At 50.2% G+C, this 57,671-nt stretch carries 43 protein-coding genes and 3 pseudogenes (2 of these 46 cut by a window edge); 12 read left to right on the top strand and 34 right to left on the bottom strand.

The annotated features are described in order from the left end of the window. From ACFPQ4_RS09730 to ACFPQ4_RS09710, 5 genes and pseudogenes are all read right to left on the bottom strand, one after another. Positions 1-833, bottom strand: partial view of a carboxylate--amine ligase gene (locus ACFPQ4_RS09730; RefSeq protein ID WP_378111694.1) — the 5' portion only. 352 nt of this gene lie to the left of the window's left edge; the window shows 833 of its 1,185 coding nt (coding positions 1-833); the start codon lies at positions 831-833; the stop codon falls past the left edge of the window. A 296-nt stretch (positions 834-1,129) separates the two neighbouring features. Continuing rightward, positions 1,130-1,624, bottom strand: coding sequence for an SRPBCC family protein (locus ACFPQ4_RS09725; RefSeq protein ID WP_378111619.1), 495 nt, complete (start codon positions 1,622-1,624; stop codon positions 1,130-1,132). Positions 1,625-1,626: 2 nt separating this feature from the next. Continuing rightward, positions 1,627-1,957, bottom strand: a pseudogene (locus tag ACFPQ4_RS09720) (ArsR/SmtB family transcription factor). Between the two features lie 33 nt (positions 1,958-1,990). Next, positions 1,991-2,329 (bottom strand): DUF1801 domain-containing protein, encoded by a 339-nt coding sequence (locus tag ACFPQ4_RS09715; RefSeq protein WP_378111693.1) that lies wholly within the window; start codon positions 2,327-2,329, stop codon positions 1,991-1,993. 344 nt (positions 2,330-2,673) lie between these two features. Then, positions 2,674-3,939: an aminopeptidase gene (locus tag ACFPQ4_RS09710; protein WP_378111618.1), complete on the bottom strand. Its 1,266-nt coding sequence runs from the start codon at positions 3,937-3,939 to the stop codon at positions 2,674-2,676. Positions 3,940-4,286: 347 nt separating this feature from the next. On the opposite strand from ACFPQ4_RS09710, the gene ACFPQ4_RS09705 reads away from it, so the two are divergent. From ACFPQ4_RS09705 to ACFPQ4_RS09685, 5 genes and pseudogenes are all read left to right on the top strand, one after another. Further along, entirely contained in the window at positions 4,287-5,015 is a 729-nt protein-coding gene (locus ACFPQ4_RS09705) for a GntR family transcriptional regulator (protein WP_378111617.1), read from the top strand. Continuing rightward, positions 5,008-6,546, top strand: a complete 1,539-nt coding sequence (gntK, locus tag ACFPQ4_RS09700) for a gluconokinase (RefSeq protein WP_378111616.1) — start codon at positions 5,008-5,010, stop codon at positions 6,544-6,546. The genes ACFPQ4_RS09705 and gntK overlap by 8 nt, the downstream gene beginning before the upstream one ends. Positions 6,547-6,568: 22 nt before the next feature. Beyond that, positions 6,569-7,915: a GntP family permease gene (locus tag ACFPQ4_RS09695; protein ID WP_378111615.1), complete on the top strand. Its 1,347-nt coding sequence runs from the start codon at positions 6,569-6,571 to the stop codon at positions 7,913-7,915. 78 nt (positions 7,916-7,993) lie between these two features. Further along, a pseudogene (locus ACFPQ4_RS09690) lies at positions 7,994-8,213 on the top strand (alkylphosphonate utilization protein). Between the two features lie 121 nt (positions 8,214-8,334). Next, positions 8,335-8,793 (top strand): cupin domain-containing protein, encoded by a 459-nt coding sequence (locus ACFPQ4_RS09685; RefSeq protein WP_378111692.1) that lies wholly within the window; start codon positions 8,335-8,337, stop codon positions 8,791-8,793. Positions 8,794-8,957: 164 nt separating this feature from the next. On the opposite strand, the gene ACFPQ4_RS09680 is transcribed toward ACFPQ4_RS09685, so the two are convergent. From ACFPQ4_RS09680 to ACFPQ4_RS09670, 3 genes are all read right to left on the bottom strand, one after another. Further along, positions 8,958-9,944, bottom strand: a complete 987-nt coding sequence (locus ACFPQ4_RS09680; protein ID WP_378111613.1) for a TolB-like translocation protein — start codon at positions 9,942-9,944, stop codon at positions 8,958-8,960. Between the two features lie 303 nt (positions 9,945-10,247). Then, the gene (locus tag ACFPQ4_RS09675) at positions 10,248-12,053 is read right to left on the bottom strand and encodes a serine hydrolase domain-containing protein (RefSeq protein ID WP_378111612.1); all 1,806 of its coding nucleotides are present in this window, start codon (positions 12,051-12,053) and stop codon (positions 10,248-10,250) included. 682 nt (positions 12,054-12,735) lie between these two features. Then, positions 12,736-14,109, bottom strand: a complete 1,374-nt coding sequence (locus ACFPQ4_RS09670; RefSeq protein WP_378111611.1) for a hypothetical protein — start codon at positions 14,107-14,109, stop codon at positions 12,736-12,738. Positions 14,110-14,724: 615 nt separating this feature from the next. Between ACFPQ4_RS09670 and ACFPQ4_RS09665 the strand changes: the two genes are divergently transcribed. Further along, the gene (locus ACFPQ4_RS09665) at positions 14,725-15,075 is read left to right on the top strand and encodes an ASCH domain-containing protein (RefSeq protein WP_378111610.1); all 351 of its coding nucleotides are present in this window, start codon (positions 14,725-14,727) and stop codon (positions 15,073-15,075) included. A 57-nt stretch (positions 15,076-15,132) separates the two neighbouring features. Then, positions 15,133-15,522 (top strand): hypothetical protein, encoded by a 390-nt coding sequence (locus ACFPQ4_RS09660; RefSeq protein WP_378111691.1) that lies wholly within the window; start codon positions 15,133-15,135, stop codon positions 15,520-15,522. Positions 15,523-15,773: 251 nt separating this feature from the next. Here ACFPQ4_RS09660 and ACFPQ4_RS09655 read toward each other — a convergent pair whose 3' ends face one another. The 5 genes and pseudogenes from ACFPQ4_RS09655 to ACFPQ4_RS09635 form a co-directional block, all read right to left on the bottom strand. Continuing rightward, positions 15,774-17,381, bottom strand: a complete 1,608-nt coding sequence (locus tag ACFPQ4_RS09655; RefSeq protein ID WP_378111609.1) for a PT domain-containing protein — start codon at positions 17,379-17,381, stop codon at positions 15,774-15,776. Positions 17,382-18,028: 647 nt separating this feature from the next. Continuing rightward, entirely contained in the window at positions 18,029-18,673 is a 645-nt protein-coding gene (locus ACFPQ4_RS09650; RefSeq protein ID WP_378111608.1) for an MAE_28990/MAE_18760 family HEPN-like nuclease, read from the bottom strand. Further along, positions 18,670-19,776: a DUF262 domain-containing protein gene (locus ACFPQ4_RS09645; RefSeq protein ID WP_378111607.1), complete on the bottom strand. Its 1,107-nt coding sequence runs from the start codon at positions 19,774-19,776 to the stop codon at positions 18,670-18,672. Before ACFPQ4_RS09645 ends, ACFPQ4_RS09650 begins: the two co-directional genes overlap by 4 nt. A gap of 796 nt (positions 19,777-20,572) precedes the next feature. Then, complete coding sequence (locus tag ACFPQ4_RS09640; protein WP_378111606.1) at positions 20,573-21,421, bottom strand: AraC family transcriptional regulator; 849 nt, start codon at positions 21,419-21,421, stop codon at positions 20,573-20,575. A gap of 269 nt (positions 21,422-21,690) precedes the next feature. Continuing rightward, positions 21,691-21,900 (bottom strand): annotated as a pseudogene (locus ACFPQ4_RS09635) (sugar ABC transporter permease); the annotation flags it as partial. A 429-nt stretch (positions 21,901-22,329) separates the two neighbouring features. Here ACFPQ4_RS09635 and ACFPQ4_RS09630 point away from each other — a divergent pair. Then, a complete protein-coding gene (locus tag ACFPQ4_RS09630) occupies positions 22,330-22,746 on the top strand; it encodes a hypothetical protein (RefSeq protein WP_378111605.1) in 417 nt (138 codons plus the stop codon). On the opposite strand, the gene ACFPQ4_RS09625 is transcribed toward ACFPQ4_RS09630, so the two are convergent. After that, positions 22,739-23,959, bottom strand: a complete 1,221-nt coding sequence (locus tag ACFPQ4_RS09625; RefSeq protein ID WP_378111690.1) for an MFS transporter — start codon at positions 23,957-23,959, stop codon at positions 22,739-22,741. The genes ACFPQ4_RS09630 and ACFPQ4_RS09625 overlap by 8 nt on opposite strands. A 262-nt stretch (positions 23,960-24,221) precedes the next feature. On the opposite strand from ACFPQ4_RS09625, the gene ACFPQ4_RS09620 reads away from it, so the two are divergent. Continuing rightward, positions 24,222-25,595, top strand: coding sequence for an MATE family efflux transporter (locus ACFPQ4_RS09620; RefSeq protein ID WP_378111604.1), 1,374 nt, complete (start codon positions 24,222-24,224; stop codon positions 25,593-25,595). A gap of 66 nt (positions 25,596-25,661) precedes the next feature. Here the strand turns inward: ACFPQ4_RS09620 and ACFPQ4_RS09615 are convergent, their stop codons facing one another. The 15 genes from ACFPQ4_RS09615 to ACFPQ4_RS09545 all read right to left on the bottom strand — a co-directional run bounded on the left by ACFPQ4_RS09615 (position 25,662) and on the right by ACFPQ4_RS09545 (position 46,711). After that, the gene (locus ACFPQ4_RS09615; protein WP_378111603.1) at positions 25,662-27,287 is read right to left on the bottom strand and encodes a cellulase family glycosylhydrolase; all 1,626 of its coding nucleotides are present in this window, start codon (positions 27,285-27,287) and stop codon (positions 25,662-25,664) included. Then, positions 27,284-28,105 carry a carbohydrate ABC transporter permease gene (locus ACFPQ4_RS09610; protein WP_378111602.1) on the bottom strand — a complete coding sequence of 274 codons (822 nt, stop codon included), beginning with the start codon at positions 28,103-28,105 and terminating at the stop codon, positions 27,284-27,286. The genes ACFPQ4_RS09615 and ACFPQ4_RS09610 overlap by 4 nt, the downstream gene beginning before the upstream one ends. Beyond that, positions 28,102-29,001 (bottom strand): carbohydrate ABC transporter permease, encoded by a 900-nt coding sequence (locus ACFPQ4_RS09605; protein ID WP_378111601.1) that lies wholly within the window; start codon positions 28,999-29,001, stop codon positions 28,102-28,104. Before ACFPQ4_RS09605 ends, ACFPQ4_RS09610 begins: the two co-directional genes overlap by 4 nt. A gap of 30 nt (positions 29,002-29,031) precedes the next feature. Beyond that, entirely contained in the window at positions 29,032-30,378 is a 1,347-nt protein-coding gene (locus ACFPQ4_RS09600; RefSeq protein ID WP_378111600.1) for an ABC transporter substrate-binding protein, read from the bottom strand. Between the two features lie 62 nt (positions 30,379-30,440). Next, positions 30,441-31,517, bottom strand: coding sequence for a response regulator transcription factor (locus ACFPQ4_RS09595; protein WP_378111599.1), 1,077 nt, complete (start codon positions 31,515-31,517; stop codon positions 30,441-30,443). After that, on the bottom strand, positions 31,495-33,291 hold the full coding sequence (locus ACFPQ4_RS09590; protein ID WP_378111598.1) for a sensor histidine kinase: 1,797 nt from the start codon (positions 33,289-33,291) through the stop codon (positions 31,495-31,497). The genes ACFPQ4_RS09595 and ACFPQ4_RS09590 overlap by 23 nt, the downstream gene beginning before the upstream one ends. A gap of 181 nt (positions 33,292-33,472) precedes the next feature. Then, positions 33,473-34,171: an aldose epimerase family protein gene (locus ACFPQ4_RS09585; protein WP_378111597.1), complete on the bottom strand. Its 699-nt coding sequence runs from the start codon at positions 34,169-34,171 to the stop codon at positions 33,473-33,475. Between the two features lie 17 nt (positions 34,172-34,188). Further along, positions 34,189-36,546, bottom strand: coding sequence for a beta-galactosidase (locus ACFPQ4_RS09580; RefSeq protein ID WP_378111596.1), 2,358 nt, complete (start codon positions 36,544-36,546; stop codon positions 34,189-34,191). Then, positions 36,543-37,925, bottom strand: a complete 1,383-nt coding sequence (locus ACFPQ4_RS09575; protein ID WP_378111595.1) for an MATE family efflux transporter — start codon at positions 37,923-37,925, stop codon at positions 36,543-36,545. Before ACFPQ4_RS09575 ends, ACFPQ4_RS09580 begins: the two co-directional genes overlap by 4 nt. An 83-nt stretch (positions 37,926-38,008) precedes the next feature. Continuing rightward, positions 38,009-39,649 (bottom strand): DUF3502 domain-containing protein, encoded by a 1,641-nt coding sequence (locus tag ACFPQ4_RS09570; RefSeq protein WP_378111594.1) that lies wholly within the window; start codon positions 39,647-39,649, stop codon positions 38,009-38,011. 66 nt (positions 39,650-39,715) lie between these two features. Beyond that, positions 39,716-40,612 carry a carbohydrate ABC transporter permease gene (locus tag ACFPQ4_RS09565; RefSeq protein ID WP_378111593.1) on the bottom strand — a complete coding sequence of 299 codons (897 nt, stop codon included), beginning with the start codon at positions 40,610-40,612 and terminating at the stop codon, positions 39,716-39,718. 35 nt (positions 40,613-40,647) lie between these two features. After that, positions 40,648-41,550 carry an ABC transporter permease gene (locus tag ACFPQ4_RS09560; RefSeq protein WP_378111592.1) on the bottom strand — a complete coding sequence of 301 codons (903 nt, stop codon included), beginning with the start codon at positions 41,548-41,550 and terminating at the stop codon, positions 40,648-40,650. Positions 41,551-41,737: 187 nt separating this feature from the next. Further along, positions 41,738-43,300, bottom strand: coding sequence for an ABC transporter substrate-binding protein (locus tag ACFPQ4_RS09555; protein WP_378111591.1), 1,563 nt, complete (start codon positions 43,298-43,300; stop codon positions 41,738-41,740). Beyond that, complete coding sequence (locus ACFPQ4_RS09550; RefSeq protein WP_378111590.1) at positions 43,287-45,113, bottom strand: cache domain-containing sensor histidine kinase; 1,827 nt, start codon at positions 45,111-45,113, stop codon at positions 43,287-43,289. Before ACFPQ4_RS09550 ends, ACFPQ4_RS09555 begins: the two co-directional genes overlap by 14 nt. Beyond that, complete coding sequence (locus ACFPQ4_RS09545) at positions 45,110-46,711, bottom strand: response regulator (RefSeq protein ID WP_378111589.1); 1,602 nt, start codon at positions 46,709-46,711, stop codon at positions 45,110-45,112. Before ACFPQ4_RS09545 ends, ACFPQ4_RS09550 begins: the two co-directional genes overlap by 4 nt. A 195-nt stretch (positions 46,712-46,906) precedes the next feature. On the opposite strand from ACFPQ4_RS09545, the gene ACFPQ4_RS09540 reads away from it, so the two are divergent. Then, positions 46,907-47,593 carry a response regulator gene (locus tag ACFPQ4_RS09540; protein WP_378111588.1) on the top strand — a complete coding sequence of 229 codons (687 nt, stop codon included), beginning with the start codon at positions 46,907-46,909 and terminating at the stop codon, positions 47,591-47,593. 293 nt (positions 47,594-47,886) lie between these two features. Beyond that, a complete protein-coding gene (locus ACFPQ4_RS09535) occupies positions 47,887-51,234 on the top strand; it encodes an S-layer homology domain-containing protein (RefSeq protein ID WP_378111587.1) in 3,348 nt (1,115 codons plus the stop codon). Between the two features lie 73 nt (positions 51,235-51,307). Here the strand turns inward: ACFPQ4_RS09535 and ACFPQ4_RS09530 are convergent, their stop codons facing one another. Beyond that, the gene (locus ACFPQ4_RS09530; RefSeq protein ID WP_378111586.1) at positions 51,308-52,564 is read right to left on the bottom strand and encodes a helix-turn-helix domain-containing protein; all 1,257 of its coding nucleotides are present in this window, start codon (positions 52,562-52,564) and stop codon (positions 51,308-51,310) included. A 119-nt stretch (positions 52,565-52,683) separates the two neighbouring features. On the opposite strand from ACFPQ4_RS09530, the gene ACFPQ4_RS09525 reads away from it, so the two are divergent. Then, positions 52,684-53,355, top strand: coding sequence for a hypothetical protein (locus ACFPQ4_RS09525; protein ID WP_378111585.1), 672 nt, complete (start codon positions 52,684-52,686; stop codon positions 53,353-53,355). A gap of 43 nt (positions 53,356-53,398) precedes the next feature. On the opposite strand, the gene ACFPQ4_RS09520 is transcribed toward ACFPQ4_RS09525, so the two are convergent. The 4 genes from ACFPQ4_RS09520 to ACFPQ4_RS09505 all read right to left on the bottom strand — a co-directional run. Beyond that, complete coding sequence (locus ACFPQ4_RS09520; RefSeq protein ID WP_378111584.1) at positions 53,399-54,196, bottom strand: alpha/beta fold hydrolase; 798 nt, start codon at positions 54,194-54,196, stop codon at positions 53,399-53,401. 99 nt (positions 54,197-54,295) lie between these two features. After that, on the bottom strand, positions 54,296-56,356 hold the full coding sequence (locus ACFPQ4_RS09515; protein WP_378111583.1) for a glycoside hydrolase family 43 protein: 2,061 nt from the start codon (positions 56,354-56,356) through the stop codon (positions 54,296-54,298). Between the two features lie 169 nt (positions 56,357-56,525). Then, entirely contained in the window at positions 56,526-57,116 is a 591-nt protein-coding gene (locus tag ACFPQ4_RS09510) for a TetR/AcrR family transcriptional regulator (protein ID WP_378111582.1), read from the bottom strand. Between the two features lie 159 nt (positions 57,117-57,275). Continuing rightward, on the bottom strand, positions 57,276-57,671 hold the 3' end of the coding sequence (locus ACFPQ4_RS09505) for an AraC family transcriptional regulator (RefSeq protein ID WP_378111581.1). It continues 465 nt past the right edge of the window; the window shows 396 of its 861 coding nt (coding positions 466-861); the start codon falls outside the window, past its right edge; its stop codon occupies positions 57,276-57,278.

Here is a 57,671-nt window from a genome sequence, read left to right as displayed (position 1 = left end):
GTCGCATCCTTCTTGAACTCAATATCCGCGAAACCCTTGTAGCCGATCGCTTCCAGGAAAGGCGCACCGATATCGAATAGCTCCGGAATATGCTTCTGCTTCGAGAAGGTGGAAGCGCCGAAGCGGATCGGAAATTGGCGCAGCTTCTGGCAAGTCATCCAATGCGTGACTTTCGAGGATTGATTCAGATGCGCATCGAAAGTATACACTTGATCGTCGAAGCCCGTAATAACGCGCTGGACGATGACGTTTAGCTTCGCATCGACAGCTTTGCCGACTGCGGCCCGTACGTCCTCGATGTTCAAGCACAAGAAATTTTTCTCTCTGAATTTCGAGACGAAAGCGGGCGAGTCCGTCGGCTTGACGATACACGGAAATCCGATGTCCGCTACGACTCTCTCTTCGAACCTCTCTTCATCCGGATGGATCGAATTAGGCACTAAGACGCCATGACGAGCGGCCAGCTCATAAAGACGGCCCTTATCCATAATATCGCTCCACAAGCCTTGCTCCGTCATCGGAATCAAGTAGTATTGACGCAGCTCGTCAAGGTACCGATCAACGAATATTACATAGGGATCGACGCTGGGGTAAAGCACGGGCTTTGTGCTCTGCTCCTTGGCATAAGCGATTAGCGCTTGCAACAGTTGCTCCGGATGCTCCCTGTAATGCGGAACGATATGGTGTTCGCGAAGGTATCTGGACCGGGCGCCATACGTATTCTTATAGGAATAGTCCATCGCGACGGTATGAACGCCGTGAGCGCCAAGTCCACGAATGATGCTTAATCCGGTATAAAAGTTCGATCCGAGTATGACGGTTTTAGGCTGCATCACATGCGGCTCTCTTTCGCGGAGGGATGAAGTTATCTTGGTGTAATATTCGACATGTTCACCCACTATCCTTTACAAAATTTTCTACATAATCGATCGTGAGCGCGAACACGTTGCGCATGTCTTGCTGAAAGGTTATCGGGACAAAGCCGAAACGATAAATAAACGGGATTTGCGAGAGTGGAACGACGATCGGCTGAAGGCCGAATCCATGCGTCTTCAAAGCGAACTATCGTTACCAAAGAGCGAGCCAACTAAAAAAGCGACATCCCGTAATGGAACGTCGCTTTTCCCCTTTATTGTTGGCTGGCCAAGTATTGGTCCAACTGTTCGAATGTACCGCCGAACCCTTGTTTGACCATCGGCTTCATGGCTTCAAATGCTGCCAATTCTTCTTCTGATGCATTCACTGGACCGCCGCTGAATGTTACTGTGGTCTTTCCATTTTCCTCCGTAAAGGTCAAGATGTTGATAATCTCAAGCGGCCAATTCGGGTTAAATGGAGCACGTACTGTATTCCCTTGTTCATCGCTGAACGATTGAACGAACACAAGTTTCTCTGGCTCGTTCACCTCTTGATAAACAAATTCCCCCCACATACTCATCCCGTCAGGGGATTTCTGACAGCCGAGAAACATCCCGCCCGGACGAGCATCCATCTTACTTATTTCGAGTGAGAATCCCTTTGGTCCCCACCATTTGCCAAAATGCTCAGCCTCCGTCCACACCTTAAATATGAGTTCGCGCGGTGCGTTAAATTCACGAGTCAACAACACTTCATGGTTTTCCACTTCTATTCCTCCCGGTTTCTTTGGTTTTGAAGTTGCGTTAGATACTCATCCAACTGATCAAATTTGATTTTCCCACAGACTGCGAAACGTGCTAAGCCAGTAATCCATCTCCTGAAGGGGCTGGGATCTTAATTTGTATAATCGACGATTGGCAACCGGATGCACATCTACGATTTGTGCTTCGGTAAGTACTTTTAAGTGTTTGGATGCTTGTGGCTGCCGGAGTTGGAGCTTACTCGCAATCTCCCCTACGGTAATAGGGCCGTTGCGCAATAGCTCTACAATCCGCAATCGGGTAGGCTCTGCTAAAGCACCGAGGGTTTCCAGATGCATCTCAATCTCCTCCAACTCAAAGCTTTCTCTTCATTAGAGCGCTTGGGAGGACTGAGCAAGCAGAGAGGAAAGCAAGGTGTAGTCCGGAGAAACTCCCTCTTTATTTTTGATCCATTTGCGTTCCGGTGGTCCTTCGAAGCCCTTCGGAAACTCCATGCCAGCGGTGTTCATGATCATGAAGGCAATCGCATCCTTTGAAGGCGATATGACCGCAGCGAAGTGACCGTTTTTCAGAAAATGTGGTTTCTTGTATTGAATTCGCTCTTCAATTGATGGGATGGTTTGGTGGACGATCTCTCTTAGACGCTTAGCAAGTTCAATTTGCCATGTCGCTCCCAAGTTCTCGATATAGACAGTAACCTCTTCGTTCATCATTTCCTTATCAACTCCTTTCCACGCAATTGTTTGTTTCTCAGAAACCAAGTATGCTATATGAGGAATATTCCAGTAAAGGAATATTCAATGTTCCGTACAGCGTAATGCGGAACATACGAGCGCGCGTTTGGTCCGTTCTGTAAGTACTTTCACGAACCAATTGTTGACTCCGTGTTGACTTCGAATCATCAAAAATACACCGCCATGGCACTCGGCCCAAATGGCGATGTATTTTACGTTTCCATACTGCTATACGTCTTTAGGCGTCTCTTCATTTCCAGTTGCTATGGGGTTGGACATGTAGCTAATCCAATCGCTCCAGCTGTCGGACTCTGTTTGTTTTATACAACCCAGTCGCCTTTGCGAAAGAGAGGTACAACCTCTCCGGAAGAAGTTACACCGTCAATATTCAGCTCTGAGGATCCGATCATAAAGTCGACATGAACGACGCTCACATTCACTCCCCGGCCGAGCAGCCCCTCCGATGTTAATCTCGTCCCGTCCTCGATCGCGATCGGAAAACCATTCCCGAAAGCTAAGTGGCAAGAAGCATTTTCGTCAAAAAGCGTATTATAAAACAGCGTGTTCATCTGCGTAATGGGGGATTGCTGAGGTACTAATGCGATTTCACCCAAATAACGCGCTCCCTCGTCGACATCGAGTCCCAGCACGGAAGCCAGCTCATCGGATGGCAGATCTGCCGTCGCTTTCACGATTTTACCCTTCTCGAAGTGAAAAGTCAGATCACGGACCAGTCTTCCGCCATAGCTTAAAGGCATCGTGGAACGAACCGTTCCGTTCGTTCTAACGCGGTCTGGCGAAGTAAAAATTTCTTCGGTCGGAACGTTAGGAGTGAACGAGATCCCTTTGCCGTTCTTCGTCGTCGCTCCGCTAATCCAAACATGCCGTTCGGGAAGCCCGACAGTCAATTGAGTGCCCGGACCTTCATAACGAAGCTCCGCAAACTGCATCCGATTCATGTATGTTTGCCTCTCGCGCAGCCGGTCTAGATGAAGCTTCCATGCGGCTACCGGATCTTCGTGATCCGCGCGCACCGCTTTCAGCAGAAGCTCCCACAGTTTTTCTTTTGCCTCAGGGATCGTGTCTTCAGAAAATACGCGTTGCGCCCATCCACTAGTCACGACTGAAGCGACAACCCAGCTTACCTCCATAGTGCCGTGATAAAATTTGCGAAATGGCGCCATGGCTCCCAGCTCGGCTTTGCGATAGGCGTCCGTACGTTCCGAAGCTATCCCATGGAATAAGGCAGGATCCGGCGCATAAGTCATGACGAAGGCGGCATCCTTCTTCACTGCCTGCAAAAACCGATCCACCTTCCAGCTGTCGTACTCCGCCAGCAGTTCTATCGAATTGCGTTCCTTTTGAAGCCGCGAGATAAAGGGATCGAACCAATGTATTTCGACTTCGCTTGCGCCGTAATCATATGCTTTTTGGGTTAGCCTGTGAATGAACGTCTGCGACTCGATCGGCGTTCGGAACATCTCCGGACCTGCGCCGATCACGACCGGCTGACCCGGTTGAAGGTTTAATCCAACCTTCAATATCACATCACAATAATTGTTCAACCACGACTCCGGATAAGCCATAAGACCTCTCCTCAAAATGAATTTTAGATAATAGAATTATAGCACGCTTAAAGTAGGCACCCGAAGGAAAATCGACTCCAGCTGTGACTCCCTGTTGACTTCAGCACATAAAAAATACAGAACAACGGCATCTCCCTCGCCGTGCTCTGTATTGAACTTCGCATACTATTATACTTACTTCCGCCTTCACTTTCGGCATAAATCAGCCACTCTCCTCTAACCTAATTTTACGGGTAGGCAATGAACCGGCTTCCTTTTTTTACGCTTATAAAAACGCTTGCATAAATCGGACTCTCCGTTATAATACTTGTATACAAGTATACTTGAATAGCAAAGAAGGTGTGTTAATGGTCGAACCCAGGGAATTTTTATATCCCGTGAAGTGGCTTTCCAAAGCCTCCGCAGGCGATCGCGTGACCTCCGAACTGCGAATGCGCATTATTTCAGGGGAGACTGAAAGCGGTTCCATCTTGTCCGAAAATAAATTGGCTGCGGATTTCGCCGTCAGCCGCTCTCCCGTAAGGGAAGCGCTAAAGGTCCTGGCGTCCGAAAATATGATCCGATTGGAACGCATGGGCGCGGTGGTTGTCGGTTTGTCGAACAAAGAAATCGAAGAAATTTACGATGTCCGTCTGCTCATCGAATCGTTCGTATTCGAAAGGCTTGTCAAGATGGATACGGGCGAGCTGGCCAAGGAACTTAGCAAAATACTCGAAATGATGAAAGTCGCAGTCAAGTACGGAGATGCGGATGAGTTTTCTTTTCAGGACATTCTGTTCCACGAGACGATTATCCGATACGTTCAACATTCGTATATCCTGATGATCTGGAATAATCTGAAGCCGGTCATGGAAGCCTTCATACTATTGTCGATGCGGGCGCGTTTCAAAGATAAGCTTGAGGACTTTACCCGGATCGTAAACAATCACGATCTCTACATTAAAGCGATCCAATCGAAAGACCGGGATCTTATGATCAAGTCGCTGCATGACAATTTCGACGATGTTCAAGGCAAAGTAGAAGACCTATGGCTATCGCAGCAGATGCTGTCCAAAGGAGTTCGGAACAATGACTGACTATATGCTCGGCGTAGATATCGGAACCACGAGTACGAAAGCCGTTCTGTTCAGCGAACGAGGCGAGGTCATCCAACATGAGAATATCGGATACCCGCTTCACACGCCGGATATCTCGACAGCCGAACAAGATCCGGAAGAGATTTTCAGAGCCGTCTTACAAGCGATGTCGAATATCATGAACCACCAAACGGACAAAAAGCTCTCGTTCGTTTCGTTTAGCAGCGCCATGCACAGCGTCATCGCGATGGACGAGCATGACCGGCCGCTGACGCCTTGCATCACTTGGGCAGATAATCGAAGCGAAAAATGGGCACATAAGATAAAAGTAGAATTAAATGGCCAAGAAGTCTATAAACGTACGGGCACTCCGATTCATCCGATGTCGCCATTGGCGAAAATCGCCTGGATCGTGCATGACCGTCCCGAGATCGCGGCCAAGGCGAAGAAATACATCGGAATCAAAGAATACGTGTTCCACAAGTTCTTTGACCGGTATGCCGTCGATCATTCCCTGGCTTCGGCCATGGGTATGATGAATCTCCAAACGCTGCAGTGGGATGAAGAGGCTTTGCGAATTGCCGGTGTCACGCCTGCGCAATTATCCGAGCTAGTACCGACGACGAATAGCTTTACCGGCTGCGATACGGAGCTAGCCGGAAAGATCGGCATCGATCCGCAAACGCCGTTCATTATCGGCGCGAGCGACGGCGTGCTCTCCAACCTGGGCGTCAATGCGATACGGAAAGGCGAAATCGCCGTCACCATCGGAACAAGCGGAGCCATTCGCACCATTATCGATAAGCCGCAAACGCATGAGAAAGGCAGAATCTTCTGTTACGCCCTGACGGAAAAGCATTGGGTCATCGGAGGACCGGTGAATAATGGCGGCATGGTCCTTCGGTGGATCCGCGACGAGTTTGCCTCGTCGGAAGTAGAGACGGCCAAACGGCTGGGCATCGATCCCTATGACGTGTTGACCAAGATCGCGGAACGCGTAAGGCCGGGAGCCGACGGACTGTTATTTCATCCGTACCTCGCCGGGGAACGCGCGCCGCTATGGAATCCGAACGTGCGCGGCTCATTCTTCGGTTTGACGATGTCGCACAAGAAGGAACACATGATCCGGGCAGCGCTGGAAGGCGTTATTTACGGTCTCTACACGGTATTCTTAGCGTTGACTGAGGTTATGGATGGACCCGTAACCCGGATCCAGGCGACCGGGGGCTTCGCAAGGTCGGATATGTGGCGGCAAATGATGTCCGATATTTTCGCTTCGGAAGTCATCGTTCCGGAAAGCTACGAAAGCTCCTGCCTGGGCGCTTGTATTCTAGGCCTTTACGCCACCGGCAAAATCGATTCGTTCGAAATCGTTTCCGAAATGGTCGGCAGCACGCATCGGCATACTCCGAACGAGGAAGCAACCAAGGAATACAGACAGCTACTGCCCATTTTCATTAGTCTTTCCCGGGCATTGGAAGAGGAATATACGCAAATCGCCGAATATCAAAGAAGTCTGATCCACAACTAGACCTACATCAGGAGGAATTACAATGCCATTAGTTATTGTCGCAATCGGAATCGTAGCGTTGCTGATTCTCATCATGAGCCTTAAATTGAACACCTTTATTTCTTTGATTATCGTATCGTTCGGCGTCGCATTGGCGCTCGGCATGCCGGTAGGGGATATCGTCAAGACGATCGAAACCGGCTTAGGCGGAACGCTTGGCCACTTGGCGTTAGTCTTCGGTCTGGGCGCGATGTTAGGCAAGTTGATTGCCGACTCCGGCGGCGCACAGCGGATCGCCATGACTCTCGTGAACAAATTCGGCGTGAAAAACATTCAATGGGCGGTCGTCGCGGCATCGTTCATCATCGGCGTGGCGTTGTTCTTCGAAGTGGGACTCGTTCTGTTGATTCCGATCGTATTCGCGATCTCCAGAGAGCTCCGGATCTCGATCTTGTATCTCGGCATTCCGATGACCGCGGCATTGTCCGTCACGCACGGTTTCTTACCTCCGCACCCGGGACCGACGGTCATTGCCGGCGAATATGGCGCCAACATCGGCGAAGTATTGCTTTACGGCTTCATCATTGCGATTCCTACCGTCATCTTGGCTGGACCCGTGTTCACGAAGCTTGCTAAGAAACTCGTACCTGACTCCTTTACCAAAACCGGCAATATCGCCTCTTTGGGCGAGCAAAAGACGTTTAAGCTGGAAGAAACGCCGGGCTTCGGCATCAGCGTATTCACGGCCATGCTTCCCGTTATCCTGATGTCGATCGCGACGATCATTACCTTGGTTCAAAAAACAGGGGGATATGCAGACAACAGCGTGCTCGCCGCGATCCGTTTTATCGGCGATGCTTCCACGGCCATGCTGATTTCCTTACTGGTTGCCGTGTATACGATGGGCTTGGCAAGAAAAATCCCGATCAAAGAAGTCATGGACTCCTGTACGACGGCGATCACCCACATCGGCATGATGCTCTTGATCATCGGCGGCGGCGGCGCCTTCAAGCAAGTACTAATTAACGGCGGCGTAGGCGACTACGTAGCCGATCTGTTCCACGGAACCTCGATGTCCCCGATCTTGCTGGCCTGGATCATCGCCGCCATCCTGCGTATCTCCTTGGGATCCGCCACGGTCGCAGCTTTGACTACCTCCGGGCTGGTCATCCCGATGCTGGAACAATCCGACGTGAATCTTGCGCTCGTCGTGCTTGCAACGGGAGCGGGCAGCTTGATCGCCTCTCACGTCAACGACGCCGGCTTCTGGATGTTCAAAGAATATTTTGGCCTCAGCATGAAAGAAACGTTCTCCACCTGGACCTTGCTCGAGACCATTATTTCCGTAGCCGGATTAGGATTTATCATGTTGTTGAGTTTGGTTGTTTAGAGGCGAGGAGATCAGTCCGTCTGCAGCGACTGTGGTAGGATGGATGCCAGTTAAGCGAACAATTGGATCGAGGAAAATATGGCTGATTATCCAAATTGTCCGGAATGCAATTCCGAATATACGTACGAAAACGGCGGGTTGCTCATTTGCCCGGAATGCGGTCATGAGTGGGTGAGCGGCAAAGATCGGCACCAAAGTCAAGAACATCCGCCTGGTCGAAGGCGATCACGACATCGATTGCAAAATCGACGGCTTCGGTGCGATGAAACTTAAATTCGAATTCGTTAAAAAAGTTTAAATGAGTGTACAGGAGGCCGTCCCGATTGGGGCGGCCTTGTTCTTACGTGAGTATTATGCTTCCCTTTATCTGGGCATCTGCATAGGATAAAGCGACAATCCGTTAAAGGAGGCGTAATCCAATTAATACTCACTGGGGTTATAACTATTATTGGGACTATTACAGAAACTTTATATTGAATGATTATGGTCCAATGCCGTTCGTGGTGAATATTGACCAGGCAGCTAAGCTAAACAACAATTACCGCACCGCATTATGGACGGGACAACATTTTCAAGTTACTTTGATGAGCATTAATGTCAGTGAAGACATCGGTCTGGAAGTCCATCCGACTACCGACCAATTTATAAGGATCGAAGACGGACAAGGGCTCGTTCAAATGGGTCCCAGCAAGGATCACTTGGACTTCCAAACTATGGCATATGATGGCTTTGCGATTATGGTACCTGCCGGAACATGGCACAATGTAACCAATACGGGTAATCGGCCGCTTAAGGTTTACGTGATCTATGCACCGCCTCAACATCCATACGGCACGGTGCACCAAACGAAGGCTACTGCGATGGCCAGCCACGATTGACTTCAGAGCAAAAAATACAGAGCAACGGCATTTCGCCGTGCTCTGTATTGAACTTCTCATACTACTCTGCGCATTTCCGTCCTATTCCTCGCCGACCGCTACTGCACTCTCACTGTAAGAAATCCAATCACTCCAATTATAGCTCTCTCTTGGAAACCTCAATCCTACTTGAAAACTGTAAACGAGCCTTTATTTCGATCCTGGAACACCAGATACCCCTTAACATTACCGATGTAATCTGAATAAGAAAATTCATCATTTCCTATTTGGCGTAACCCAGACCCATCTAATTTAATAGCAAATAATCCGCTATTCTGTCCCTCTGTATCCTCGGCCGTAAAATAAACCCAACCGTTTAAAATATCTAGAGGCTCTACGGACCAGCCATTTATTTTTCTAACTTTCTCTTTATTCTTAAAGATAAGATGGAGATAGGACATTTCTGTCTCTGCGTCCTTCTCCGTAAAGACAAATGAGTCTGAGTCAATGTCACCTATATAATCGGAGTATTCGACCTCAAAAGCAGACAATACTTCCTCATCTTTATTTTCGGATTCCAAGCTATATTCCTCTTCCAGCGGTTCAATGTACTTTTCTCCACTCGAAGGCCACGGGTTACGAACTAATGGAAAATATATATCTTCTCCCTCTTCTATTGGTCCAGTACTGCCAATGTAGTATCGATACTTTTTATCTCCCACATCCAATACGGTTGGACTTACTCTTACCTTTGACTTCCCATTCAAAGATATACGGTAAACAGAAGGCTCCATTCCCATACTGCCTTTTACATAATAAATGCTATTCTTTTTTAGAAAAAAATAATCAATATTCCCTTCGTTTGTAAGCCTCTTTATTTTTTTGGTTGAAATCTCAAGTTGGTAAATATCACTTTTGCGATTTTTATCATACTTAAGTAGGTAAACAGATTCGTAATTCTGATATAAAACGTTACCATAATTCCCTGAAATCACAGCGGAAGTCTTTGTTGTTTTGGAAGTGATAACCGTTTGATATAGACCTATTTCACTCTTGGCCCAGTAAATAGTCAAAGGTTCCTTTGGGTTCATTACAGCAATTTTCTTGGCTGTTATCTTTAGTTCAGGTACGTTGCCGGGACTTGGTGCTTTTCTAACGGCTCCAGTAAGCATCGAAAGTACAAGAACTCCCGCAATAAGAACAAGAATAATTCGTTTAATTAATCATCACACCTTTACAAAATTATACAAACGTTTATTAATACTTCTTCAATGAGAAAGAGCTCAATATGTCGGTAGACAGGAGTTAGTTTGAAAGAAATTATTATGTAGAGACCGCATGGCGATGTATTTAAAGGTTGCATACTGCTATACCTTGCTCGGTTGTTCTTCATCCCCCACCGCCACCGGATTCCCCTCATACGAAATCCAATCACTCCAACTGTCAAATTGTTTGCATTACCGAGACTCACATTACTACTCCATCCCTGACCACCCTAGCAAGTTCCAATAATTTAAGTAGAGAAGAAAGGCGGTTTGTAACATTATTAGAAGCACTCGGCCCGAACCAAGCAGGATATCCCAAACTCTCCGCTCTACTAGGGGTTTCCGTTTGCTTCGTTCTTTCAACCATCGTATAAGTTCAATAGCCAAGAGCAGCGCCGCAATCATGGGGAGACTGAGAACAATCGCCATACTCCACTGATCAATTCCTGTATCGTTCATCCCATTGAATAGGACAGCGACTCCAACACAGAACGCAACATAGATTCCGCATACAATGCCCGGAATTGATCGCCACATGGATCGGTTTCGCAAGCTAATAACCGTCCAGACTAGCGTCCCTACAGCAAATAACAATACAAATCCCGCAATAATAGTCCAATGGAATCGTTCATCCTCATACCAATCGATTCGCTGAAAATCTGCCGCAGGCGAACCTGAAAACTGTAGAAAAAGTCCATCTCTATCCTTGTAAGAAGCCAGTAAACTATTTCCCATCAAAGTTTTCCATCGGCCGCTCTTATCATAGAAAAAGGTTCCGGGAGTGCCTATTCCACTAACCGTAATAGTACCGTCTTCATTTGCCGCAACGGTCACTCTAATATTTTGCGGTAGCGTTGCAATCTTATAGACCGATTCGGATGTATGTCGGGTTATAAGATATCGCCCCACCAAGTCCTCTGCAGACAGTGCCTCGGATACTGAAGTTTGCTTGCTATTGGGAGCTGTTGTAGTTGCCGTCCATGGGATGAATCGATTTATGAAGCTATTCATCAGATCATATGGTAATTCAGAGCTTCCTACTCCGTTGACCGCAACGAACACCCCTATATTTTTCTCAGGAATCAGCCACAAATTACTATACCAACCAGGGAGTCCCCCATCGTGCCAGATGATCTGCGTCCCCTTGCTCCATACTTGGATAACAAAGCCGTAACCCATACCACCAAGCGCCGGATTAAAAGAACTTTGAAGGGACATCATCTTAGTTCTAGTATCCTTTTGCAAAATTTGTTGTTCTGCCTTATCGCTTTCTTGCAAGAACGACATCATGAATTTACCCATATCGGAAGCCGTTGTGAACAGCCCTCCAGCAGGGATATAAGCGGGTTTGACGTTCCACTCTCGCATCGGCTCGGCGTCTGCACCGTAGGGGACCGCCAATTGAGATAGGATTGCTGGTTTCGGACGAAAGCTGCTATTATTCATCTGCAACGGCTGCAAAATATAGTCGTCGATATATTGCGCGAACGAAACGCCGGATTGTCGTTCAACGATATAACCTGCGAGGCTCATCCCGAAATTACTGTAGCTTTTGACAACACCCGGATCTCTTAGAATAGGAGGTATGTATATGTTCTTGAAGTCCTCCAAACCCGCATCAGGAGAAGGAGGCCAGTTCCAGTCTGCAATCTGAGCCGTATCATCGAATCCTGCCGTATGCGTAAGCAGATGAGTCAATTCGATCGGGTGGTCTTTGCGATTAGGAATGCGAAAAGGTAAATAGTCGTTAATATCTGCATCCAATTGAATTTTCTCTTGTTCCGCTAACTGCATGACCGCCGATGACGTAAAAAGTTTAGAAATCGAACCGACACGGTATACGGTCGAATCGGGATCTGCTTTGAGCTTATGCTCTTTGTCTGCATACCCGTAGCCTTGCGAGAACAACACACCCTCGCTGTTTACCGAAATGATCACAGCCCCTGGAGTCTTGTCTAATTTACCAGTCATATATCCATCGAAAAAGGCTGACAACTCTTTCGTATTCCATTCCATAGGAACTGCACTTGTTCTTGAGGCATAACCTAAGAAGAAACATATCATAAGCACCATTGTGACAGCCTTGCGAATCCGATCTGCAATACTCTCTCCAAAAACCAGCCTTCATCCCTCCAGTCTCTTCGTATTATTTTACCATATTTTGTATTTGTCTTTGTTGATTTTATGTTGATCGGTTCGTTTAATTCATTTGTATTGTTGACCTGCAATAGTTGTGGGATTGCAGTACCTCTATGTTAGGTAAATCCTGAATCCTTTGTTTACATGGATATAGAAGCGCGTTCAGTCGACCCGTTAGGAAAGTATTTTCTGGTGCCGCGTGTTGACTCCTTGTTGACTTCGGAGCATAAAAAATACATCGCCTGGGCGTTTATGACCCTTGGAGATGTATTCAAAAATTGCGGACTATTAAATGCTTTGCGGTTCTTCTTCGTCTCCTGTGGCCACCGAATTCCCCTCATAACTAATCCAATCGCTCCAACTGTCAGATTCCCTTTTGGAGCCTCTTCTTTGAATACATCGAGATGTACCATAAAGTACCGTTTTAATCGATTCGCTCATTGCTCGGTCAGGTTCATTAGGCCAACGCAGCGGCCAGAATCTATCTCACTTGCTTAGGTTGCAAGTTGTTGAATGTTGTCTGCAAATAATCACAATTTGAGCTGTCGTCTTCGTTAGCTCAAAGATCAATGACCCCTAAATAGGTTTGCGACGGATCTGACGGCGGCGAGATAATCACGACTAGATGTGAACCGTCAGGCGACCATTGATAATCGTTAATAGTTATGTAATCTTGTGTTAATAGCTTCATTCGATTTCCTTCTTTGTCGGCAAGCGCGATTTTGGTACCTTCAACGACAGTGGGGGAGATATACACATTCCCACCAATTAAATAAGCAAGTCGCGTTCCATCGGACGAAAATTGAAATTGCGAAGGGCCGAACCATGCGCCATTCCGCTCGCTTTCGTAATAAAACACGGGCTGGGAAGGATCGTCTGACGTTGTTGTGTTAATGCCCGAATACTCATCAAATCCGGACGGCCAGGCAACCTCGGACTTTACCTCGCCGTCCGAACCATATAACCTAAATGATCCTTCAGCACTAACGAACAATTGCTTAGAAGTCGGATCAACAAAGTAATCCAAATGATCGAACTGGGAAGTATCTACCACTTGCTGCTCTACACCGCTTTTTATGTTAACGATATTTGCACCGATGACATCGTCGTATCCATTATCCGCAATAAGTGACACGCCCGGTTCCAGCCACTCTATGCTTCCCCAAAAGCCTTCGTCAAACGGCAATATGCTCGTTTTACCCGAAACGATATCGTACCGAGCCAATTCGTAAACCGGGCCTGCATCAGCTTCAAACCACTCACCCGTACCCTGCAAAAACAGAAAGCCAGAGGAGTCCGGCAGCCATAACGGCTGATCATCCACTTCTCCCGTAGTCCATTGCTTCTCTTCTCCCGTTGATTGATCTACGCCCCACAAGCCGTTTTTGCCTGTAACATAGCGGACCGACCAATGGCCGTCAGGACTCTTCTCACTATAGTCCATATCCAAGGTGATCTGATCACCAGTCAGCCTGTATTTTTCGTATTTTCCGTCATCATATGTGAACCATCCGACGTCACCTTCTCCGATCGGATACAAGTTGCCATCCAATTCAACTTTGCTCTCCCATACCACGGTGGGCTGGCCGGTTTGTAAGTTCACACTTACAATCCTCGTCGTCCTCAAATCGTAATTCCACGCGGACAATATGACTTTGCCCGAGTCGATGGCCACCAAACTTCCCCAATTAAATCCTTCTGTCGATAACTTGATTACTTTCGAGAAATTGCGCTGGAGCAAGGCTTCGGTCGAGTTAGCTGACTCTATTGGCTCTTCCTTAGCAGGGGAAGCCTCAATAGTAGGAGCTAGAGTCTCTGAAAGCGAAGGCTCAGGCGTCGCTTGAGTTTCCAGTTTAATCGATTTATTGCCGCAGGAAGTCATCGTAACAGTGAGTGCTACGATTAATGTTCCTATTAACAGATAACGATACAATGGCTACACCTCGTGGGTTAACAAATAATTACATATATTAAGACGCAAGCGATAAATAAATGTTGCGATATCCTGCTGCCCGTTTGTAGTGACATTTCCATTTTGAGAACAGAGATTCCTATATGACAACGTTAAAAGCAACATGAATGATTGGCATTCGCTGTGGTTGCAATGTACCTCCATTGTTGATTCAATGTTGAATAAGATTTTCTTCCTTTGGGATTGTTGACTTATACCGAGAAAAATTCCAAAAACTTAGTTAGTAACCGTAAGAGGGCCGTTGTCCTGGCCCATTGTCTGTCCGTGATCAACCTTGCTTTGAGTATTTTAAGGAAGCGATTGTTGACTCCTTGTTGACTTCAAGCCATAAAAAATACAGAGCAATGGCGTTTAGCTCACCAATCTCTGTATTTAATCTAAGAATACTGCTATACGTTTTTAGGATCTTGTTCGTCTCCGGTAGCGATAGGATTCTCACTGTAAGAAATCCAATCACTCCAACTGTCGGTTAAAGTTCTAGATCCGTCACCATATGCAATAGGTATATTACAAAAATGGATTAGACATGCTAATTATGATAGAGTATTTAGATTGCCTACAAGGAGGACGATAAGCATGTCAGACCACCAAGGCAATTCCGAATTGCCGCTCAAAACTTGCACAATTGAGAAATTGGTGACAGTAAAACCCGATGTGGATAAAGTTATTGCGGGAATCAAAACGGCAACCCGCCGGAATGGGCGATATGCTGATGTAGGTGAAATTATGGAGCTTCAAGGGCATCGTTTTATAGTGGAGAAGGTTTATTTGCAATCGCTTGGCGAGCTGACAGACGAGCATGCTAAGCAAGAGGGATTCAATACTGTCGAGGAATACAAACAATTGATCCTATCTTATCACCCTGGTATGCCATGGCTTCCACACATGCGTGTATGGGTTCATGAATTTCGCCCCGTTCAGGAGTAGTTAAACGTGAATTTAGGGTATAAGTTGTTGCTTTATATTCATATCCTCAGTGCAATAATGTCCATTGGCCCATTCTTTGTATTCATTCCGGTCATTAGGAAGCTTCGAGTTGCGGAAGCTGCAGCGCAGAATGCCTACTTGGATACGTTCCGATCGGCCATTCGTTTAGCTAAGCATGCGGGTCATGTTCTGGTTGGATCGGGTATATTGCTTGTTGTTACGGGATCGTGGCCTTGGTCGACCTCTTGGATCTTACTGACTATCCTGCTCCTGACAGGGTCACTGCTTTTCTTGGCCCGCGCGTTCTCGCCGAAGATACGAAGATTTAATGAGCCTGACCAAGACAAAGATACCATTCTACGATTGATAGCTCGATCTGTATGGATCTATCTCGCGCTCTTGATGACGATGTTAGCGTTCATGGTCATAAAGCCTGTTTTTTGGTGAATCATTGGTTTAAACAACGCAATTAAAAGGGACAGGTAGGCCACTCTCTTTACTGGGTGACTCGCTCAGCCCTTTTTGTCTATATAGAGCATTGTGTGAAAAGTCTTGTTGCCCCCTATTGATCCGACTTGCCCGTACGTTCAGCAAAACAATACTGCTATACGTTTTTATGTTCCTCTTCATCTCCGTTGGCGATGGGATTGTCAGGATATCCAATTCAATCGCTCAAGCTTTCGGATTACTCCATTTGCTTAGTCGTAGTTGGCTTCCCGCTCTATAGCCTCTTTCGACTGAATCTTCACCTCTACCGTCTTTCCATCCTTTTCATACGCTGCAAAGGAAATTGTGAAATCGTCATATGTGTAGGTTAATCTATAATAGGGTGGGTCCAAATCAGATTCAGTTTTCACTTGATCTACCACGCCTTCTGTTCCCAAAAAGTGCTGGATTTCGGAAAATGTCATCCCTAACTTTGCCCCATTAATCTCAACATTTTCTCTGCAGAAGATGGAATTTAATTTTGAAAAATCATACACAAGGATCATCCCATATCGTTCATAGAACAATCCGTAGCCACGTTCAAATACACCTGCGTCCTTTAAGTACTCCCAATATTCTTCACCCAGCTTTTCAATCACTTGTTCCTGGGCTAGGCTTAGAAATTCCTTTATTTTGTTGAAATCTAAAGTATAAGCAATAGGCTTAATCTGATTGCTGTCCGAATCGTAAAAGTTGCCCTCAGTGTTCCTATAAATATGCAAATCATCTGTTGGGCCCTCTCGATCCTCCATCCCAAATCTAACCGTAATGTTGCCAATATCATACACTAGTGAGTAATTAGGCGGATACCATTCCGGATCCAATGTATGATCGATGAGTTCTCCTTCTCCCAGAATCTCTCTGACCTCAGGGACTGTCATACCTAACTTGGCACCATTAATGTCGGCTGATCCCTCATCGCAAAAAATGGTTTCGATCCGATCCCCACTATCGTCAAAAACTATATCTATCCCAAATTGTTGATAATAGATTCCTGATCCAAAATGGGTGTCACCATTATAATAAAACAGAGAATAATCCATACCTAGCTGTTCAATGACTGGCTCTCTATCCAGGTTAACTATAGCTTGAATATGCTTCAAATCTGGTTTGAATGCAGCACGTGAAGCGATTGATGCATCATATGCATTATTTCTTTGGAGCTCGAGTCGGGTGGTCGGGCTCTCCTCATCTTTGGCTGTAAACCGAACAAAGAATTGACCAAAGTTGTACGATAGTTCGTAAGAGGGCTTGTCACCTGTCCTTATGTGCGTAACACCGTTTCCCAACAACTGAATAATGCCGTTAGGCTCCATGCCTAAATTAACGCCAGCAATATCTACTAGCTCATTGCAATAAATCGTTTCTATGCGCCCCGTCTTCTCATCGAATATGATACTTAGCCCAAGCTGTTCATACAGTAATCCTTTTCCTGGCTGTAGATCGCTGCCGACGTACTTGGTATAGGATTGACCCAGTTTTTCGATAACTTGCTCTTTGTTTAGCCCCATAATTTCTTTTAGAGTATCGAAATTGGTTGCGGAAGCTTCCTGTTCATTCACAATCTCTACCGATGACTCCAAATTCTCATCGTTACTACTGGATGGATCAGATAAAGCAGATTCTTTGGGTTGATCTATTGGTTGATCTATTGGTTGATCTATTGGTTGATCTGATGGTTGATCTGATGGTTGATCTGATGGTTGATCTATTTCTATTGATTTGAGAGTCGGCTGAGCAGTTTGAACCTCTGCCCCCTCTCCTCCGAAGCAACCCGTGAGGCATAGTGCACAAATGATAAGTAACAGCATCCTTCTCATTCCATCATCATCCACTTTCTCCAATTTATCTTCTAATAGCTCCAATTATAGTTAATAACCGATGGCAATGGTAGAAAAATGTAACTCGCTAATCCATAGCATAAGGATTGTTGATTTTATGTTGAATGGATATCCGATGACTTTTTCTCGTTGACCTATAAAGAATGGGCCTGAAGGCCTCCGCAAAGGTAGGTTGGGCTATTCAGTCCTTTTACTGTCTATAAAGCGCATTTTAAAGCATATGAGCCACGTGTTTGGTTCGACCCACACTGTAAGTACTTTCACGAACCAATTGTTGACTCCATGTTGACTTCGAGGCATAAAAAATACAGAGCAATGGCGTTTAATTCACCATGCTCTGTACCAAAATCGATGTACTGCTATACGTTTTTCAGTTCTTACTCATCCCCGCTGGCAACCGGATTCCCCTCAAAACTAATCCAGTCGCTCCAGCTATCAGATGGCTGACTTTAGCTAGACTTAACCTTTTGTTTGCAAACTTTTATACGGAAAGCACACAAGTGCCGGAATTGAGCGGCAATTATCATAATCGACATACTAATTAAACGGTATCAATCCGAAATAATTACAAGACCAAGCATTGCGCATTATTATCAAAATAGACTTGCGATTAAAAATCAGCCTCTTTATGATGTTTTTTTATATTTCTTTAGTGCAGCAGCATTTTCAATGGAAGTCTTAAATCTTTCCATAGCTTCGATTACAAAATCATATAAATTATTAAAAGCATCTTCGGAAATCTCTTTTAACTCTCCATGTGCTATTGAATTTCTACTATCTACTAATTCACGATCAATAAAAGGTGATTTCATCTCCCAGTATGAATCGAAATCAAGACCAATAGATGTCATTATATCTTGGAGAATCTCAGCATCCAAATTCGAATTGGTATCTATTGTTTCTGTGTTTATTGAAGACTGATTGAGATTAATCAACAAATCATTTATAAGGTTTAAATGGGGACTTGTTCTTTTTGATCTACCGGTTGTTGTAATTCTTTCTTTTAGAGCAAGTGCAATGAAGTTGTTTGTTAACTCACTCAGATTAATACTTAAGCGAGATATATAGTCTAGATAAGCCATTGAAGAATTCTTAATAAACCCTTCCCAGTGAGCATAAATGATTGTTGTACTAGCACGCATTAAGGCTTTCTTCTCATGATCTCTTTTCATACTCATTATTAGAAACTTTAGGGTTGTTAACTCGCGCTTTCTAAGCGAGCAAGTCGTATCTAAAAAATTTTGGAGTTCGATCTCACTTCTGATTTTCATAGCTTAAACATCTCTCGTCCTAAACCGATAGTATTCGGTATTCTTGTCGAGGCTCTAATTCCTTGCCCTGATGATAAACTGAATCTTCTTTCAGCAGGTAAGGCCTTGTGAACTTCAATAATCTTCTCATCATGAATGATGTTTTCGGCATTACCCAAATAATAAGACATTCCAATTGCAATAATTTCAAAAATAGAGATAAGCATTGCACCTTGCGCAGTATCTTTGACAGCATTGTATCGCTTGAAGCTTTTATCACCAAGAACTCTAGCCAGAGGTTCAAATGTTCTTTTAAAAGCAATTTCATTTTCTTCTTTATTAAAAGAAGGATCCTCCGCTAATGAAACGATTTTATCAGTTAAAAATGTTCCTAATTCAGAGATGTTTGTCAGTTCATCCAGTTCTAAGTTTCGAAATACAATAAACCTAGTAATTAACTCAAGATCAAATTGTTCTTCTAAAGCTCGATCAGACATAATAATACATTCTTTAAAATATTCTCGAGTTGATAATTCTGAGATCCAGCTAAAAAATCCAGGGTTTGTCATTACAAGGATCGCATTTCGAACTTCTTGATCGGTAGCAGGGGTGCCCCCTGTATTCAGTCTCTGAAACAGCTCGTATTTAGATGTAGGGTCACTTTTTGAAAGAACTATATTCACATCTATACGTGATCTTTTTATTCTTAACTTAGCTTCGTTGGGAAGTTGCAGGTTACTATCTTCATGATTCCAACTTGTACCCTCTAAGCTTGGAAGATATTTGGTACGGGTCAATATAAGGGGGCTCTTTTTATTACCGTCAATATGTAGTAAATCGCCTGTAGTTTCTAGAATAGTTGACATCCTCTGCAATCCATCAATGATTTCCCAAGTACCATCTTCTAATTGAGAAATAAATATTGAGGGAACAGGAATTCCAAGAATTAATGATTCAACTAACCTTGATTTTTGTTCAGGTGTCCACCTAAACAAACGCTGATACTCAGGTCGTAACAACAGTTCTCCATCTTTATACATTGCAATTAATTCTCCAACTGACATTGAGTAACGATCTGTAGCCACTTCTTTATTTTTCTCCATGATTTCTTCAATTAATGACAAATAGATCACACACCTTGTATTCTATTTACGAACAAATATCAGCTATTTCGTTCTAATTGACTTTAGTTTAACATGAATTTCCAAAAGGTAGAAATGCAAAGTTAGATGAGCTATTCTGCAATTCAATACGGCTTGCAATGGTTACTTTTGAAAGGATCGCTTTTTGCAGAGCCGAAACCTCTGGCAGGCTGGAGAATCCACAACAAGATCGTTGACTTTGCGTTGATTCTCGTTCTTGTTGCGTTACGTTGTTGACTTACCTATAGCTATAATGGGACGTCCTAGCCTCATGTTTATCTGTACTGCGTATTGCAGGGAATGCGAGTGGATATTTGATTTAGCTCGCTTTGTAAGTATTTTCAAGTAGCGTGTGTTGACCCCGTGTTGACTTCAGATATAGAAAAATACATCGCCAGTGTGCATAAGCCACTTGGCGATGTATTCAAGAACTGCATACTGCTATAAGTCACTCGGACATCATTCTTCTCCGGTTGCAATTGTGTTGTCGTTAAATGAAATACAATCGCTCCAACTAAAGTATTTCGTCATAAGACGTTGCTTCGCTGCTGCCCCTTGTAAGTATTTTCATGAACCACTTGTTGACTCCGTGTTGAATCGAAGCCCATCCGGAGATCTTTTAGAGCCCCCGCGTTGCCGTGTACCAAATTCACGAACGCCCCGTCCGTCGCGGTTTCTTGGCTCTTACTCGTCTCCTTTACCGATTGGGTTGGACGGGTAAGAAATCCAATCCGACCATTTGTAAAATTAACTTTTACTTTTCGATGAAGTAGGCGGTTTATTTTTTCTTAACAGGTATCCAAATTTCTCCTGTAACATTGATTGCCATTCCATAGTACATCTCAAAGCTAGGGCCTTCAACCTGTTCGTGTTCAGAAGTCGGGAACCACTCGGAATAGATTCGTTCCCATAATCGTTGCAGATCGCATTGCGGTTCCGGGAAGATCGCCCACGTTAATGCAGGAACAGAAAGCTTTGTAAATCTTTCTGGAATTTCGAGTCCCTTCGGCAAGTTGTAACACACCATGTATTTGAAATTTTCTCTAGTGTGATCATATAAGGCAGCATGCAAAACTGTGTCTCCAAATCGTCCCAATAATTCGTTCATTAGAGCAACACTACCGTCTTCATCACATTTTTTTCGGAATATAGGAACTTCAGAAAATGCTGTTTTCTGGTCCGGATTTATAAGACCGTAGACTCCGAACATCTCGAAAGACCCTCTTTGTTCAATGCGGTAATTCATTTCGACATCTCCTCTAATTGAAATATGAAAGGACATTCGAGGATAGGCTTTTAGCGTAACACCCTGATCGCGCGCGGACATCGGCATGATTCCATGAAGATTCTTGAATGCACGTGCAAACGCTTCTGGCGAATCATATCCATATTTCATGGCTACCTCGATAACCTTCGCATCCGTGGTCTGGAGCTCGAACGCCGCCAACGTTAGACGTCGACGCCGAATATACTCAGATAACGATACGCCGGTTATAAAAGGAAACATTCTTTGAAAATGATACGTCGAGCAATAGGCTTTCCGCGCAATTTCATCATAGGAGATGCTGGCCGTTAAATTTGCTTCGATGTAATCCATGGCGCTATTCATTCTGTCCAGCCAATCCATCGCGTCCCCTCCCTTCGAGATCAATCTTATCGGAGATAAATATTGAATGCCTTGCATTTACTGCACGAAAAAGTCAGTATGTCGAATTACACTTACTTAAAGACCATAATAACACGGTCGTTGACTTAGTGTTGATTAACCACTTTGGCAAGCTAGACTGTTGAGCGGTCTGTTGAACCGCTGAGGTCAGCCAGCAAGAAACATAGCAGAAGGCATAGCGTCTGTTCGCTTTTTTACAAAGCGATCAGTCGTTTTTTTGCGGCCAAAATCAACTTGCCGGATTTCCATAGAAACTCGAAGTTTTTGAGCCCGATGAAATCCATATGGAACAGATCCGTTCTGAAGTCGAATTGCACGAACGCGTAATATACGCCGATCATCGGAAAGTAGTTATTAATGAGAAAGTACACGAGTACCGGCATCAGCATGAGAAACAATATGCGGTTTTTGACGAGTTCGTGGATGATCCCTTTTTTCTTGAACATGTTCTACGCGCCCCTCCTTGGTCTCTTTGTCTTTGCCGCGATGTGGACTCCAGTGATTGCTAGATATTGGCTTCGTATCGGGCTGATTCCAACTATAGAGGGTCGGCTGAAAGTGAAGTAGTGTAAATACAGTTCACTCGTGTACATTCCAGCGATTTGTTCAGTGAACGATTCTGACTTCTGTGCACTGGGATCGCGATTTCGGCACAAAAAGACACGCCATTCGGTGGGATGGCGTGCCTTTTTAGGTGCTAAAAATTACTTTTCCTTGTCTTCCGATTGCGGTTTCCGTCAATCTTCTGCCGAAATTTTGCTATCGACGGGACTAAGTGCCGGATTTGTTCCTCAGCAGCCGCTTCCGCATAGTCAAAAAAATAGTCGCACGAATACGGTATAACCAAGACTATATGGATATTGGACGTGATGATTATTAAGTATACGGATACGAAAAACGGGTTCAGCCTTCAATTACCCGGTTGGTGGAGGCGCTACATTGTCGTTAAACGTACGAGCCGGCTAGGCGACTTACAATTTCTATTCAAGTACAAAGGCAAGGTGTATATCGACGTGCTCACCGTGAGCGTGTATCGCATGACCCGCAAACAATGGCGCGCGCAATACAAGGATTCCCCTATCATCTTCCTCGCCGAGCGTGATGGACGGATCTTCGCCTATTCTCTGCCTGAGGAGATGCCTGACGAATTTCTCAATAAGGCCGGGGATGATTACGATTATAAAAAATACGGCAGGCCGATTCGCATGCTAAGGCGAATGGTCAACAAGGATGTCCCTAAGATCGTCAAGACGCTTAAGTTGATTAATCGTAAAACGACTAGATGATCTCGCGCCTATGCCGAAGAACGAAATAGAGCGCCAGACAACAAACCGCGCATACAAGCGCAAGCAACGCGATGAACGCATAACCCGCTTGCATACCGAGAAGCTCACTCTCCGACGAGCCTCTCCGTGCGAATAACCCGCGAACCCCATCAATCAAGTACCCGATCGTCAAATTGCAGATGACGCTTGCGATGCCCATCATCGTTACGATGAACGTGATGGCCGTATCCGTTCCTTTCGGGTAAAACTTCGCGATCATCGCCATAACGGTCGGATAGATCGGAGCGATGCCGACGCCCGCGATCGCGAACATAATCGCTCCGGATTCGCCGACGAGCACGGCGGCCAAACTGCATAGACCGGATAGCGCCGCGAACAGCATGACGGACACGGTATAGCCTATCCGGTCCGTGATCGGGCCGAGGATCAGCCGCGCCAGCATGAAGAAGAGGAAGAACAACGACAACATGCCCGAGGCGTCTTCGACGTTCCAGTCGTAGGCTTTCTCCAAGAAGTTGACAAGCCAGCTTCCGATAGCCAGCTCCGAGGCGACGCCGAACGAAAGAATCGCGACGATGAGCCAAGCGATCGGATCTCGCAGCATCGTGCGGTAAGAGACGCGTTCTTCCTCCGGATGCGTCTCCTCGGGGAACTTGCCTATGAGCGACGGGATGATCGGTAGGACGGACAGCGCCAATATGATCGCGTACATGCCTCTCCAGCCGATCTCTCCCCCTCCGAACGGAGCCGGCCAACCCATCATCGAAGCCGCGAAGATCGGGGCGACCGTCGAGCTGAGTCCGTAGAAGAAATGGGCCACGTTCATCATCGTGCCCGTGTTGGTGACGAAGATGCGAGCCGCCATAATCGCAAGCCCGATCTCCAGCATCCCGTTGCCGATATAAAGCAGGAAGTACGAAGCGGTCAAGGAAGCATAACCGGATGACAGGTAGATGAAGAAGCCCGCTATCGTCATGGACGCGAAAGCCGCGATGCCGGTCCAGCGAATGCCGATCCGCCGTGCGAGCGCGGAGGTGAACATACAGGCAACCAAATAGCCGAGCGAATTGAGCGCCAGCAATTGCCCTAATTGACCTTCGTCTAACCCGAAATCCAGCTGTATGCGAGGAATCGCGGGTCCCTTAATATTTTCCGATAGTCCAAAAATAAGAAATCCGCCAAAGACGACGAAGAGCAGCATAAGCATATTCATACGAGAACGACTGAAACTAGGCAAAAGGCGACCTCCTACAGGTGAAAGCATGATGACATGAGCGCCTCGGCGCCTTGTTCGAATGGTCGGGCTATAAGGACATTATAGAGGATACGTTAGTTGCAAAACATACAATAACTTTTCGACTTTCGCCGGATCATGCAAACACCACCAATCCCCTGTTGTTGTGAACACGCGTTTATGATAACATAGTTCATTGTTCGTCTACTCCTACGAGTTCACACAATAAGAGGTGCTATACATGCAAACGGTTCAAGACCGAGAGCTTAAGCTATTCGGCCTTACCTGGCCGATTTTGCTGGAAAGCTTGCTATTCATGCTCATGGGCTCCGCCGACACGCTCATGCTTAGCGGCGTATCCGATGCCGCCGTATCGGCGGTCGGCGTCGCATCGCAATTTATATTCATCGCCATCCTCATTATCGGGGTCATCAACAACGGCGCGGACGTCGTCATCTCGCAATATCTCGGCTCCGGCAACCGGATGGAAGCGTCCAAAATTTCCGCGCTGACCGTCACGATGAATTTGCTTGCGGGACTTGCGCTTAGCCTGCTTTTCATCGCTTTCACGGAACCGCTCCTGCATCTGATGAATCTAGAAGAGGATACGTTCCATATCGCGGTAACGTACCTTCGACTCGTCGGCGGTTGGATCTTCTTCCAAGCGATCATCAATGCTCTGTCGGGTATCATTCGTACGTACGGCTACGCGAAAGAAGCAATGTACGTCGCGCTCGGTATGAACGTCGTCCACGTCGTCCTGAACTATTTGCTTATTTTCGGCAAGGCAGGGTTCCCGGAACTTGGGGTGGAAGGCGCCGCGATCTCGACGATTATTAGCCGCGGATTGGCGGTCGTCGTCTTCTTCTGGATGATGCTTCGGGTCGTCGACTATCGCATCGCTTTCAAGGATTATGTCACCTTCAGCAAGGATTACTTAGGCAAAATACTCAAGATCGGCATTCCGACGGCGCTGGAGTCCATTCTCTACCATACGTGCCAATCGGTCTTCCTGTACTACATAGCGACGTTGGGCGAGACGGCGCTCGCTTCGCGGCAATACGCGATGAACCTCTCGATGTATGTCTACGTCTTCAGCGCCGCCTGCGGAATGGGTACATCGATACTCGTAGGACGTTTCGTCGGCGGCGGACGTCCGGATGATGCTTACAAGCGTGTCTGGGTCAGCGCTCGCTGGAGCATCATGATCACGGTGGCGATCGATCTGCTCGCCATCGCGTTTCGGCACCCGCTCATCGGCATATTCACGGATGATCCCGCCATCTTGAAGCTGGCGACGCAGATGGTCATTCTCAGTCTCGTGCTGGAGACGGGACGCTCGCTCAACCTGGTGCTCGTTCCGGCGCTGCGGGCGGCCGGCGATGCGAAGTATACCGTCTATTGGGGCGTTATCTCCATGGTGTTCATGAGCTTGCCGCTCGGCTACTTCCTCGTGTTCGTGCTGGATATGGGACTCGCAGGCGTCTGGCTCGCGATCGCCGCGGACGAATGGGCGCGCGGTATTATTATGCTGTTCCGCTGGCGCAGTCAGGCTTGGAGAGGCAAAGCTCTCGTTACGGCAAGCTCGGTGCCGAATACGACGGTTGAGGCGTGACCTAAAACAAAAATCCCTTCATCCTTTATGGATGAAGGGATTTTTTGCTATGGCCCTGCGTTTATACTAGGAGCGTGCCGTCGGACTTAACCACATCAAGTCCACCGCTCCGCCTTTCGCGCGGACTTCGATCCGATGCTGTCCTCTCGCTAGAGGGAATGTGCCGGCTACGCTAACCGAGCTCCATCCTTCCGAAGCCGGCACTGCCTCGCCGATTACACTGTCATCCACGCATACGACTAAGCGTCCGGCTGTGTCTTCCGCCGATAATCTCAATTCAACGGACACCGCATAATCATCTTCCATCTCGAATTCATAGGCCAACCACTCGCCCGGCTCCAGATGAACGTATAACCAATCTTCGTCCTTCCACGGCTCGCCGCCCCCGTGCTGGAAGTTCGGGGCCGATTGCTCCCCGCGAGCCAGGAATCGGATATCCGTTCCGTCGCCGTCCCGGAACCCGATCGCGCTTGTCTCCCGCTTCAACCCGCCATATCTCCCAAAACCTATTCCTTCCTCCTTGTATCCGTAGAAAATAGCGGGAATCCGAACCGTCGGTCTGCGGAATAACGCATTAACGACGTCTGAATGGTAGTCGCAAGCTTCGATCGGCAAGTTATCCAGGTAAGCCCACAGGATACGTTCGGCCGTTGCCGGGGACGGCTTCTCGCCTCCCTCTAGATACGCAACAAGCAGCTCCCAGCCTTTCGGCTTACGTATGGAGCAAGGGGAATTGTCCGTGTCCATCTTCTTCCACGTCCAGAAATTCCACGAGATGTCATGATCCTCATATAGCCTGAAGGCGCCCGCGTACCAATCCTTGTTGTTCTCTCCGCCTTCGCCCATGAAGATCGGCACATCCCACTCGTCCCGCTTATCGAGAAATTTCTGAATGCTTTCGGTGTCCGGGTTGTTCCAGTACTTATGGAACTGCAGCATCAGGTTATCGTCCGGCTTCTCGTCGAAGATCGTCCAATCCGTTGCCCAATGCGCCCCCTCCAGAATTATCATGTGCCGCTGGTCTTCTTCCCGGATCGCCTTGATGATGTCGCGATACAAAGGCATAACCAGGGGGTTATATTGCGAGAACCAGTCCGGCAACGGCTCGTTAAGCAAGTCGTAACCCGCGACGATCCACTCGTCCTTGTACCGCTTTGCTAGCATGCGCCATAGCTCCACCGTCAGCCTGCGATTGTTCTCGTCCGTGAACAGCTCCGCAAGATCCCGCTCCGAGTCGTCGATATTCGTGCCGGTCTGCCCGCCGGGCGCGCCATGAAGATCGAGAACGACATAGAGCCGATATACGCGACACCAGTCTATCACTTGATCGAGTAAGCGTAAGCCGTTTTCCTTGAATACGGCCGTCTCGCCCTCCTCCATCAATACTCTCCAATGGATGGGCAGGCGCACCGAATTGAAGCCTTCCAGCGCGATCCGCTCGATATCCGCTCTCGAAATGTACCTATCATAATACAGCTGCCAGAACAGCTCCGACTTAGGCTCGCCGATTAACTCCGTAATCATCGCTTCGATCCGACGCGGCCTGTCGCCACCGCTCGGGAACCGCCACATGTAACCTTCCGGCAGCATCCAGCTTCCGAACCCGACGCCGCGAAGCAACACTTCGTCGCCCGCCTCGTTAACGAGCTTGCGGCCTTCTGCTCTCAAATAACCCCGTACGTCCTCGTTCACCCTTTGACCGCTCCTTCCGCGATGCCGTTTAAGATGTATTTTTGCAAGACCAAGTAGAAGATAATGACCGGCAGCATCGCCAGCACGAGAGAAGCCAAGATCGCCGACCAGTCGTTGTTGCCGTATTGTCCAAACAACATGTTGGTAGAGAGCAATAACGTATATTGGTCCATCCTCGTGATCATCAATAAGGGCAACAGGAAGTCGTTCCACATCCATAGCAAGTTCAAGATGGCGACCGTGGCGGTAATCGGAAGCAACAACGGGAAAATAACCGAGGCGTACAACCGAACTTCGCTGCACCCGTCGATCATTGCCGCTTCATCCAATTCCCGTGGAATCGTCTTGACGAACCCATGGTAGAGGAAGATTGCCATCGGTACGCCGAGCCCGACGTATATTAGTCCAAGTCCGACCGTCGACCCTTGCACGTGCAAGCGATCGGCGATGATCGTAAGAGAGATCATGATCGAGTGGAAAGGTATGAGCATGGACATGACGAAGAGACCGAACAAGAATGCGCTCAGTTTGCCCGGCGTCCGCGACAGCTTGTAACCCGCCAAAGAAGCGCACACGATAATGCCGAATAAGCCTACCGCCGCTACCGTAACCGTGTTGCCCAGAGCGTGCATGAACCGAATTTTCTTATAGGCGTCCGCGTAATTGCCGAACTCCAGCTTCGATGGGATCGAGAGGATGTTGTTCATCATGTCCCCTTCGGTCTTCAGAGAGTTCAATACGCCCATCAAGATCGGAAATAACGTGAACAAAGCGCCTAACAGCAACAGTAGCCGGATGAAGTTCGACCGAAGCTTCATGCTTCCATCTCCCTTCTCTTCATGACCGTCAGCTGCACCATCGTGATCGCGAATACGACCGCGAACAGGATCATCGCTTTGGCGCTCGCGTAACCGAACCGGTTGCTGAAGGAGAAAGCTTCTTCATAGATGTTCATCGAGATGACCTGAGTAGCTCTTCCCGGCCCGCCGCCTGTCAACGCGAAAACGGCTTCGAACACTTTGAACGAGCTGTTCAGCGTCAGGAACAGTCCGATCGTTACAGCGGGATAGATCATCGGAAGCGTCACGTTGCGGAACACCTGGAATGGCGTTGCTCCGTCGATTTCCGCCGCTTCCTTCAATGATTGCGGTACATTCTGCATAGCGGCAATGTAAATGACCATCAGGTACCCGACTCCGCCCCACAGCGACAGAATCAGAATAGCGTAGAAGCTGTAGTTCGGGTCGCCAATCCACGACTGATCCAAGAAGCGCAAGCCCAACTTCGCAGCGACGACCGGCAGCACCTTCGTGAAGATGAACATCCACATGAACCCGCCGATGATCAAGCTGATCATGTTCGGCATGAAAAATATCGTTCTGAACCATACCTTGCTTCGTCCGCGGGATTCAACGAACACCGCGAGCGCAAGGGAGATGACGTTCTGCAAGATAACCATGAAAATCACGTACTTAAGCGTAAACCAGATCGAGTCGATAAAAGATCCGTCTTGCGTAAAAGCCTCCGTGTAATTGGAGAATCCCACCATATGGTAGGTGGGATTCAATCCGTTCCAGTCTGTCAGGCTGTACCACGCGCCCCCGAAAGCGGGGGCTAGCGTGAATACGGCGTAGAACAACAGCGCAGGGAATATGAAGGCGATTAAGGTGACCGCGCGTCTGCGTTTTCTCGTCGATGCCGATGTCGATGTCACTGTCCTCACTCCCCGTAAACGGCTTCTCTATTATTGTCCGGCAACCTTGATCGCTTTGGCCCACGTCTGATCCATCGTCTTAATGAACTCGTCCTTGGACACGTCCTTGGTATAGTAGCTTTGCAGCAGCTTCGCTTGTTCGTCCGTAACTCCCGGCGGCATTTGAAGATCCAAATACGCTTTGCCTTGGGAGACGTAAGACGTCGCTTCTTCGATCCAAGGGAACGTCTCGTAGCTATGCACGGTCGCGATCGGATTGAACTTCAGTTCCTCGAACAATGCCGAAGATTCTTTGTCGTCGAGAATGAAGTTGACCAAATCTTTGGCGACCTCGGGATTTTTGCTCGACGAGGATACCGCTAGCGAAGTGGAAGTCGCCAGATTGATCATCGTGCCGGCCGGATTGTTGCTGACCGGAAGCGGCGCTACCCCGAATTCGAAGTCCGGCTTCGCCTTGAGGATCGACTCGGCCATCCACGGACCTTGGATCCACATCGCGGCTTTGCCGTTGGCGAAGTCCGTGGAGCCTTGACCGCTGCCGACTTCGAACGGCTTGGCGCTGCCGTTGGCGTTGATCAGATCGATAATATCGAAGATACCGGAAATATCGGCGTACGAAGCCTCGCCCTTGCTCATCTTGGCGATCCAATCCGGATGCTCGGAGGACACGAGTCCGCCGATGGAGAGCGCCGTCATTAACTGCGGAACCCACGATTCTTGATACGCGAGCAGGAACGGGGTCACCTTGGCGGCGTTCAGCTTGTCGACGACGGCTTTCATCTCGTCCAACGTTTGCGGAGGCGTGATGCCGTTGTCCGCGAACATCTTCTTGTTGTACAGATAGCCCCACGACAAGCTTTCCATCGGAACCGCGAGCACTTTGCCGTCCAGCGTGACGGTCTGCTTCACCCCGTCGTACAGCTTGCCGACGAACGGCTGATCGGATAGGTCGGTCAAGTAACCGGCTTTATAATAGCTCGGAATGTCTTGCGTCGCATGAAGGTCGAATACGTCCGGCGCATCTCCGGATGCCAGCCGAGCTTTCAGCACGTCTTTGGCTTGCTCCGGCGCGGGCATTTCCAAGTTGATCGTCACGTCGATATTTTTGTCCGCGAGCTCCTTGGCTTTGAACTTCTCGAAGTACTTATCGAACTGATCCTTGAACCGCGGAGCGCCGATGAAGACGTTCAGCTCGACTTCCTTAGCCTCTGCTTGGGATGCGGGAGCGCTGGAGGATGGGCTTGCCGGCGGGCTAGCGGCATCGGTGCTGGCAGGCGCGCTGCTGGACGCTTCGTTGTTCGAATCGTTGTTGCTGCAGGCAGCCAATATCGCCGTCGTCATGAGAAGAGCAACACCGAGATTAAGCGCTTTCTTCATTGTCTATTCCCCCTGATTGATTGTGGATGCCTCTTCATTGTAGGAGAAGGATACCGCTCTCATCATTCGAGGATATTGTTATCTTTTATTGCACGATTTTGATGCGCTTCTCTCTGCTTCACCCAATCACCCGGCGTGATGCCGAACTGCTTCTTGAATACCCGGTAAAAATACGCGATGTCCGTATACCCCGTCAGCTCGGCGGCATGCTTGATCGGCAACCCGCCCTCCATCATCTCCTGCGCCTTGTTCATCTTCAACTGCACGATATAATCCGTCATGTTCCGTCCCGTATGCGCCTTGAACGATCGGCTCAAATGCTCCTTCGATACGTGAAAATAGTTAGCGACCGTGTCCAAAGTGATGTTGTCTTGAAAATGGCGGTCGATGAACAAAGTCACGTCCGACAGATCCAATCGGTTGCGGTTGTGGCGAAAAGCGATCGCATCCTTCAACACTTCCTCGTAAATGTAGGCAAGCGAATCGATCGTCCCGTCGAACGAATACCCGCCGCGGTCCCATACCTGCTTCAGAACGATCTCGTTCTCTGCAGCGAACTCTTCGACAAGTAGAATCAAGTCTTGAGCGATCTTCGCAAGCATTCGTTCGTCGAGTTTGCGAAGGCATTCTTGAACGCCTTCCGCGTCCAACTCCAGTAAGCTGTTGCGCAATTGCTTGCGAATGTTCAAATACCGGTCGCGTTGCTCCGGTTGCTCGAATACGGAATATTCCACGTTCGCGCGCGCGTAGTCAGCGCTCCTGCTCCGATCCAGTTCCACGCCGCACTTGGCCAACGCCACGTTCAGTTCATTCGGATCGATCGGCTTGAGCAAATAGTCCGTCGCTCTGGACGTGACGGCTTGCTTCAGGTAGACGAAGTCGTCATAGCCGCTGATCACGATGATTTTAATAACCGGAAACTTCTCGTTAATCGCCTTAAGCAATCCGACGCCGTCCAACCCGGGCATTCTCATATCGGTAATGACGATGTCCGGATTTAACGATTCGATCAGACGCAACCCCGTGTTGCCGTCTTCCGCTTCGCCCGCGATCGTCAAGTTCAGTTTCTCCCACTCGCCTAGCGACTTCACGACTTCTCGCGACCAGGGCTCGTCGTCAATGATCAGAACTCGGTACATTACTATTCTCTCCTCTCCATTCCAGCGGCAGAGCGATCGCAATCAACGTGCCATGCCCTTCTTGGCTGAAAATTCTGACGCGATATCGGTTTCCGTAACGCAATCGCAACCTGGAATCGACGTTTTTGAGGCCGATCCCTTGGCGACGCTTCGGCCCGTCATTCTCCGATGGCGGAGGAGGACTGTCGGTTTGGCCCAGAACGTCTAGACGAATTTGCGCTAACCGTTCGCGCGTCATCCCTACTCCGGCATCTTTGATCAGGAAAGCTAGGCGCGTTCCCGCTCGTACGATCCGTATTTCCAAGTTCCAGCGTCCTTCTTGCCTCTGCAAGCCGTGTTCGAACGCGTTTTCCACGAGCGGTTGAAGCGTGAACTTCGGCAGCCGGATTTCCGGACCTTCATAACGGTTGATCAAGCTTACCTGGCATCTGCCGGCGAACCGCTGCTGCTGGATGTATAAGTAGTTGTTCATATGCTTAAGCTCGTTATCCAAGGACACCAGTTCCTCGTCGCCTTCGATCGAATAACGAAGCAGATCCCCGATCACCTTCGTCACTTGGTAAATCTCCGGCGCCTTCTTGGCTAACGCCATGCCGCCGATCATATGAAGCGTATTGTTCAAGAAGTGAGGATTGATCTGCGCCTGTAGAGCGGCAAGCTGCGCGTTCTTGACATCGATCTCCCGCTGGTATTCGTGCTCGATCAACACTTTCACCCGTTGAACCAAAGAGTTATACCCGCGTTCGAGAAGACCGATCTCATCCCTCGTATTCACGGACGTGTACGCCAATTGGTTCGGATCCGCCATTCGCATCTTCTTGGCCAGTCGCACGATCGGACGGCTAATCCGCAACGAGACTAGAACCGACAGCAGCAACGAAGCTACCGCGAAAAGCAGCCCGGTGACGATACCGGCTCGGATCGTGGAGTTTGCGCTTTGCTGCACCGCGGAGATGGGGATCGCCTTAATGATCGTGAGCTCGCCGTCGTCGACTTTTTTCAGAAAGTAGAAGAACTGGTCCGTCTTGAAGAACCGAGGCTTGGATTCGAATGAACGTAACTGGCTCGCCATCGAGATCGCCTCGGAAGGCAACCCGCCGTTAGAAGCACCGGATAACGTTAACAGCTCCGCGCGGTCATTGATCAGATAGACGGAGCTTTCGTTCTCGGACAGCAAAATCCCGTTAACTTCCTTCCACACCTCGTTGTCGATGCGCACCGATAATCCGCCCATCATCTGCCGATCCTCGAAACGATTGATACTATGATAGGCGTAGATGCCTTCATTCGAAGGCTCGAGATAGAGATTGATCGGCCCTTCGTTCATCCGTTGCCAGCTTCCGCCTTCTATATTCAAGGGGTACAAGGCGCCGCTCCCCGAGAAGTCCACCGAATAAGCCAATTGCTTGGGATGCATGTACAACGTAAACTCTTCGAAGCGCCGGGAGTTGGAATAGAGGAAAGAAGTGAGCGCGGTTCGAATCTCGTTCTGGCTGCGGGATTGCACGCCCGGGTCCTGGCTGTCCACCTCTTCCATGCTCTGCATCAGCTTCTCGTTAATCTGCAAGCTCGTGAACACGGACTCGACCTGTTGAACCATCTCGCCCAAGTACTGCTCCGCCCACAACATCCGCGACATGTTGGCGTTTACGATCTCCGTCTTCACGGACTCCCGCGTATTCAGCGTCGCGATCCAAGTGACCGTCAGCACGGGTAACGTCGTTAAGCAAATCATTAAGATCATCAATCGAAGGCGTATACTTAGACGCTTCATGCAAACCCTCCTCGACCGATTCGTCATATGCCGTGTCCAAGGTATTCGAGGCTATGGAGCAACAATCCTCCATGCGAAAATTGTACTTTATTGATGCAGGTAATTGAATTATATTGATGCGATTGAATGCAGAAGGAGCATGCCGCTGAAATTAGCCGACATGCTCCTTCTATTATTTCCCTTACGACTCTCTCTCCAACGCCACGCTCAGCGTCCACCGATTCGTCGAGTTAGCTTGAACCTGCTTGACCTTCCCCAAGCGATGCGCGGTATGCACGCTATCCATATAACCGGAAGCAGGCTCGATCGCGAACGTATAATCGCCGAAACCGCCATAGTGAGCCCAGATCGCCAAATAAGGGGTTTCCTCGGGAACGAAGCGAAACACGATCCGCTCGCCCGTCGCCGGATCCGCCAAGCCGGCGCACCCTTCGCGGAGCGGATCCGCGAAGTAATATTTCTCCGCCGCGTCGCCTGCAGCGCTCTCGACGACGGACAAGTTTACGTCCCCGCCATCGCTTGAAGAAGCGATCGGAAACCGTGCGTAATCCAACTGCTTACCTAACCTTCCATGATGGGAATGGGCGATCTGGATTCGCCCCTGCTCCGGCTCCGTGAGCAGCTTCATGCCGGGACTGATTCGCAATAGCGGATGCGCCGCCCATAAGTAGGAAAATACGTGCGATGTCGGATTATTCAACCGATACTCGATCCGCAACGCTTCACCTGCGAGCGTTATGAGCTTGCTTAAGCGCTTATCTACCAGTGAGACGATCCTCCCGCCTCTGGCCGGGACGACGCGAACGGTCAACAGCTCGTTCTCTCCGAGCACGCCTGCGTAACCTTGCTCCGTATATTCGCTCCATGAGACCTGTCCCACCGCTGCCAGCCCTCCACTTAAGCCCTAATCACGATCTCGTACACCGGCACCGCGCTGACGGAACCGATATCGGCGATCAATTCCTTGGCCGACTCGTTCCAGCCCGCCATTGTCGTATTGCTGTTGACGACCGTGCCCTTACGAATCGGAGATACGTACACGTACATTCCCTTATCCAGCAATCGCTCCTCGAACCGCTTCAGTCCGATCTCCCACGTCGTGCCGTTGCAGAAGTTATCGCTGATCAGCTCTCCGTCGATGAAGGCATAGCCGATATCGCCCGAATAGTCGATTCGCAGCAGCGCTTCCTTCACGCCGTCGAGCGACCCCGAGGCAAACGCAAGCACCGCACGTTCGTTCTTGACCTTCTCGAGCGTGAACGAAATGTCCCGCCTTGGAGCCCGTAGCTCGTACGAAGCGAATAGTCCGTCCGTCGATTGCCCGACTAACGAGGCACCGCTAATCTCCCCGAGCGGCGAATCGAAATCGGGGAACACGCGCAGCGAGACGTTTTCCTCATCCGTAGATTCGAGCTTGATTTCATTTCCCGACATGAGCAGATTGGCGCCCGTAAAGACGATTCGCTCTCTGCCGAGCAGATGGACTTTCCAGAAGTCCAAGCTGCTCTCGTCCGTCATCGTGTAGATCATAATGCCTTTGCCGTCATCTAATTGCAGACGAATGAGGCTTTCCTTGAGCTCTTCCACGCGGATATAAGTGACTGCCTCCTGCCGGTCGACGATGCCATGATCGACTTCGACGCGGGTCAGGCCAGCAGACTCAATCGCGTACTCGGGCCTCATGCCGCGCGGCGTTACGAAGAAGTAGTACGTCTCCTCGCCGACTTCTATTTTCGTTACAAGCTGGGTCGTTGCGTACTTCAACTTGATGCCGCCCAGATCGAAGTTGTAAGGCAACATAGCGAAGCTTTCGCTAGCTAGCGTTAGATCACCTTCGTTCGGTAGCGTAATCGTCTCGTCGGGCAGATCGATGCTAACGTTAAACCCGCTCAGCTCGCGGTTGTCGACATGGTCTTGGAAGTTGTTCAAGAACAAATATCCCGAGCCCTCGTGCGATCGGATCGCATACCGAAGCGTATCCACGTCGTAAGGATCCATCCTCGACGTATCGCCCGGCAAGATCGTCTTCGTCAAAGCGAACGTCTTCTGGAACGTCGTCAAGAAGTAATGCTGCAGCTTCGTCCGCTTGTACGATTCCCGCACTTGCCCGAACTCTCCGATCGGCGCACTGAAGTCGTACGATAGCTTCGGCGTCGCCAAATCGTTCGTATACGGGTTGACCGTTCCCTTCGGATTCGTGCCGCCATGGTACATGTAGTACCCCGGCAAATTGCAGCCTTCCGCGACTTTCATAACCGTCATCGCCGGTACGCTCTTGTACGGAACCTTGAACCGGTATTTGTAAAATTGGACCATCCCGCCGCCCATTTCGCAACAAGCGTACGGGTAGTCCTCGGGCGCGTAAAACGGCTCGAAGTTGTAGCTCTTCGGAATGTCGTTATTGTGTTTGTCGCGGAAAATATATTCCGGCGTAGCCGGATGCTCCTTCACGCCCGCGAACCGATCTTCCTCGTAATAGATCCACGGCCAATACGCGTACCCGCCCCATAGCGGCAGCATGTCCGGCACAGGCGTCGTCGCGCCGCCCCAACCCGTGCACGTATAGATCGGCGTGTCGATTCCCGCTTCCAGCGCCATCTCCTTGAGCTTCATCATGTGGGCGTTGCCGTCAGAGCCGCCGTTCAGCCACATGTTGTTAATGCCCACCGTCATGCCCCATTGCGCGGACGAATGGTTGTGCTCGTTCTCGATCTGGGTGCCGATGACCGGTCCGCCTTCTTTATACAACAAGCCTTGTACCTGCTTGCCGATCTCGTTATATAGCCGTCTCGCGTAGGCCAAGTACCCTTCGTCGTTGGATCGCACCTCGAACGGACGTCCGAATAGCCAGTCGGGAAGCCCGCCGTTGCGAATTTCCCCATGGTCGAACGGTCCGATGCGAATGATGGCGTACACGCCGTGCTTGCCGCATAGCTCGATAAACCTGCGCAAATCTTTGTTGCCGCCCCACTCGAATACGCCTTCGACTTCCTCGTGCAAGTTCCAGAAAATATACGTAGCGACGATGTTGACGCCACCCATCTTGATCTTAATAATCTCGTCTTCCCAACAACGTTCGTCGTAGCGGGAATAATGGAATTCGCCGCAGATGCCGATGAACGGCTCGCCGTCTTTTTCCATGTAATAGTTCGTAAATCCGATGCTTTCGCCGGATGGGCTCGAGCCGCCCAGCTTAATGTGACCGGAGAAAATAGACTTCTTATCGTCCTTAACCGCAATACGGTAGTTGATCATCTAAATAACCCCTCTCTAATCTGATTGCCGTAACTCGCCGGGAGCGCCCGACTTCGCCGACGCCAACGAATCAAGAAAGCCGCGCTCCTAACGACTTCGTCGCAGACGAGCGCTACGAACGCGCCCATAAGCCCCCAACCGGCAGTCACGCCGAGAACATACGCGCCGCCGGCGGTTAATGCCCACATGCCGAATACGGACAACGCCGCGACGAATCTCGCCTCTCCGACTACGTTAAGCGATCCGGAAACGCAGTACCCGATCACTCTTAACGGTTGGTAACCGATGAATAGCGCCAAGATCGGCAAGCAAATGCGTTTGATTCCCGCGTCCGCGGTGAACAACGACAAGATCGGTTCTCCCATCCCGAATAGGATGGCGGACACCAACAAGCATAGCCCCACACCGACGCCAGTCGCCCTGCTCAAGCTCTTGTTCACTTCTCCATGCTTAGCCGCGCCGTATAGTTGCCCGATTCGGATTTGCAAGCCCGTGCCGAGTGCCGCCGCGATGACCCAGATGAACTGCTGAATCGTCTGAATATAGGAATAGGCGGCAAGCGACGCTGCTCCCATAGACGAGATAACCGAGATCAGAATGACTTGGGAATAACCCCAGGAGATCGCGGTGAAAGAAACCGGCACGCCGATCTGCATTACTTCGCGCAGAAGCGGACGATCCAGTCTAAGCCACTCTTTGGCGACCCAATGCGGCCGGAACGTGTGCCAGAGCAGCAGAACCGACACGGCCAGCGCCGCGATCCGGCTGATCGTCGTCGATATAGCGGTTCCTTGAATGCCCATCTCGAGGAACATTCCGACGCCGAATATAAGCATATAATTAAGCGCTAGATGCAGCCCGTTCATGCCAAGCGTCACGTACATCGGGCTCCTTGTGTTGCCGGTATTGCGGACGATCGTATTGATCACGGTGTGCAGCAACACGATGACCGTATTGGCGCCGACGATCGACAAATAACTTTCCGCGAGCGGGCGCACCGAGTCGGGCGTACCCATTAATCGAAGAATAGACGATGCTCCGAATAGAAAGACGATGCTGGCGATCAGGCCCATGACCGCATTCGCTTGAACGGCGAGCACGGAAGTCCGCCTTGCTTCGTCCTTGCGTTCGCCTCCCCATTTTCTCGCGATAACGACTCCTATTCCTGCATTGATCATGGAGAAGAGGGTCATCCCCGACAGAATGACTTGGTTCGATAAGCCGACGGCAGATACCGAGTCGTCCCCTAACCGGCTGACCATACCCGTATCTACCGCTCCCATTAGGAACTGCAGAAGCAGCTCGATGCCGATAGGCCAAGACAACATCCATAAACTCAAAGTATTGCGACGCTCTTGCTGCGGTTGTACCGTTCCCATAGCGCCCAAGATCCTCTTTTCCATAATCGAAAAGTGTTGGCCCTGTTGATTACAGGACCAACACTTTTCGATTTATTATCCTTTTAACCTTTGCTGGCCAAAAACGCCGCTGCTTGCGTCTCGAGCTCGGTTTTGACTTTATCGACTCCCGCGGCCTTCATGTTGGAAGCGAGCGAATCAAACGCTTTGTCCACGTCTTTGACCGCGCCGATCGCGAAAGGCAGGAAGTATTGTGTCGACACGTTTTTGAGGCTCGCGATTTCCGATTTCACGTTATCCGAGTTGAACGAGAAGCCCAGATACGTTGCAGGCATCAAATAATCTTTGACTTTGCTATTCAACGCAATGTAGCCGTCCGTCCAGTTCGCGCTAGGCTTGAAGTAGTCTTTGTCGACGAACCAGAAGCCCGCGGCATCCGGCGGATACGTGTTGTCGGCCGAAGTGACGCCTTCCGGAAGCGCAAGCTTGTCGTCAGCCGTAACGACGTAGTTTTTGCCTTCGATACCGTAGTAGGCGTTGTAGACGTAAGCTTGATCTTCCATGATGAGATCGAGCGCTTGAAGCGCGCGCTCCGGATTTTTGGAATTCGCGGCGATGGCGATTCCGTCGTTCAGCCAGCTATTCGAAGGCGCGTGGCCCGTAGGAGACAGTACCGGCATAATGTACGTGTCGACTCCCTTGTCTTGGCAAGAGGAGAGCGTGGATTGGATATCGATGGAGTTTCCGAACGCGACTCCGGATTTGCCATCGCAGAAGTTGTCTTTGGAGCGTACTTTGTTGGAGTACGGGTTTTTGTTAACGTAGCCGGCGTTATACCATTTTTTCATGAGGCCCGCCGCATACTTGTACGCGCTTTGAACCGGTTCGTCGGTGATGCTCAGGATTTTACCCGACGGATCTTCTTGATCGGTGTAGTTGCCGACGCCGGACGGGTCGCCGGAATCGCGCGGAGCTCCTTCGTAAGCGAACTTCTCTTGCACGAGCGCGCCGAACGGCGCAGGCAGGTCGTATTGGGAGTCCAGGTTAAGCGGAATCATATCCGGATAATCTTTTTTGACTTCGGCGAAGTAAGGCTCCAGGTCGGACATTTTCGTCGGATTCGTCAAGCCTGCTTTATCCATGACGTCTTTGCGAAGAACGACTACGCCTACTTTGCGGTCCGGAGTCGTCGTCGGAATCATGAATTGCTTTCCGTTGACTTTAGCCGCATTGTAAGCAGCCGGATCTTGCTTCGCGGAATATTTAGGCATGTATTGCTTGAGCAGCTCCGGCGTCAGCTCTTTGAAGGAGCCTTTGTTCGCTTCGGGAACGTAGAAGTTCCAGTCCGCCGCGAACACGAAGTCTACGTCTTCGCCGGAAGCCAGAATGAGCGGATATTTGGAGGCGACGTCGCCCCAGCCGATATAGTTGATTTCAAGCGTGGCGTTAATATCTTTCTTAAGCTTTTCGTTCAAAGCCATCATCACTTCCGGCATGCCTTTCGGGGCTTCGCCGAGCAAGTAACCTACCAGCTTAACTTCTTTGGAGTTGTCGATCGCGGGAGCATCCGAAGCGGCTGCCGAAGACGCCGGGGCTTCGGAAGAAGCCGGCGCTTTGCTGCTCGCGGGCGCGCTGCTGCTTGCCGTATCGTTGTTGTTGCTGTTGTCTTTGCAAGCGGAGAGCACAAGGGCAAGTATCAAGAACATAGCTAGAACGGTAAACGCGTTTCTCTTAAAACCTTTCATAGTTGGGCCTCCCTTTGGAATGGACAATGTTTATTTATATAAATCCCGACCGGTACGGAACCTATATCAACCTTTGACGGCGCCGATCGTCATGCCGCTGACGAAATACTTCTGCACGAACGGAAAGACGAGAACCATAGGGCCCGTGGCGATTAGCGTCATCGCCAGCTTGAACGTCTCCTTCGGCGCGTTCTGATTCGTCACGAACTGGGCCATGGCGGAAGATAGATTAATCGACGACAGCATCTTGTACAGCATGTATTGCAGCGGAATGTATTGATCCTTGGTCGTGAACATCATCGCCGTCCACCAATCGTTCCAATAAGCGAGCGCGGTGAACACTCCGATCGACGCGAGCGCTGGCTTCGTGAGCGGCAATACCATCTGCAGGAAGATGCGCATGTCGCCCGCTCCGTCGATTTTGGCCGATTCGATCAGCGGCTCGGGAACCGAGCTGCGAATAAAACTGCGCAGGATCAGCACGTACAAGACGTTGAACATGGGGCCAAGGATTAGAACGGAATAAGTGTTGGTCAAGTGCAGATTGCGGCTGAGCCAGATATAATAAGGAGCCAATCCGCCGTTGAACAGCGTCGTGAAGAATAAGAAGAACGCCAGCACGTTGCGGTATTTCAGCTCCTTGCGACCGAGAACGTAAGCGGCCATCGTGGAGATGAACAACGATACCGTCGTGCCGATGACCGTAATTAGAATCGATACCCGATAGCCGGACAGCAAATCCCCGGGATACCGAAAAATATAACGGAAAGCTTCCAGCGAGAAGGCTCGCGGCCAGAACCAATAGCCGTCCGCCAAGACAGAGCTTTCGGAGGAGAACGACCCGGAGATCAGCACGACGAACGGGAGCAAACATACGATTGCGATAATACATACGACCGCATAAGAGATGAACGTGAAGACCGGCGCGGAATTAAGCTTGTTAGGGACGGCGTTGCCGCTCATAGGATCACCTGCTTTTAGGTTAGAGTTTAGAATATTTAGAAGAGCGCCTGCTCTCTGTCGTATCTGCGAACGAGCCAGTTGGCGAACAGGATGATGAACAGCGTCAGAACCGATTGATAAAACCCGACCGCGGAAGCCATTCCGAAGTCCGCCATTCCGACCAGGGAACGGAAGGCCAGCGTGTCGATAATGTCCGTCGCGTTCATCAGCATGCCGTTGTTGCCGATCAGCTGGTAGAACATATCGAACTCTCCGCGCATAATCCGGCCGATGCCGAGCAAGATCAAAATAATCATCGTCGGCTTAAGCAACGGAAGCGTAATTCGCATGATTCTCTGGAATCGGCTTGCTCCGTCTATCGTCGCCGCCTCGTAAATCTCTTGGTCGATGCCGACGATCGCGGCCAAGTAGAGCACGCTGCCGTAGCCGACCCATTTCCACACGTAGAGGAACGGAAGAATGAGGTACCAATAGCTGGCGTTGGAGTAGATGTCGATCGCTTCGACGTGGAAGTACCCGAGAAACTTGTTAACGATTCCGTATTCGTAGTTAAGGAAGTTATAGACGAACGCGGACACCGTTACCCACGAGATAAAGTAAGGCAGGAACATGAGCGTCTGAGACAGCTTCTTGAACCATTTCTTGCGAATTTCGGAAATGAAGACGGCGGCCACGATGGAGAAGAACGTATAGCAGCCGAGAAAAATAACGTTGTAGACGATCGTGTTCCGAGTTACGAGCATCGCCTTCCCGGAAGCGAAGAAGTAGTGGAAGTTATCGAAATTTACCCACTCGCTAAGGAAGATTCCACCCTTAAGCGTGTACGACTCGAACGCCATGACGATGCCCGCCATCGGGACGTAAGCGAATAGGATGAAATAAACGGCGATCGGAGCAAACATAAGATAGAGCAGCCAGTTCGAACGAATATCCTTCATGCGACAACCTCCATACGTGTTTCTTCGTTGTGTCTCACTTACTATGGTAAAGAATTATCCGGGCGCCAAATACGGGATAAACTTACGAATACCTTCGAAAACCTACGTTAGGCGCCACTCGCCGTACAGCGCAAAAAAGCCTACCAAGAGCGGATGCTCCTGACAGGCTTAAGCCTTAAACTGCGTACTATTTCGCCGTTCTAGCTCGATAAGCGTCCGCTTGTTGCTGAACTTCCGCTTTTACTTTGTCGATCCCGGCTTGCTTCAGCTTCGCGGTTAGCGTATCGAACGCAACGTCGACGTTATCGACGGCGCCGATGTAGATCGACTGCGCGTAATTCGTCGATACTTCCTTCAGCTTCGCCACTTCCGACTGTACATTGTCGGAATTAAACAGGAAGCCCTTGAACGTCGTCGGTTCCAAATAATCGTTCATGCGGCTCTGAAGCGCGACGTAGGAATCCGTCCAGGTCGCTAGCGGCTTGAACAAATTTTTGTTCACGAACCAGAAGCCGGCTGCGTCGGGCGGGTACGTATTTTTCTCCGAAGTCACGCCCTCCGGGAGAGCGATCGTGTCGTCCGGCGTAATGACGTAGTTAGTTCCTTCGACGCCAAAATAGGTCAAATAAACGTACGATGGCTCTTCCATGAGCAGATCGAGCGCTTCGAGCGTGCGTTCGAGGTTTTTCGTATGCGCGGAAATCGCGACGCCGTTGTTCATCCAGCTCGATTGCGACGTTTTCCCGGAAGGGTACAGCATCGGAAACGGATAGATGTCTATCCCCTTCTCATGGCACGAGGCGAACACCGGCATCATATCGATGGAGTTGCCGAACGCGACGCCGGATTTGCCGTTGCACAGGTTATCCTTGGATCTTACGTTGTTCGCGAACGGGTTCGGGTTAATATAACCTTTGTCGTACCAGTCCTTCATGATGCCGGCCGCGTACTTCTGCATGCCTAGCACCGGTTCGTCCACCATGCTGAGCATCGTCCCCGACGGATCTTCCATATCGACCATAATACCTTGAGCCATAGGGTCTCCGGAATCGATCGGCGCGTTATCCCAAGCTATCTTCTCGGACAACAAGTAGAAGTAAGGCGTCGGCAAGTCGTATTGCGAATCGAGGTTAAGCGGAATCATATCCGGATAGTTGTTTTTGATGACCGATAAATAAGGCTCGATGTCAGAAAGCCGATTGATTTCCGTCATCCCCGCCTGCTCCATAATATCTTTGCGGAACAAGGCCACGTTTACTTTGCGATCGGGGCTGGAAGTCGGAATCATATAAGGCTTCCCGTCGATATAAGTAGATTGGAGCGCCTCTAGCGGCATAGCGTTCATATGTCTTGGCATATACGTCCGGAGCATGTCCTCATCTAGCGGGTAAAAGGCACCCTTCGTCGCTTCCGACGCATAGAAGTTCCAATCCGCCGCGAAAATGAAATCTACGTCTTCCCCGCTGGCGAGTACGAGCGGATATTTCGTCGCTACGTCGTTCCAGCCGATATAGTTAAGCTCGAGCGTCGCGTTAATGTCCTTCTTCAGCTTCGCGTTGATCGCATCGAGCACGGCGGGCATACCCGGCGGAGCTTCGCCGATCAAATACCCGACCAGCTTCACTGCTTTATCGTGATCCGGCTGCGATGTTTCGGCATCGTTCCCGCTTCCGGTGCACGACGTTAGCCCGAAGAGGACGATTAGCGCGATTACCCATACCCACGCGTTTGTTCTGTTAAGCTTTCGCATTAGGAGCACCATCCTCGTTCCGTGTACCTATTCTGCGTTCGGGCAGACGCATGATGACGCGAGTGCCTTCGCCGGGGATGCTCTCGAACTTCAGCCCGTACGTCGGTCCGTAGGAAAGCTGCAGCCGTTCTTCGATATTGCGGACGCCGTATCCTCCGGCATCGTTTATCCCTCTGTTTCCGACGAACATCGTAGCCAACCGTTCGGCATCTATCCCTACTCCGTCGTCTTTGACCTCGACCAAGAGATCGCCTTTATCCGTCCATGCGGATAGGCGAACCATCCCTTCCTCGCTGTCCGTCTCCATAATACCATGCAGGATGGCGTTCTCGACCAGCGGCTGCAAAATGATCTTCGGCAGCTCGCAATCGTACAGCTCCCGCGGTACTTCCGTCTCTAGCCGGATGCTGTCTCCGAATCTCATGTTCTGAATGCGCACGTAAGCCTCGATATGCTTAAGCTCGCTTTCCAGCGACACGTATTCTTTGCCGTTGGACAAGCTGAGCTTATAAAATACCGCAAGCTCGTCCACGACGCGCTTAATGTCCAGAGAATTCGACTCGATCGCCATGACGTTAATGAGATCGAGCGTATTGTATAAGAAATGGGGATTGATTTGCGCCTGCAACGCCTTGAGTTCCTTGTTCTTAACCTCCCGGCCGAGCGTGTACGTCTCGTCGATTAAGCCGGACATGTTTTGCACCATGACGTTGAAGTTGTGAGTCAGCTCGCCAATCTCGTCTTCGTTCGCAGGAAGCGGCGCGATTTGAAAGTGGCCGTGTTTCACTTTGCGCACGTGCATGATCAAGCGGCGAATTCGCTTCGTCGCGGATGCCGCCACGAAGAACGATAACGGCAACATGAACGGCACGACGAGCAGGAAAATCGAGATGATCCGGTTGCGCGCTTTCGTGCTCGATTGCAAAATGTCGGCGTATGGAACGACGAGCGCGATTTTCATATCCGTATGAGGGATCGCCTGCACGCCTAGCAGATGCCGGCTTCCGTCGATCGAGAAGTTATCGTTGTAATAGTTGTCTCCCGCATCGATTTTGAAGTAAAGATCCCGGATATCCTTCACTAACGTGATCGGATAAGGAAATTGATCGGACTGGCTAAGCAGCTCCCCGCCGTCGTTGAACAGGAACGCCGCCGCGTTCGGCGTCAGAATGGCGTGGTTAAGCACGGATTGCATCGCGGACGGTTTAACGCGCGCGCGGACGATGCCGTCGAATTGCAGAATATTGTGCTCGTTCGGTATTTTGCGGAGCACGGTCAACTCCCGGCTTGCCGAATCGGCATCCAAATCCGTGGAGGGCAACCAGGCGAAAGCCGCGTTCGACGCGGCAAAATGGCGATACCACTCCGTGGACTCGACCGCGCCCATGCTCAAGAAATCCGCGTTTTCGGTCGCTCCCGCCAGCCCCTGCTTCATGAAGATCTGAATCGCTCCGATATCGTCGTTATAACGGAATTGATTGACCAGCTTCGACAGCTGCAGCGCGTTCATGTGCCAAACGTCGATATCCTCGAATTGCTTCGAATCGGCGATTACGCTCGTCTGCACGAGATCGTTAAAGGCGATGAAATTGAGCACTTCCGTAATCGCCTGCGATTTGTATTCCAAATACGCCTTCGTCTCGTCGAGCATCTTGTGCGACGAATAGACGGCCGCGTCCTTGTTCTCGCGTTGCGTCACCGTAATATGTATGAACAGCAGCAGCAGGAACGGAATAAGGATGACGAACACATAGGACGCGAACAGCTTATAGCGAATGCTTAGATTGGAAAATCGCCGCCACCTGTGCCTCATCTGACCGTACGCTCCCGATACTCGCTAGGCGTTAAGCCCGCGTTCCGTTTAAAGAACGTCGTGAAATAGTTGGCGTCGGCGAACCCCAGCCGGACGGCCACTTCGAATAGCTTAACGTTCATGTCCCGCAGCAGTTCCTTGGCCCTATTCATTCTCGTGTCCGTAATGAATTCCTTGATCGTCTGTCCCCGTTGTTTTTTGAAATACGCGCATAAGTACGTCTCGCTTAGCTGCACGTGATCGGCGATCGAACGGATCGTAAACCCTTTCTCGTGAAAATGGGAGTGGATGTACCTTACGATCTCGCGCATTTTGCCCGAGCCCGCGCCGTCGCTATTCTCGGTCTGCTCCGCGCACGCGTCGAGCATGGCGAATACGTATTGCTCCAGCGCGTCCAAGCTCGGAATCCGGTCGATCTCCTTCCACATGTACCTGCGTTCCGTATCTTCCGCCTGGTCGGCCATGCCGATGTGAACGGCCGTCTCCATGATCGCCAGCAGAAATTGAAAGTACGTGTCTTTCAGCCGCAATATATTCAGATCAAGCCGCGTCCGGGCATAGGCCGTCCACTTCCGGATAATCCCCTTCGCTTCGTCGAGATGGCCCGCGCGCAGCTGCTCTCGCAGCTTACGGACTTCCTCCCAATCCATCAAGATAGGCTCGTGCCGCCCAAGCGCGTCCGCGAATACGGGTCTGCCCCCGTTGGCGTAATATTGCAGCGCGCTAGCGAGAGAAGCCAGCTTGTAGGAAGCCGGAATGTCCACGATCGACTTCACGGGCTCCCCTATGCCAAGCCGCAGATCGATCGCCGCGCCCGCGAGCTCGCGAATGATGGCGTCAACCTCTTCGATCGTCTCCCTGCCCTCCCGGTAAGAGCTTCTGTACTCCCCAGATAGGACGAGAACGAGCTGATTGTGCGAATCGAAGCCCGCCAATATTCTCAGCTCGGCGATTCTAGGGTGTCGGTTGATGCGGTCGAGAATGCCTTCTTGGGTCGAAGCCGGATCTTCCGGCAAATCCGACGGATCCCAATATAAGTTCGCGGCGGTTACCGTGTACGGTCCTTCTCGCGAAATCAAGAACGTCTCTTGGCTGCGAAGCGCCGGCTCGACGTGCGCCGACGACGGATTGCAGACGAGCTTGCGGACCATCTCTTGCCTCAGAATCGGCAAGCTTCGGTCGACCCCCGCCTGGTACTGCTGCTCCTCTTCCCTTTTCTTGATGTCAACTTGGCGCAGGATGACGGCGGCTTCGACCGCTGCGCGAACTTCGTTAAGATTGACGGGCTTCTCGAGGTATGTGAACGCTTTCAAATGTATCGCCGATTTCAAATAGTCTTTGTCCGAAAACCCGCTAAGGAATAAAATCTGGCATTGCGGGTCGGTCTCCCGATATTGGCGCGCGAAATCGATCCCGTTAAGCTTAGGCATCCGAACGTCGCATAGGATAATGTCCGGCTTCCATTCGAGAGCAAGCTCCAACGCGACTTGCCCGTTACGGGCGGTGTCCACGTCGTCGATGCCAATGTCGCCCCACGGGATATAATTGCGAAGCAACTCTCTCGTCCGTGTTTCATCGTCTACTATTAAAAGCTTCAAGAGCGCTTCCTCCTCGGAGAATGCGAATATATCTCTCCATTATATAGCGGCGGATTCGGCGTGCCTACTTCGTAAACCTAATATAATCTTCGATTTTCTATGGTCAATATTCGACCGTGGCATGTTTAGAATATGTTCAGGTGTCCATGGTAATTTAGTATAGCCAACACACTAACACCAAAGAGGATCGTTCCCATGAAGACTCAACTATTAATAATCGCAGACGCCGACTCCGACACCGATGCGACTGCGCAGTCGATTCAAGCCGAGCCGGACATGGAGGTTGCCGCGCTTGTCGCTCCCGGCGCTAAAGCCATTGAAAGGATTTGGCAGCAGCCGGTCCATCTCGCGTTGCTGGATTCTTCCATGCCCGTGATGAAAGGCATCTCTTACATTCAGTCCATCAGGAAGATTGCTCCCCCTCTGCCGATCTTGATTATGACTTCGCATAGCGACGAAGAATCGATTGTCCAATATCTCGCACATGGCGCCAACGCGTACCTGATAAGAAATCAACATTTTTCCAAGCTGACGCAATCGATTCGGGATGTGCTCAAAGGGCAGCATGTACTCCCTGACAATGTGGCGGCCAAGCTCTCGCAATATTTGTTGAGGCAGCTCAATAGCAATAGCACGCCTAGCAAGCAACAGCTTCCATCCCATTTGATGAAGGAATTCTCGGAAAGAGAGAAACAAGTTATCGATCTGTTGATTCAGCGGTACAGCAATCAGGAGATTGCCGAGGCCCTATTTCTCTCAGAAGGAACGGTCAGAAATTATTTGACCCATATTTTCTCGAAAATTCCCGTTAACAACCGCCGCGAAGCGATTCGGGTACTGAATCAACGTTTTACCGTGGTCCAATATCCAACGGCAAAGTGACTATCATTGGAAGCATAATCCATAGGAAAGGACGCCTATCTATAGGACGTCCTTTTTCTGTTCAGATATGCCAAGTTCTCTCCCCTTATGAGGCAAAAAAAAACACTTTAACTAGGACCAATATGTAGAAATATGACAATAAGTCACTGTTAATCTCTCATTACTTCGCTTATATTTAAGCTCGCGCATCTATGACTTCATGACTACTTGCAGGAAAGAATTAGGAAATTATGAGTATTTCCAAAGTCTTCTTCTAGCAGTCAATTAAACAAAAAGGAAGGTAGACCCGACAAATGAGAAAAATTAGTTTGATTTGGCTCACAGCTTTGCTGTTGCTGATCACGAACGCCACGAGCGTATTCGCGATGGGACCTGTAGCCGAAGTGTACTACAACACAGGAACAAGCGTTTATCAGTCTAGCGATTTCGAAGCTAGACTGACTGCAGCCATCAAAACAAAGCTTGACGCTGCAGGCATCAATCCGAAATATGTATCGATTATGGACGCAAGCGCTACTCCGATAAGCGTGACGGATACGACTTATGTGCATTCCGGGTACAACACTTGGTATGGTTATGGATACACTCCGCAGGTGGTAACTCCTGATTATAACCACGTGCAAATTACAAACAACAACAGAACGCTTTCCTTCTATGGCTATGACCAGCCTAGCTTTAAAGATTTCATGCTGACGAGCGGCAGCCCGTCCGGCAAGAAAATCATTACGTTCGACATGGACGAGTCCAAAGCCAGTTACCACAGCATGGAGGGCGGAGGCTTCCTCTTTAACTCCGAGATCGACAGCCAAGGCAAGCTGAGCGGATATGCAATCTTATACTTGGAATCCTCCATCAAGGTTTTCCGTATTAATGGTGTCGATGCCACTGCGTTCCATGAAAAAGCCAATGCTTCTTCGTTGACCAGCATCACCGGCATTACGAGTATCGCAACGTATGCCAAAGGAACTGATCCTGAGCATACGATCAAAATCAACGCAACCGATACCCAGCTAAATATGTGGGATAACGGCCAGCAAATCATTACGAATTTTGCTCTTCCACAAGCTTATGGAAATGAATTCGGACCAATTGTCAGCTATCTCCCGCATAGCTGTGAGATCATCTCGATCTTTACGTACGATAATTTGAAATTGTTCACTACCACTAGCAAATCGCTGGAAGAAGCTGTGGACGACATCGCTTGGGAACCAACGTCACCTTATCGTTACGTAATCGATATTAACGATGACAACGGCCGCTATGTGGATGGCGGAACGAACCAAGATGTTCTTAAAACTTCGTTCAATCAAGACTCCGCGCAATACGTTAGCGTAACCAACGCAGTGTACCAGAACAGTACGGAATCTTTCGTAGATCAATTGACCCAAGGCGGCCTCTTCGTGGACTCCGGCTTGACCGAGGCTCAGATCATCGAAGCCATCGCAAATCAGGTCGTCGATAATGTACTTGGCAAGGAACCCGCTATCCTAGCCATCGAGGCTGCAGAAGCTACGACAACGATTGGGTACGAACCGGGCGATAGCAACATCTCGGTCACGGACGACCTGACTCTCGTTCAAGACGATAACGTAACGACGGTTTGGTCCTCCGACCAACCATCCGTGATCGCTGCGGACGGAACGGTAACAAGACCGGTCATCTCGCAGCCTGGCACGTATGTGACTTTGACGGCAACCATCACGAAAGATGGACTGACTAGCGAGAGGACCTTTACGGTGTACGTATTGGCGGCAGAACCGGAACCGTTAACTACGTTGTCGGCCGTTTCCGGCGACGGACAAGTCACTTTGAACTTCCCGGCTCTTGTGGGAGCGGCAGATGGGGACATCACGGTTGAAATGTCGACGGACGGCACTACTTTTACGCCAGTCGTATTGACGGAGGAGCTGACCGCTTCTTCCACGAGCGCTACGATTAGCGGCTTGACGAACGGAGCAACGTATTATTTCCGCTTGAATGTCGAGTCCGGCATGTACGAGGGAGTATCCAATACGGTTGATTCGACTCCTGTCAAACCGGTAACGGACTTAACGGCAACTGCAGGCTACGGGAAGATTACTTTGAACTTCCCTGCGCTAACAGGTACGGATAGCGAGGATATCGTTGTTGAAATGTCGACGGACGGGATCACGTTTACGCCTGTCGATATCGTAGAAGCGTTGAATGCAACATCGACGAAAGCAACGATCAATGGACTGGATAACAGCAAAACCTATTCCTTCCGCTTGAATATCAAAGGCGGTCCTAATCGGGGCATTTCCAACGTAGTAGAGATTACAACCTTAACGCCTAGTTCGATTCCGGATACGATGGAAACTTCGGTCACCGTGACGGACAAGTCGAACGGCGGTACGGTCGTACACGACAGCATCACGAAAGTGCTTGGAGACGACCTTGGCGTTACCGCCAAAATCGTGAAAGCAGACGGTACGGTGCTGAATCTGCCGCCTATCAAGATGAACGAGAACGGCACCTTTACGCTGCCTAAATTGCCGGCTGGCGAATACACCATGCCGATGACCATCATGGGTCCGAACGGCGAGCACCTCGCAGGTCCGGTTGGCAAGCTTACGGTTGGCAGCAACGGTGTAGCGAGCCTGCAAATCGAGTTGGTTGACCCTTACGGAACGATCTTGGATATGTTGACGGGACAACCGATGCAAGACGTAACGATGCGCTTATACTGGGCAGATACGGAATCGAACCGTTCTAAGGGCAAAACGCCAGGCACGCTGGTCGATCTCCCGGAATTGGTGAATTTCTTGCCTAATAAGAACCACAACCCGCAAGTCAGCACGGCAAAAGGCGAATACGGCTGGATGGTTTATGCCGACGGCGATTACTACTTCACCGCCGAGAAAGACGGCTACGTCCTCTTCGACAGCCGTAACGATAAACGCGACGAGAAAGTCGGAGTAGACAGCCATATCAAAAACGGCGTCATCCATGTCGGCGAGTCTATCGTGCAATTCAACTTCCCGCTGCAAGCAAAAGTCAAAGCTTCCGGCGTGCATAGCGCTTATATGCTCGGCTATCCGGACGGCTCCTTCAAACCGAAGAACGGCATTACCCGCTCAGAAGTTGCCGCGATCCTGGAGCGCTTGTATGCACCGGGCGAACAAGGCAAAGCCGCATCCTACTCCGACGTAAGTTCGAAGCACTGGGCTGCGAACGCAATAGCGGTCGCTACCCAACACCATTGGATGGTCGGAACGGGTAACGATAAGTTTGAGCCTAATCGCAAAGTAACCCGTGCGGAATTCGCGCAACTCTTGACCAACTTGAACAAATGGAAAGCTGCAGGCGCAAGCGGTTATAGCGATACTGCGGGACATTGGGCAGATTCGGCGATTGCTGCGGCGAAGCAGGCGGGCGCATTGTTCGACTTTACGGGAAATACGTTCAGCCCTAACAATGAACTTACTCGTCTGGAAGCGGTTCGTATCTTCAATACGCTGTTGGCTCGCCAGCCTTGGCATGTGTCTACAGCGCCATTGTGGACGGACGTATCGGCAGATTACAAGTATTACTCGGATATCATGGAAGCTTCGACTCCGCATGATTTCGAGCTTTATACGAACGGATATGAAGCTTGGAACGTTAATACGCAAGCCAAGTAACGCCTAAGGTAAAGCTCGCCGATTCAACTGTCGATTCGACAGATTGATCGGCGAGCTTTTGTTGTTTGTACCGTTATCCGCGATGGACATCGCCCTCTTCGCGCAAAGTTCCCGTCGCAGTTAATCGATACTGCTTGGGCGTCACCCCGGTAAGCTTTTTGAACGTCTTCGTAAAATGGCTCTGGTCGTGAAAACATAGCCGCGTCGCGACTTCCGAGAACGTCAGCTTGGTGAACTTAATGAGGTTTCGAGCTTCCTCGATCCGCCGCTCCAGCACGTAATTTCGGAAGGATAGCCCCGTCTCCATCTTGAATCTGTGCGAGATGTAATTGCCGTTCATGCCGGTTAGTCGCTCGAGATGCTCCAGCGTGATCTCTTCATAGAGGTGGTTGAAAATATAGTTTTGGCAGTTGGCGATCGCGGGGGAAACTTGCCGTTCTCGCACCTGCCGCACGCGCTCCGCGAAATCCGCCACGACGTCCAGCCGCGCGCGGTCGACTTGACTCACTTCGCGCAAATCCTCGATGTGCTGAATATGCAAATCGCTGAGCGTATAGGCGAGCTCCCAAAACAGCCCGCCCTCCATGGCCGCGCGAGTAGACAAGGTCACCGTGACGATGGCTAGGTTTTTACGGTTGCGCAGATGACTGCTGCGGGACAGCAACCCGAACGAATCCTCCGGAAAAGAAGCCAGCATCTGCAACGCGCCCGCCTTGTCCCCATTGCGAATACGATCGTGCAGACGTTCTTCCATGTACGGGTCGTGATGGCGTCTCGCGTCCTCGCGTTGCACGCCCAGCTGGCGCTCGAGCTCGTCCGCCTGGACGAGCCGATGTTCGAGCCTATGATCCCGGCTCAAAATATCGTGCGGCTCCAACGATCGACCGTGCACCATGTAATAGAGCATCATCCCCGCGTGGACGAGCTGCATTTTGCTGACGGCAGGCAGCTCGCGATAGTAGTGCGACCACCGCTCGCGTTCCTTAGGCACGACTTGATTGTCGTCCATGAGCGCCTGAATCGTCTCGGCGCCCAGCGAAGCGTACAGCACGGGGCCGATCGCGAGCGTCCATGACTCCGACGTGAGCATTAAGGCGCGCTCCGAATAATTCGTGCTATGGATGACGGGCAGCGACTCGTCTTCCGCGCTTCGGGCGATTTCGAGCAAGAGATCGGCTTGCGAAGCTAAATACAGATGGCTCGAAGACGACGCTCCCCATTCCCGCTCGAGCGTTCGATCCGGTCCGATCAGCGCGACAGGAAGTCGCAAAGTCTCATGCAGCAGCTTGCCGATATAGGCAAGGCGGTTAAATTCGTCGTGATGCACCATGAAAGATATCTTCCTTCGTTAAATACAAGATTGCTATGAATCTTACCATAATTATTTATTAAAATGCAGTATGATGTATTCAAATCGCTTGAACAGTCTGCTCAAGGAGAATGATGACCATGCTGTTGCTTAAAGGACAATCGATACTCTTCATTGAGCACGTATATAAGCAACAATCCGTTACTAACAATGGCGAACGCACATCCGACAGCGGTATGGCAACGATCGCCGACCGGCTATTGCAAATGGTCTATCCGGAGCTCAGTCTCCAGGTCGAGGCATGCGCATCCGGCATCCATACGCTCGATTCGGCCGTGGACGGATGGTTGGATGCCGCACGACGACTCCGACCGGATTGGCTCGTTATCCCTCCTCTACATGGCGACAATTGGCCCGCGTATTCAACCGATGGTCGGCCGTTGACGCCCGACCTGCTCGAAGCCGCGCTCCGCCGAATGATGAGGGACATACAACCGTATGCGATCAACTTGGCGTTAGTCGCGCCTATATCTTTAACCTCATCCGATAAAGGTTTCATCTCTCCGTATGCAGACGTAGCGCGTTCCGTCGCCGAGGAAGAAGGATGCCTCTTCATCGACGCGCAAGCCGAGATCGACGACGTCCGTCTCAAATACGCGCATCAAGCCGCCCCGACGAACGAGGAACTATCGGCTGACATCGAGATGTCGCTTACGAATGTTTTCCTGCAGGCCATCGGATTCCAATGGGTTAGACGGAATGCTTTTGCGGTAACCGAACGGCCATCGTTTCAACTTTCCTGTTCCTGCTAAAGAATAGAGCCGCGAGGGGTTAATATCCCCCGCGGCTCTTGTTTCAATTGTCATCCTTCTCGTCGATAAACCTCCCGATCTCAGCCAACACTTTGCGATACTCCTGGGTTAAGACGCCGTGACCCGCGTTGGCGTACAGCAGCAACCGCGAATCGGTTATGCGCCGGTTAACCATTTTCGCGTGCGCCGGACGGAATACCCAATCTTTCATCCCATGGATAATAAGCGTCGGAGAGGTGATTTTGCCTAGTCGCTTGAAGCTATCGAAAGAACGGCTCGCTTGTTTATGAATGTCCATCGTTCTTCGTGCCGGCGGCGATCTCTGCATGCGTTCGACGGACGCGGCGATGATGTCCGGATTTTCCCGTATATAAGGTTCCGGATACAGCATATCCAATGTATCTTGCGGGGAGAAAGCAGTCGTTTTGCGCGACATCCACTTGAGCATCCGGAACGTTGGCAATGTCCGGGTCACGCCGCAAGTCGTACTGCATAAGATTAGCTTCGCTACGCGCTCGGGGTATTCAATCGCGATTTCTTGAGCGATCATTCCGCCCATCGACTGACCTAGCACATGCGCTTGCTCAATCCCCAAAGTATCCATGAGCCCGACGACGTCTTTTGCCATATCCGCGATACTATAAGCTTCTTCCGGGGCATCGCTCTGCCCCGTTCCGCGATTATCGAGCAGTATCAGGCGACGCTTGTCGCTTAACCCGGCTTTGATCGCCGGGGACCACCAATCCCTATTGGCGTCTTTGCCCGTTATCGCGATCAGAGGGAACCCTTCCCCGATCGATTCGTAACCGATATGAACGCCGTTAACGAACGCCTTGTTCATCGCTATCCCCTCCCGACCTTCGACGATACTGTATTCGTCGAAGGTCGGGAAGGACACGTACGAAATCCCATTCGTTTAATAAAATTTGCGCATCCCGCGCTAGACGTTCTCCGTTAATCGAAAAGCCACGAGCCGTACATCGCTGGCACGCGCGACGAAAGTCATCCTGCCGGAAAGGAACGCCGAAGCGTCCGAAACATGGAACTTCGCGCCGTCTACGCGGATTTCGCTGCCGCGCGGCGTCGTTCGCAAGTAAAAGGATACGGAGAGGCGACGGGCACTCCGCGTCAATACGGTCGACGCCAGTACGTCTCCCGCTTCGGCGTCGCGAAGAACGACTCGGGTACCGAGGTCGGCTTCGGTTTCCACTAGCAGTTCCTTTATTGTGCCGTCAACGGCTTCCCACCGAATACCGGCTTGCCCGCCAGCCGCCTGATGGTTAAGCGTCCAATCCCATTGCGCCGTATAGGAAGCCGAACACTCCGGCAAATAACTTAGCGAGAGGGCGCTTGCGTTCCCCGTTCGGATATCCGCCCCTTCCTTCCCGATCGAGACGGGTCCGTTCGCTTGGAATCGGCCGTTCAGCTCGGCGATCGAACGAAAACGGGTCTCGTAATGTGCCGTAACGGCTATTCCTCCGAAGGCTGCGCTAGAATGCTGCGTTACGAGCCCCAACTTGCAGGCGTCGAATGCGAGCACGCCACCGTATTGCAAGCTGCCGTCCAGCGATACGGATAAAGCCGTGCCGAATTTATCCACACTAAGCTGATGCCACGCATACGGATCGAAATCCGACGACAGGCCGACGCGGACCGCTTCCGATTCGAGATTTCCTTGAATCCGTATGATCGCTAGCTCCTTGCGTCCCGCATCTACGACAATCCTCAAGGAAGCATCGCTAACGTGACTTTCGATCAGAACGCCGCAGCAGCATCCGCTCATCTCCCGATGGCAACGAATCCAGCTCTCGAACCGATAATCCTGCCAGATCGGCCATTGCCTAACATGACCGAGCACTTGCTTGTTGTTATTCGCCATTTCCCCGTCGCGAATGAGCCAATCCCCGGACACGACTTCCCATCGCGCCGGATCCGGCGGCGATCCTTCTGGTCTATCGCACAGCTCGCGAAAAGCCGGCAAACCCGGCGCGTCCTGCGCTTCCCAAGTCGGCCCCGGAATCCACATACGCTCGCCCGCCCATAGCAGCGGATCCATTCTGAGCTGCCTGCGTTCTTCCCGCTTCGGCGCGTCCGACACTTCCCTGCCATGGTACATGACCCAATGATCAACGAGATTCGGCGCGAGGACGACGGAATGATGGCCCGGTCCCTCTACCTTATCGTTCTTCCGCAGCAGCGGCGCATACTCCCATGGGCTCGGATATTTAACGAATTCGCACTCTCCGATGCTGTTCGCCGAAGCGTCCATGGCCGTCCCGATAAAATAATTTTCATGCTCGAAGCCGTTGCCGCTGTACATCACGTAATGACGTCCTTCGCGCTTCAAGTAAAACCCGCCCTCGAGCGTATGCCAATCGCGTCCGTCGCCGAACCGATTCGGATATGACACCTCCTCGGGAATGCTGGCGCCGACGATTAGCCGGGGCTTGCCTTCGGGAGTAAAAGGAGCGAGCAATCTGTCCATCAAGATGATGGTTGCCGGTCGGTCCGGATCCGTTCCCGCATAGTTATCGACGCTATAGATGAGGTAGAACGAGCCGTCGTCGTCCTTCACGACATGCGCGTCGATCGAGAAGTAGTCGAACAGCGTCCGGCGATAGTCGAACGGACCGAGCGGGGAGTCCGACACCGCTACTTTCATGAACTGAAAATGCTCCGCCGTGTCCCCGGAGGAGTAGTACATGTAGAACAACCCGTTATGGTAAAGAACGCATGGCGCCCAATAGCTCTTCTCCGGACTCATGAGCGCATATCCGCGACTCGTCCACTTCGTCAAATCGCGGGAATGAAGCACGGTCACCCCATCGTGCGCGGTCGAGTAACCGTAATATTCCCCTTTGAACGCCAGAACATAGGGGTCGGGATGCGTTCTCGGAACGACGGTTCCGGCGCTGTCGTCTTCTTCGTAGTCGATCGGAAGCGGATTGGCATACACCCGTTCAGTGAGCGTTCGAAGGCTTGGCAAACTGCCGCTATTCATCTTAACCCGGACACTCCTTGTGCCAACGCGGCTAGGCCCCCATGAGGGTCTGCTTTTCCATTGTGCAGGAAGCATCCGCCTTGCGTTACTGTTCAAGCTGCCACTTGATCGACATACGACTATCCGATTGCGCGATTGCTATGATTTTAATGAACGAGCTCGCGCTAACTTATTTCTGTCGAATGGAATGCGTCCGCATTAACGAAAATTGCTCGGCAAGATAATGCGGCGAGTACGGCATGTCTTTGCGAAGCCAAGAGACGATCGTGCCGATCAAGGCCGAGGAAGCGTACCAGATGGCGATTTCTTGCTGAATGCCAACGGCTGCAAGAGTCGCGCTCCCCTTCTTCTCGACGGCCTCCGTAATCAATTTCGTCAAAAAATTAAGCAGGCGTTCCGTGAAGATCGGCGTTTTTCTCGAGGCGAGAATGACCTTATACCACTTTGAATTGTCGGCGATATGCTCCAGCAGCGTCACCAGCACCCGCTCCTCGTCTCCCGCGGTCGGCAAATCCCACTTTTTCCTCAGAATCCCCTCGATGTTCTCGATCATTTCGTCCGCCAGCTTGTCCATCATGTCCGGGATGTCCCGATAATGCAGGTAAAAGGTTACGCGGTTGATCGTAGCCCGTTCGGCTATCCGATTGACCGATATTTTCTCGACGTCCATCTCCTGCAGCAAATCGACGAAGGCATCCCGGATCAATTGGCGCGTGCGGAGGATTCGTGGATCGGTGTAAGGCTTTTTATTGTCGCTCATGTTCGCGCTCCCTTGAGACTACAGATTTTTGATTTGAGGAAGAATCCTCCACAAAGACGATCAAGAAAGTACCGGCGAAAGCTTAAGCTAGCCCGTATAAAAAGAAGACTACTCTCCTCGCGTTCGAGGGAGTAGTCTTCTTCGTTATTTCCTGAAAGTCTACGTGATGTAATAGACGTGAGGAGGCTGACGCGCACGCTTCTCCCTATAAATCCGGGGACTTACGCCGGTATAACTCTTGAATTGGTTATTGAACGTTCGCAGCGATTGAAAACCGCAATCCTCGGCGATCTGCAACACCGTCCGATGGGCGGAGCGTACAAGCAAGTCCATGGCGAACTGTATGCGTAAACGTTGAAGAAATAACAAAGGAGACACTCCCGTTAATTCGCGGAAGGCGCGATAGAATACCGACTTACGCAAGCCGCTTGCCTTGATCAGCGAATCCCCGTCCACATCCTCTTTCGAATGCGTCAAAATATGCTGAATAGCTTTCAGGACGCCGTCCATTTCGAATCGGTCCAGATTGCGGTTGCCTTCTTTATCCGCGTAATC

Source organism: Cohnella yongneupensis, from assembly GCF_042655785.1.
GTDB classification, from domain to species: Bacteria; Bacillota; Bacilli; order Paenibacillales; family Paenibacillaceae; genus Cohnella; species Cohnella yongneupensis.
This window is presented reverse-complemented; position numbering and strand designations above follow the sequence as displayed.

Excerpts from the sequence above, each read along its gene's own strand:
- ACFPQ4_RS09715 (WP_378111693.1), bottom strand. The coding sequence starts at position 2,329 with ATGAACGAAGAGGTTACTGTCTATATCGAGAACTTGGGAGCGACATGG.
- ACFPQ4_RS09710 (WP_378111618.1), bottom strand. The coding sequence starts at position 3,939 with ATGGCTTATCCGGAGTCGTGGTTGAACAATTATTGTGATGTGATATTG.
- ACFPQ4_RS09705 (WP_378111617.1), top strand. The coding sequence starts at position 4,287 with ATGGTCGAACCCAGGGAATTTTTATATCCCGTGAAGTGGCTTTCCAAA.
- gntK (WP_378111616.1), top strand. The coding sequence starts at position 5,008 with ATGACTGACTATATGCTCGGCGTAGATATCGGAACCACGAGTACGAAA.
- ACFPQ4_RS09695 (WP_378111615.1), top strand. The coding sequence starts at position 6,569 with ATGCCATTAGTTATTGTCGCAATCGGAATCGTAGCGTTGCTGATTCTC.
- ACFPQ4_RS09680 (WP_378111613.1), bottom strand. The coding sequence starts at position 9,944 with ATGCTTACTGGAGCCGTTAGAAAAGCACCAAGTCCCGGCAACGTACCT.
- ACFPQ4_RS09675 (WP_378111612.1), bottom strand. The coding sequence starts at position 12,053 with ATGGAATGGAATACGAAAGAGTTGTCAGCCTTTTTCGATGGATATATG.
- ACFPQ4_RS09665 (WP_378111610.1), top strand. The coding sequence starts at position 14,725 with ATGTCAGACCACCAAGGCAATTCCGAATTGCCGCTCAAAACTTGCACA.
- ACFPQ4_RS09660 (WP_378111691.1), top strand. The coding sequence starts at position 15,133 with ATGTCCATTGGCCCATTCTTTGTATTCATTCCGGTCATTAGGAAGCTT.
- ACFPQ4_RS09655 (WP_378111609.1), bottom strand. The coding sequence starts at position 17,381 with ATGAGAAGGATGCTGTTACTTATCATTTGTGCACTATGCCTCACGGGT.
- ACFPQ4_RS09650 (WP_378111608.1), bottom strand. The coding sequence starts at position 18,673 with ATGAAAATCAGAAGTGAGATCGAACTCCAAAATTTTTTAGATACGACT.
- ACFPQ4_RS09640 (WP_378111606.1), bottom strand. The coding sequence starts at position 21,421 with ATGGATTGGCTGGACAGAATGAATAGCGCCATGGATTACATCGAAGCA.
- ACFPQ4_RS09630 (WP_378111605.1), top strand. The coding sequence starts at position 22,330 with ATGATTATTAAGTATACGGATACGAAAAACGGGTTCAGCCTTCAATTA.
- ACFPQ4_RS09625 (WP_378111690.1), bottom strand. The coding sequence starts at position 23,959 with ATGAATATGCTTATGCTGCTCTTCGTCGTCTTTGGCGGATTTCTTATT.
- ACFPQ4_RS09620 (WP_378111604.1), top strand. The coding sequence starts at position 24,222 with ATGCAAACGGTTCAAGACCGAGAGCTTAAGCTATTCGGCCTTACCTGG.
- ACFPQ4_RS09610 (WP_378111602.1), bottom strand. The coding sequence starts at position 28,105 with ATGAAGCTTCGGTCGAACTTCATCCGGCTACTGTTGCTGTTAGGCGCT.
- ACFPQ4_RS09600 (WP_378111600.1), bottom strand. The coding sequence starts at position 30,378 with ATGAAGAAAGCGCTTAATCTCGGTGTTGCTCTTCTCATGACGACGGCG.
- ACFPQ4_RS09595 (WP_378111599.1), bottom strand. The coding sequence starts at position 31,517 with ATGTACCGAGTTCTGATCATTGACGACGAGCCCTGGTCGCGAGAAGTC.
- ACFPQ4_RS09590 (WP_378111598.1), bottom strand. The coding sequence starts at position 33,291 with ATGAAGCGTCTAAGTATACGCCTTCGATTGATGATCTTAATGATTTGC.
- ACFPQ4_RS09580 (WP_378111596.1), bottom strand. The coding sequence starts at position 36,546 with ATGATCAACTACCGTATTGCGGTTAAGGACGATAAGAAGTCTATTTTC.
- ACFPQ4_RS09575 (WP_378111595.1), bottom strand. The coding sequence starts at position 37,925 with ATGGGAACGGTACAACCGCAGCAAGAGCGTCGCAATACTTTGAGTTTA.
- ACFPQ4_RS09570 (WP_378111594.1), bottom strand. The coding sequence starts at position 39,649 with ATGAAAGGTTTTAAGAGAAACGCGTTTACCGTTCTAGCTATGTTCTTG.
- ACFPQ4_RS09565 (WP_378111593.1), bottom strand. The coding sequence starts at position 40,612 with ATGAGCGGCAACGCCGTCCCTAACAAGCTTAATTCCGCGCCGGTCTTC.
- ACFPQ4_RS09560 (WP_378111592.1), bottom strand. The coding sequence starts at position 41,550 with ATGAAGGATATTCGTTCGAACTGGCTGCTCTATCTTATGTTTGCTCCG.
- ACFPQ4_RS09555 (WP_378111591.1), bottom strand. The coding sequence starts at position 43,300 with ATGCGAAAGCTTAACAGAACAAACGCGTGGGTATGGGTAATCGCGCTA.
- ACFPQ4_RS09550 (WP_378111590.1), bottom strand. The coding sequence starts at position 45,113 with ATGAGGCACAGGTGGCGGCGATTTTCCAATCTAAGCATTCGCTATAAG.
- ACFPQ4_RS09540 (WP_378111588.1), top strand. The coding sequence starts at position 46,907 with ATGAAGACTCAACTATTAATAATCGCAGACGCCGACTCCGACACCGAT.
- ACFPQ4_RS09535 (WP_378111587.1), top strand. The coding sequence starts at position 47,887 with ATGAGAAAAATTAGTTTGATTTGGCTCACAGCTTTGCTGTTGCTGATC.
- ACFPQ4_RS09530 (WP_378111586.1), bottom strand. The coding sequence starts at position 52,564 with ATGGTGCATCACGACGAATTTAACCGCCTTGCCTATATCGGCAAGCTG.
- ACFPQ4_RS09525 (WP_378111585.1), top strand. The coding sequence starts at position 52,684 with ATGCTGTTGCTTAAAGGACAATCGATACTCTTCATTGAGCACGTATAT.
- ACFPQ4_RS09520 (WP_378111584.1), bottom strand. The coding sequence starts at position 54,196 with ATGAACAAGGCGTTCGTTAACGGCGTTCATATCGGTTACGAATCGATC.
- ACFPQ4_RS09515 (WP_378111583.1), bottom strand. The coding sequence starts at position 56,356 with ATGAATAGCGGCAGTTTGCCAAGCCTTCGAACGCTCACTGAACGGGTG.
- ACFPQ4_RS09510 (WP_378111582.1), bottom strand. The coding sequence starts at position 57,116 with ATGAGCGACAATAAAAAGCCTTACACCGATCCACGAATCCTCCGCACG.